This is a genomic window from Actinopolymorpha cephalotaxi, assembly GCF_013408535.1.
Lineage (GTDB): Bacteria > Actinomycetota > Actinomycetes > Propionibacteriales > Actinopolymorphaceae > Actinopolymorpha > Actinopolymorpha cephalotaxi.
The window spans coordinates 5,962,562-6,018,163 of sequence record NZ_JACBZA010000001.1 but is presented as its reverse complement, the minus strand read 5'-3'; the positions used below and the strand labels follow the sequence as shown (position 1 = coordinate 6,018,163).

Sequence of the window (55,602 nt, the reverse complement as noted above, 5' to 3'; positions counted from 1 at the left end):
GGCTGCCGTCAGGAGGACACGTCGAACCCGGCGAGGACCCGTGGGAGACGGTCGTACGAGAGTGCCTCGAGGAGCTCAACGTCGCGGCCGCACCCTCCCACCTGCCCGGTCTCCCCGGCGACCGGCCGTTCTTCGTCACCGTGACCCGCACCCGCGGTGCCGGCCCGCACACCGACGTGAGTCTCTGGTATGTCCTCGGCCTGCCGAGATCGTCGATCGTCTCCTACGACGCGACCGAGTTCGACGGCATCAGGTGGGTGCGGGTGGACGAGGTGGCCGACGAGCCGCCGGGCACTCTGGACCCGCACCTGCCCCGGTTCGCGGCCAAACTGCTGGCGTCCGTACGACCTGGTGGCGGCTCGTCCTGACCGAGCGGGCACCGGTGACTACGAAGGTGCCGTCACAGGTGGATGTCGTCCACCCGGACGTCGATCGCGTTCAGCTCCAGTCCGAGCTGCCGCCGGGCGGCCGAGCGCACCGCCTTCCGGACACGTTCCACGATCTGTGACACCGGTGTCCGCTGGCGCAGGGTGAGGTTGATCTGCAGCCTCGTCGGGTCGCCGCGTTCGGGGAAGTGACAGCGGTTGACGGTGACGCCCGCGACCTCGCTCGCCGCGGCGGCCAGCACGGTCGCGGCCGCGTGTTCGGTGATGGCGAGGTGCAGGGGGTGTTCGGCGGGTAGCGACAACCGCCAGCTTCGGCTGCGGGTGGCGTGGATGCGGGCCATGATCGAGTCGACGAACCCCGGAGGCGGCTCGGCGGGCTCGTCCCGCAGGAGTTCCGCGGCCTGCAGCACCGGTGCGAACTCCGCCGCGGCGCCCCGGCAGTGCGGGCACGACAACTCGTGGTCGTCCAAGCCGCCGTCGGTGAGGTGGTCGTACACCGTCCCCATGTCGCGGCCGCACGGGAGCACCTCCTCGCGCCGGTCCTGGCCGGGCGGCGGCGGAGTGTTCCCGTTGGGCTGATCTATCGCCATGGTTTCAGCTCCCTGGCGAGGCGGACGCGGGCGCGATGGATGCGTCCCCGAACCGCATCGGGTCCGATTCCCGTGACCTCGGCGATCTCGTCATAGGAGAGCCCCTCCAACTCTCGTAACACCCAGCATGCCCGTTGCTCCGGCGTGAGCAGCCCGAGGGCCGCTCGAAGTGCGGCGAGCAGGTCGGCGACGAGGACCTGCTGCTCCGGCTGGCCGGAAGCCGAGAGCGGAAGCCTGACATGTTCATGATCGAGTTCGGCATCGGGGTGGGCGCGGCGGCTCCGCGCCGCCTGGAGAGCAGCGGTGGTGACGATGCGGTAGAGCCAGGCGGCAAAGGCCTGGTCCACGCGGATCCGGTCGAGGCGGCGCCAAGCCGTGATGAACGCCTCCTGAGCCACGTCCTGTGCCGTGTCGGCGTCGCCCAGGATGCGCAGCGCGATCCGGTAGGCCGGACCGGAGTAGCGGCGTACGAGCTGCTCGAACGCGGTCGCGTCACCGATCCGCGCACGCGCCACCAGGGTCTCGTCGGGGGGCGCCGACGTCGTCACCCGGTCACCCCGCCACCGGGGGCGTCCGGATGACTGTGATCCAGATCACGTGCACACCCCCGTGAGGAGAAGGGACCCAGGAACATCTTCGCTAGGTATATCCGCCCGCCTGATTAGTCGCAAAGCGGCGGTCACCTCGTGCAGGCGCAAGGTGAACGCCTCGTCGGACGGGTTTCGACGGACGTATGGAACGCACAACACACGCACGGACACGGCACTACTCCGGGCATCGCACCCGGACGCAGGTGGTGTCGAAGCTCGGACGAGAGGCGAACATGACTGCGCAGACGAACGACAAGAAGACCCCCACCGCCGGCGAGTCCAACGGACCGTCCACCGGTGCGGTGGCCACCCGCTCCGGGACCGACCTGGCCGGCAGCGGCGGCCGCACCGTGATCGCGGACGCCGTCGTCGCGAAGATCGTCGGCATGGCCACCCGTGAGGTCCGTGGCGTGTACGCCATGGGTGCGGGCATCTCCCGCGCGTTCGGCGCGGTGCGCGAACGGATCGGTGGCTCGACGTCCACCGTCACCCAGGGCGTCGCGGTCGAGGTGGGCGAACGCCAGGCCGCCATCGACCTGGACGTCGTGGTCGAGTACGGCGTCTCCATCCCCGACCTCGCCGCGGGCATCCGCCGCAACGTCGTGGGCGCGGTGGAGAAGCTGTGCGGGCTCGAGGTCACCGAGGTCAACATCACCGTCGGCGACATTCACCTGCCCGGTGAGCAGGAGTCCAACGACGCCCCCGAGCAGCCCCGGGTCCAGTGAGCCGACCGACGGCCGGGCCGCTCGGCACGGAGTCGCTCGGCACGGAGTCGCTCGGCACGGAACCGATCGGTGCCGGGCCGGCCGGCGCCGAGTCCGCGGAGCGCTCCGAGTCCGCCGAGTCCACCGACGCGGGCCGGTTGGCGGACCGGATCGCCGCGGCGATCACGGCCTGCCCGGACGTGGCCCGGCTCAGCGCCGGGCCCATCGCCACGTACCTTCCCGGGCGCTCGGTGTCCGGGGTGGCGGTACGCGACGAGGAGGTCCGGGTGGCCGTGGTGGCTCGGTACGGCCGGCCGCTGGCCGAGGTCGCCGAGCAGGTACGCGCGGCGGTCACTCCGCTCGTACCCGGTCGCCGGGTCGACGTGTCGATCGACGACCTGGCGATCGGTGACGAGGAGCCCGACCGGAGACAGGGGCCTGGTGGCGCGGTGCGCAGGGACGGTGAGGGAACGGGTCCGGGCGTCGCATGAGCGCGGATCCCGCCACCTCCCGCGCGGAACGCAGTGCGTTCCGGGCGTGGGTCCGTGCGCACCACCCGGACGTGGGCGGTGACCACGCGGCGTTCGTCGCCGGGCTGGAGCGGATACGTGCCGGCCGCGGCGTCCCGTCGGCACGCACACCGTCGCCGGGATCGCGAGCGGACGCGGCGCGGGCCGACGACGTGAGCACGTTCCGCCGACGTGGCGGGCTGTGGCTTCTGATCCGGTGGTGGCGACGAATGCGCCGCCGGGAACCCCGGGTGCGGTGACGCGTTCGCGGGACGACTGATCGAAAGGGTGTGGGCTTCGATGGATGAGACGCGCTGGTGGCCGATGATCGGCCTGGCGTTCGGTACGGCCGTGGGGTTCGCCGGAGCGTTCGGCGGGTTCTCGGCGTTCCTGATCGTGGCGGTGCTCGGTCTGCTGGGCCTGCTGGTCGGCCGGGCGATGACCGGTGACCTGGACGTGGGTGCGTTGCTGGGTAGCCGGAGGCGGTCGTGACCACCACCACCGAGGCGCCGGTGGACCGCCCGCCCGAGTCCGCGTCCGGCACAGGGGACCGGACGGAGACGCTGGGCCCGCCGGAGTCGCGGGGGCGGACCGAGATCGCCGGCCGGGTCCTCGAACGCATCGCCGGGCAGGCGCTCGCCGAGGTCGACCAGGCCGGCGGGGCCAGCCGGCGGGTGCTCGGCGTCCCTCTCGGCCGCGACGAACTCGACTCCGGACCGCAGGTGTCCGCCCAGGTGGACGGCGACCTGGCCACCGTACGCATGACCGTCTCGGTGGTCTATCCCGCACCGGTACGCGAGGTGACGCGGAACCTCCGTACCCAGGTCATGGAGCGGATCTCCGGACTCACCGGGATCCAGGTGCGCCAGGTCGACATCGACGTCGCGCACCTCGTACCCCCGGCCGAGCACGGTAGGAGGGTGTTGTGAGCGCGACCACCGAGGAGATCCGTACGGCGGACGACCGGGCCACCCCGCCCCCGCCGCCCACCGGAGCGGGTGACCGCAGGTCGCTCCGCCGGGCCACCCACGTGTTCCGTCCCCACCGGGTGCTGCCGGCCACGATCGTCGCGCTCGTGCTCGCGGTGGTGGCCGCGCTGGTGGCCATCGAGGTGATCGGCGGACTGTTCGGGTCCCCGCCCGGGCTGCTGCCGGTCGAACAGCTGAACTCGCTGGGCCGGGACACGCGCTGGAACGACTCGCTCCCGTTCGCCGTCTGCGGTCTCGCCATCCTGCTCGGGCTGGTGTTGCTCTTCCTCGCGGTGAAGCCGGGCCGACCGCGTGCGGTGGTGCTGACGTCGGCGGACCCGCAGGTCGTGATGGGGATCGAGACCGTCGGGATGAGCCGGCACCTCGCCCGCGCGGCGGAGTCGGTGCCCGGAGTCTCCTCGGCTCAGGTCACTGTCAGCGCCCGCAAGGTGCGGGTGGCCGCGTCGAGTCCCCTGCGCGACGTAGCTGGCCTGGACGAGCAGATCCGTACGGCCGTCACCGAACGCGTCGACGAACTCGCACCGATGGCGGGTCGCCCGACCGTCCGGGTCACCGTTCGCCGCAGACAGGACTGAGTCAGATGACCACGAGGAATCGTCGCACCGCCCTGAGGAACCGAGTGGGGCTCGCCCTGGTCGGGCTGGTCCTGCTGCTGGCCGGCGCGGCCGGGCTGGCGCGTGGACTGAACCTTCTTCCCCGCATGTTCGGCCCCGCCTCCGGCCCGGTCATCGATCCGGCGACCGTCCGGTTCGGCGTCGAGCAGAAGTGGTTCTGGCCCGCGCTCGCCGTGGTCGCGATCGTGCTGGCGCTGCTGGCACTGTGGTGGCTGGCCAGCCAGACCCGGGTCGACAGCCTGCGCAACCTCCGCCTCGAACCCGACTCGCGGCAGGGGGTGACCAACCTCCCCGGCAAGGCGGTCACCGCCGCGATCGAGAACGACCTCGCCGACAGCCCGTACCTCCATCGCGGCCACGCCCGGCTGACCGGTTCGGCGGCCCATCCCCGGCTTCACCTGCACGTGGTCCTGGACCACGACGCGGACCCGGCAGCGGCCCGGGCCCGGATCGACCAGGCGCTGGCGCGAGTACGGCAGGCCGTCGAGTTGGACGAACTCCCGACGACGGTGGAGCTGACCGCACGGCGCTGAGTCCGCGGCCTGACTCCGTGGCTTGACTGCGCGGCTTGTCGGTGGGCGTCGCTACTGTCCGGCGGCACCGGGCCGAACCCCTGCGTGCCCGGCCGCTGAAGGAGGCAGCCATGACAGAGCGACCCCGCATGCACGTCACAGCCACCGTGCTGGAGTCCTCCGACGCGCAGGCGCTGGCGGCCTTCTACGTCCGGCTGCTGGGCTGGAAGGTCGTGCAGGACAAGCCCGGCTGGGTGCGCCTGGATCGCGACGGCGGCGGTGCGGCCCTGTCGTTCCAGACCGAGCCCGCCTACGTCCGCCCCACGTGGCCCGCCGCCGCCGGCGCGCAGCAGATGATGGCGCACCTCGACATCAACGTCGACGACCTCGACGCGGCCGGCGCGCACGCGGAGGCGGCTGGCGCAACCCTCGCCGACCACCAGCCGCAGGACGACGTACGCGTGTACCTCGATCCGGCCGGCCATCCCTTCTGCCTCTACTTGTAGCGCCCGGCGCCTGCCATGATCGCGGCGTGGTGGACGAGCGAACAGGCGACGAGACGGACCGGATGCGGGTCCGGGCGCGCGACCGGTTCGCGGCCGGCGAGGTGGTCCCGGAGGTCGCGGTCGGCCACGGTGGCCGCTGGGGGATCAGCGCGATCTTCCGACTGCCCGGCCAGGTCCGCCACGACGTTGCGGGTTTGGCCCGGCAGGTGGGCGCGGTCGCCGGTCCGGGCCACTGGATACACGACGCGGACAGCCTGCACCTGACCATCTGCACGTTCGAGCCGCATCGCCCCGGCGTTTCGCCTACCGACCGGCGGGTGCGGATGTTCGGCGCCGCGCTGCGGGCCGCGGCGACCGGTCTGCCTGCCGTACGCCTCGTCCTTCGGGGTGTCGGTCCGCATCCGCGCGGGGTCGCGGTGCTCGCCCACCCCGAGGACGACACGGCGGACACGCTGAGGCGGCGGATCGACAGCTCGCTCCGGGCGGGTTCTGGTTCGGACCGACCGGGACCGTCCGTTTCTCGGCTGGCCCGGGACTGGTACGTCAACCTGGTGCACTTCGCCGCCCCGGCGATCGACGTCGGAGCCGTCCTCACCTGGTGCGACGACCAGGGGGAGGCCGAGTTGGGTTCCGTCGTCCTTCCGGCCGCCGAACTCGTCCGCTGGGACGCCAAGGGCGGAACCGTACGACCGGTGCCACTCGATCGGGTCGAGCTCACCGGCGGCTGAGGTACGTCCGCCTCGGGGGCTGCGGCCGACGCGGCCGCAGGCGCTCTGAACGGTCGCCGCGGGCGCTCAGGCCGGGCGTCGAAGGGTCAGGGACTGGAACCGGAACACCGCCGCGGGGTCGCCGTGGAAGTCCGTGACCTCCACCACGTGGAAGTCCACCACCTCGAACGCCTGCCGCGCGTAGTCCTGGAGCTCCTCGTCGGTCCGCGAGGCGAAGAACCGCGGCGGGTCGTGCCGGTCGTCGGCCAGCGGCCCCTCGCCCTGTGCGCCTCCGTACACACCGAGATAGAACAACCCGCCCGGCCGTAGCACGGTCGCGATGGACTCCAGCGCCGCCGGCAGGTCGGCGTTCGGCACGTGCAGCAGGCAGTTCATGGCGTACGCGGCGTCGAAGGACTCGGGCGGGAAGCCGAGGTGCAGGAAGTCGGCGACGTGTGCGTCGATGCCCTTCTCCCGGCAGCGCTCCACCATCGCCGGGGACAGGTCGGTGGCCGCGACCCGCAGACCGTGGTCGCGGAAGTAGGCGCTGTCCTGGCCGGTGCCCGCGCCGACCTCGAGAAGCGTCGCGACTCCCTCGGCTCGCAGCCGGTCGAGGTAGGCCTCGCGTTCGGCGAGCTTCCACGGCGCCTTGTCCATCGCGTCGCGGCGTTCGGCGCCGCCGTCGTAGGCGACCCGGAGACTGTCGAGTACGTCGTCGTATCGGGTGCTCATCTGCGGCTCCGAAGTCGTCGGACTGGTGTGCACAGATGAATACCAGAAGGGTCGGACACAGCGGCCCGAGCGAAGCGTTCGCCACACCACGGACGAGTTGATCGGGAGCGCCCGGAAGGGCCCGATCGTTGCTCCCTGAGGTGGGCCGCCACAGTCGTGACACCGGGGCGCCGCGCTCTTTCGGGTAGTGCGGTTTCCGCAGGGGCGAGGTGTGGCCGGGCCACCGAACTGTGCGGCGTACCTCATGGTCGCCACCCAGTGGCGGTTCGTAGCGTCCAGGCATGATCGAACGGAGTGGGTTTGTGAGCGCCATGACAGTGGCGGCGAAGGCCGAGCCGACCGGCGGGATCGTCGGCTGGGTCACCGGACTGATGGAGAAGCTCGGCAGCCCGGGCGCCGGCGTGGCGGTCTTCCTGGAGAACCTCTTCCCGCCCATCCCCAGCGAGCTGATCCTGCCCCTGGCCGGGTTCGCCGCCAGCCGGGGTGACCTGAGCCTGGTGGGCGCCATCGGCTGGACCACGCTGGGCTCGACGCTGGGCGCGCTCGTTCTGTACTTCCTCGGCGCGGCGGTGGGGCGCGAGCGTACGCGTGGACTGGTGCGGAAGCTGCCCCTGGTGAAGGTGTCCGACGTCGACCGGACCGAGGAGTGGTTCCTGCGGCACGGGCGGTCGACGGTGTTCTTCGGCCGGATGGTGCCGCTGTTCCGCAGCATGATCTCGATCCCGGCCGGTGTGGAACGCATGCCGCTGATGTTGTTCGTACCGCTCACCGCGGCCGGCAGCGCGCTGTGGAACTCCGCACTGATCCTCGCCGGCTACTTCCTGGGCGAGCACTGGTCGCTGGTCGAGGTGTACGTCGGGATGTTCTCCACGGCGATCGTCGCGGTCGCCGCCCTGGTGGTGGTGGCGTTCGTCGCGGTCCGCCTGCTGCGCCGCGAACGCGACCAGGTCGGTGACGACGGAGTCGACCGGGACGGTGAGTGGGTGGAACGCCGAACGCGGCGAGGCCGCCGGCGACTGGGCGACGAAACCGCGGAGTGACGGGCGCCGAGAGTGCCTGCCCGAGCTGCCCGAGCCGCCGGAGGGTCCGCACAGTGGCAGAGCGTAACAACGGCGACGAGCACTGATCGACATACCCGGCGGCGACCGATCGGCCACCCAACGCGGTGGAATGCGCCCTGGGTGCCAGGGCGTTCGGGACGGTGGACCTCGGCCATCTAAGGTGTGCAGGCCGCCGGCGCTGGCGATCCCAGACCCCCGGCCGGCACACAACGTAACCACCAGGGAGCCGCCCACACAGTGGCTCCCCTTTGGCGTGCGCCCCGACCGGGCGACCGTCTCAGCTGAACCAGGAGGACCCCAGCTCCATGAACCACGCCCTGCTCATCGCGTTCGTCGTCGCGGTGGCGCTGATCAGCGTCGTACCCGGCCCGGACATGATGTTCGTCCTCGCCCACGCGGTTTCCGGCGGTCGCCGGACGGGCTTCGTCGCCGCGGCCGGAATGTCGACCGGGCTCACGGTGCACACCGTGGCGGCGGCGTTCGGCCTGGGCGCGTTGATCAGGACCGCGCCGCTGGTCCTCGAGGGCATCCGGATCGCCGGGGCGTTGTTCCTGGTCTACCTCGCCGTGATGACCTGGCGGGCCAGCCGGGGCCGGGGCGGTTCGGTGCGTACGCCGAGCAAGCCGCGCTCGCTGCCACGGGTGTACGTGATGGCCGTGCTCACCAACCTCGCGAACCCGAAGGTCATCCTCTTCTACCTCGCGTTCATGCCGCAGTTCCTCACCACCGGCGCGCACAGCTGGCCGGCCACCGCGCAGTTCCTGGTCCTCGGCGCGATCTTCATCGCCATCGGGATCGTGGTGGACTCCTCCGTGGCCATGCTGGCCGGGACGTTCTCCGAGCGGGTGCTGCGCCGGCAGGCGTTCCGCCGCTGGCTGGAGCGCGCGTCCGCGACCATTTTCGGTGCCCTCGCGGTGCGGCTGATGCTGGACGCCACGCAGTAGCGGTACGTAGTCCCGGCGAGACACGTCCCGGCCGGGACGAACGCGCCGACGAGTCCGGTCGGTGCCGCGTACGGTTGCGCCATGGCCGCATCGGCAGCCCGCGGCCGGACACGCACCCGCGCGGCACTGGTCACTCTCCTCGTCGCCGTCGCCGCTCTCGTCACGGGCGGCGGCGTCGCCGTCGTAGCGGCCGCGGACGGCTCGGACGGGCAGGGCGGGCAGGGTGCTGGTTACCGCACCGACGACGCCCTGGTCACCGTCCGCACCGGCCCGCACGGTGACCGGCCGGTCAGGCTTGACACCCGGCTGTACCTCCCCTCGTCGGCGACCGCCGACCGCCCGGCGCCGGCGGTCCTGCTCGCCCACGGACTCGGTGGAACCAAGGACAGCGTGGCCGGGCAGGCCCGTGACCTGGTACGACGCGGGTACGTCGTGCTCACCTGGACCGCCGAGGGGTTCGGGGCCTCCGGTGGCCAGATCCACCTGGACAGCCCCGACTGGGAGGTCACCGACGCGCGCCGGCTGCTGGACCGGCTGGCCCGTCGCCCGGAGGTGCGCCGCGACGGCCCGGGCGACCCGAGGGTCGGCGTGGTCGGCGCCTCCTACGGCGGCGCGCTGGCGTTGCTGGTGGCGGGCTACGACCGGCGGGTGGACGCGATCGTTCCCCAGGTCACCTGGAACGACCTTGGCAACGCGCTGGCGCCGGAGGCGACCGGGCGAGGTTCCGGTGCCGGCGTACTGAAGCGGGCCTGGGCCGGCCGGCTGTTCGCCGCCGGGATCGGCTCCGCCACCGGTGCCCCCGCCGACTGCGGACGGTACGCCGAGAACGTGTGCCGGACGTACCAGCGGCTGATTCTCACCGGACGTGTCGACCCGATCACCCGCGACCTGCTGGCCAGGTCCAGCCCGGCCTCCGTCCTGCACCGGATCACCGCACCGACGCTGCTGATCCAGGGCACGGCGGACACGCTCTTCCCGCTGAGTGAGGCCGACGCCAACGCCATCGGCATCGCGAAGGCCGGCACCAGGGTGCGGGTGGCGTGGTTCTCCGGCGGTCACGACGGCGGTGCGGGCGCCGACCTCGACCAGCGCCGGGTGAAGGCCGCGACCCTCGGCTGGCTCGACTACCACCTGCGCCACGAAGGGTCGCCGCCGCCGGACTCGTTCGCGTTCAGCCGGGTCACCGGCACCGGCTACGGCGGGGACGGCGTGCGGGTGCTCGGCCTGTACGCCGACAGCTACCCCCGCCTCGACGGGGACCGCCCGGCCCGCAACGTGAAGCTGCGCGGGTCGCCGCGCGCGGTGAGCAACCCTCCGGCCGGCACCCCCGCGGCCGTGTCCTCCATCCCCGGGCTGGGCAGCCTCGCCGGCTCGCTGCTGTCCCAGTCCTCGGGCGCTTCCTCGTCCAGGTCCCCGTCGGATCCCTCGTCCGGATCGTCGGCGGACTCCCCGCTCGCCGGGGCTCTCGGCAGTTCGCTCACCACGGACGTCCCCGGCCAGTTCGTGTCGTACGACTCGGCGCCGCTGACGGCGCCCGCCGACGTCACCGGCGCACCCACCGTGCGGATCCGGGCGGCGTCGCGGTCGGGCAGCGCGGTGCTGTTCGTCAAGCTGTACGACGTGGCGCCGAGCGGCGCCCGGGAACTCCCCGGCGGCGGTGTCGCCCCGGTCCGGCTGAGCGGGCTGCCCGCCTCCATCGAGGAGGCCCGGCCGGTGTCGGTGACGCTGCCCGGCATCGTGCACCGGTTCCCCGCGGGCCACCGGCTCCGGGTCACCCTCGCCACCACCGACCAGGCGTACGCCGGTCCGGCGCAACCGCAGGTCTACACCGTCGGCCTGGCCCCGGGCTCCGGCATCCAGCTGCCGCAGGTGGCCGCGTTCACCGCCACCGACTCCACCGGGCCGTGGGTGGTCCTGCTCGGCGCCGTCGTGGCCGCGCTGGCCGTCGTACTCCCGCTCGGCTGGTGGGCGGCGCGCCGGCGGAGCAGGCGGCGGGTTCGGCGAGTGATGGCGGAGTACGCCGAGGTGCCGCTGGTGGTCCGCGGCGTGACCAAGACCTACGCCGACGGGCTGACCGCTCTGGACGGCGTCGACTTCACCGTCCGCCGCGGCGAGGTCGTCGGACTACTCGGCCCGAACGGCGCCGGCAAGACCAGCTGCCTGCGCATCCTGCTCGGCCTGGTCCGGCCGACCGCGGGCGAGGCGCTCGTCTTCGGTCACCGGGTCGGCGCCGGCGCCCCCGCGCTGTCCCGGGTGGGCGCGCTGGTGGAGGGGCCGGGCTTCCTGCCGGACCTGTCCGGCCGGGCCAACCTGGAGCTCTTCTGGCAGGCCACCGGACGCGCTCCGGGCGACGCGCACCTGGACGAGGTGCTGGCGATCGCCGCCCTCGGGCCCGCCCTGAACCGGAAGGTGCGTACCTACAGCCACGGCATGCGGCAGCGGCTGGCGATCGCCCAGGCCATGTTAGGGCTCCCCGACCTGCTCATCCTGGACGAGCCCACCGACGGCCTCGACCCGCCCCAGATCGCGACCCTGCGGCGGACCCTGCGTGCCTACACCGCGGGAGGCCGGGCCGTTCTCGTGTCCAGCCACCTGCTCGCGGAGGTCGAGCGCACCTGCAGTCACGTCGTCGTCCTGCACCGGGGCCGGCTGCTCGCGGCCGGGGCGGTGGCGTCCGTCGTCGGTGACTCACCGAACCTCGAGGACGTGTTCCTCACCCTGGTGGAGGACGAGCTCCCGGCCGGCGACCTCGTGACCACGGCCGAGAAGGGTGGTCAGGCATGACCGAGCGGGCGACCGAGAACGCCGCGACGACCGAGAACGCCGCGACGACCGAGAAGGGCGCCACGACCGAGGACGCCGCGACGGCCGAGGACGGCCCCGCTGCCGGCACCGGGACCGGAGCGGAGAACGCCGCCAAACCGACCCCCGCCGCCGACGGTGGAACGCCCGGCTACCGGTCCGGCGCCACCCTGCCGTTCCGGGCCGAGCTCCGGCGGCAGCTGCGCCGCCGGCGTACCGCCCTCGCGTTCGCACTCGTCGTCGCGCTCCCACTTCTGCTCGTGGCGGCGTTCACCTGGGGGTCCGGAGACGGCGGCGGGCTGCCGTCGTTCGGCGCCCTGGCGACGTCCGGCGGCGCCAACTTCACGGTGTTCACCCTGGCCACCGCGGCGGCCCTGCTGCTCAACCTGATCGTCGCGCTGGTGTGCGGGGACGCGGTGGCCGGCGAGGCCGGGTGGGGAAGTCTGCGCTACCTGCTCGCGGTGCCGGTCCCGCGCGCCCGGCTGCTCGGGGTGAAGCTGGCGGTCGGCCTGGCCACCTCGACGGTCGCACTGCTGGTCCTCGCCGTCACCGCCCTGGCCGTGGGGACTGCCGCGTTCGGCTGGCACCCGCTGCGCACCCCGCGCGGCGACGAGCTGCCACCGATGGACGCTCTGTGGCGGATCGCGGTGATGGTCGGCTACCTGGCGGTCTGTCTGCTGCTGGTGGCGGCACTGGCGTTCTGGTTCTCGGTACGCACGGACGCGCCGCTGGTCGCGGTGGGCGGAGCGGTCCTGGTGATGATCGTCGCGAACATCCTGGACGCGGTGGAGGCGCTCGGCGGGATCCGTTCGGTGCTGCCGATGCACTACGCCACCGCCTGGCGTGGGCTGTTCACCGATCCCCTGCAGTGGGAGGACCTGGCCAAGGGCAGTCTGTCGTCCCTGGCGTACACCGCCGTCTTCCTCGGGCTGGCGTGGTGGACGTTCCTCCGCAAGGACGTCCTCTCCTAGCGTCCAGGCCGCGAAACCGCAGGTCACCGGCCCTTCGACAGCGCTCGGCCGGGTTGTTCGCCGGCTCACGACCGGAGGGGTCCGGAGCTACGCTGGCAGGATGAGCGTCGGTCCCACCGGGCCGTCCGACGGGCCTTTCTCCGATCAGTCCACAGGGCTGTCCACAGGGTCGTACGACGGGCACCGCGAGCCGGCTGCGGTGTGCCTGCGCGGTCTGTCGTACCGCTTCAACGACCATCCGGCCGTCGACGACGTCGATCTCGACGTACGGCCCGGCGAGGTGTTCGGACTACTCGGGCCCAACGGCGCGGGCAAGACCACCACCATCAGGTTGCTCACCACGCTGCTGCCCGTCCAGGACGGCCAGGTGCACGTCTTCGGCCGCGACGTACGCCGGTCGAGGATGGCGGTCCGCCGGCTGCTCGGCTACGTCCCCCAGCAGCTGTCCGCGGACGCGTCCCTCACCGGGCGGGAGAACGTCACGCTGTTCGCCCGGCTGTTCGACGTGCCGCGGCGCGAGCGACGCTCCCAGGTCGACGACGCGCTCGCCGTGATGGGCCTGTCCGACGCCGCCGACCGGCTCGCCTCGACGTACTCCGGCGGCATGATCCGCCGGCTCGAACTCGCCCAGGCCCTGGTCAGCCGGCCCCGGCTGCTGGTGCTCGACGAACCCACCATCGGCCTGGACCCGATCGCGCGCGGAACGGTCTGGGAACGCGTCCAGGAGTTGCGAGCCGACACCGGCATGACGGTGCTGGTCACCACCCACTACATGGACGAGGCCGAGCAGGAGTGCGACCGGATCGCGCTGATGCACCTCGGCCGGCTGCGCGCGGTCGGCGCACCGGCGGAGCTGAAGGCGGCACTCGGCCCGGGCGCCACCCTGGAGGCGGTCTTCCGGCACCACTCCGGCGAGGTGTTCGGCGACGGAACCGGCGAGGGCGAGGAGGGCGGTGACTTCCGTGGCGTCCGAAGCACGCGTCGCACGGCCCGGCGGCTCGGTTGACCAGCCCACCCGGCAGCGCGTCCCGTGGCGGTTGCCGAGCCGGGTGGTGACCCTGTGCCTGCTCGAGCTGCAGAAGCTGCGTCACGACCGGACCGAGTTGGTCACCCGCGCGGTGCAGCCGGCGTTGTGGCTCACCGTCTTCGGTACGACGTTCAGCCGGCTGCACGTCATCCCCACCGGCCAGGTGCCGTACCTCGACTTCCTGGCACCGGGGATCCTGGCGCAGTCGGCGTTGTTCATCGCGATCTTCTATGGCATCCAGATCATCTGGGAGCGGGACGCCGGGGTGCTCGCCAAGCTGCTGGTCACGCCGACACCGCGCGCCGCGCTGGTCACGGGTAAGGCGTTCGCGGCGGGAGTACGGGCGTGCGCCCAGGCGGTGATCGTGCTGCTTCTCGCGGCGGTGCTCGGGGTGGACCTGACCGCGAACCCGCTGCGCATCCTGGGCGCGTTCGCCGCCCTGATGCTCGGTGCGGCGTTCTTCTGCTGCCTGTCCCTCAGCATCGCCGGGCTGGTGCTCAACCGCGACCGGCTGATGGGGATCGGGCAGGCCCTCACGATGCCGCTGTTCTTCGCCTCGAACGCGCTCTACCCGGTGGCGCTGATGCCGGAGTGGCTGCGCTGGATCGCCCTCGCCAACCCGTTGAGCTACCAGGTGGACGCGCTACGGGGACTGCTGGTGGGTACGCCGGCCCACCTGGCGCTGGACTTCGCGGTGCTCGCCGTCGCCGCGGGGGTGGGCATCGCCACGGCGTCCGCGTTGCTCGGCCGGCTCGCCCGCTGAGCCGGCACGCGAAACCTCCGCGCCGGCAGTGCGACGCTCGTGACCCGCTGGAATGCGGGCGAGGTCGCACTGCCGGCGCGGAGGTGCTGTGCCGCGGGGTCTCGGTGCCGGAGGGGTGATCGTTGTCGACGGGTGCGGTCAGCCGGCGTGCCGGCCGTCGCGGTCGTTGTCCTCGCCGGCCTCCGACGTCTCGACGTGCTCGGCAGGTGCGTCCGGCGTGGTCGGAATCGGCGGTGTGGGAGTGCGGTCGGCGACCGCCTCACCCGGGCTGGCGCCCACCGTGTCGGCCGGCTCGGCCGACGCGTGCTTGGGCGCCCCGGACCCCGCGACGGTCTCCGGGGTCTGGCCGGGCGCGGGCGGGCTCGCGGGAGCCGAGGTCTGCGGCGGTGCCGCCGACGGCATCGGCTGCCACTGCTGCTGGCTGCTTCCCTTGAGGGCGCGGTAGGCGGCGATGGCGGCGCCACCGAGTGCCCCGACGAGCAGGAGCAGGCCCCACTTGCGCTTACGGTGCGGCTTGGCCACCTCGACCTCGCCGCGCAGGGCGGCGTAGGCGGCGGTGCCGCGGCGCAGGGCCTCGTCGCGGTAGGGCTCACTGACCTCGAGCGCGTGCGAGACCGCCTCGCTCACCCGCGGCGCGACGTCCTCGACGAGGACGTGGCGGGCGTGCTCGACGGCGGGGGTGACCTTCTCCCGGGCCTCCTCGACCGCCGGGCCGAGGTGTGTCCGGGCGTTCTCCACGGCGGGAGTGAGATGCGTCCGGGCGTTCTCGACCGCGGGGGCGAGGCGCCCACGGGCGCTCTCGACGGCGGGGGCGAGGCGTTCACGGGCACTGTCGACCGCCGGGCTCATCCGCTCACGGGCGCTCTCCACGGCCGGCACGACGCGCTCGCGGGCGGACTCGACGGCGGGTACGAGTCGCTGGCGCGCACTGTCGACGGCGGGATTCAGCCGTTCGCGGGTGTAGTCGGCGGCCGGAGCGACCCGCTCGCGGAGCTCCGGGGCCAGGCCCGCTCGCTTCTTCTGGCGTCCCATCTGGTTGCGCCTCCTTGTCCACACGTGCGGCGTGCGGCTTCGTCTGAAGTCCCCGGGCACCTCGCGGCGGGGATGTGTCGGGATGCCTTTCCCACGGTGCCTCCGATCATGCCCGGTCGGCACGTTCCTGTCGCGGGGGCACCCCGCAAGCATTCCACTCGTTGCCGTGAAAGGATCGCCGCTACGGCAATGCAAGCGCAGAGAGGACGTACCGGTGAGTGAAGAGACGTTCGCCACACTTCGGACCTCGAAGGGCAATGTGGTGATCCGGCTGTTCCCCGATCACGCGCCCAAGACGGTGCAGAACTTCGTCGGCCTGGCGGAGGGCACCCGCGAGTGGGTCAATCCCGAGACCGGGGAGAAGTCCTCCGACCGTTTCTACGACGGCCTCACGTTCCACCGGATCATCCAGGGCTTCATGACCCAGGGCGGCTGCCCCCTCGGCACCGGCACCGGCGGGCCCGGCTACCGCTTCGGCGACGAGATCCACCCCGACCTTCGCTTCGACCGTCCCTACCTCCTGGCGATGGCGAACGCCGGTCCCAGCACCAACGGCTCGCAGTTCTTCATCACCGCGGGCCCCCAGCCGCACCTCAACGGCCGGCACACGATCTTCGGCGAGGTCGAGGACCAGGCCAGCCGCGCGGTGCTGGACGAGATCAACTCCGTGCCCACCGGGCCGATGGACCGGCCGCTCGAGCCGGTCATCGTGGAGTCGGTCGACATCGAGCGCCGCGAGGCCTGACCCCGACGACCTGGGGGCGGACCAGTGATGACCGACCAGCCACGGCCGGACGAGGGCCCGGAGGCCAGCCAGTCCTCCGGGCACCCGCCGGTGCCGACGTGCTACCGCCATCCCGAGCGCGAGACCTACATCCGCTGCCAGCGGTGCGACCGGACGATCTGTCCTGACTGCCAGCGGCAGGCCGCGGTGGGGTTCCAGTGTGTGGAGTGCGTACGCGAAGGCGCCCGCTCCACCCCCACCGCCCGCACCCGGTTCGGCGGCGTGGTCCGGGGCGAGGGTGCGCTCGTCACCAAGGTGCTGATCGGGCTCAACCTCGTGGTCTTCCTGCTGACGGTGGTGCTCGGCCGGTCGGTCGAGCAGCAGCTGTCCCTGGTCGGCAACAGGTTCTTCTTCGCCGACGCGGTCGGTGAGTCCTTCGGCGTAGCCGGCGGCGCCTACTGGCGGCTGCTGACCTCGGCGTTCCTGCACGTCGAGATCTGGCACCTCGCGATCAACATGTTCTCCTTGTGGGTGCTCGGCCCACCGCTGGAGCGGCTGCTCGGCCGGCTGAGGTTCGCCGGGCTCTACCTCGTCGCGGCGCTGGCCGGCAGCGCCGTCGCGTACGCCTTCACCTCGCCGCTGACGCCCATCCTCGGCGCGTCCGGCGCGGTCTTCGGCCTCTTCGGCGCGACCGTCATGATGGCCCGGCGGATGCGCGCCGACATGAGCTGGTTCCTCGGGATCCTGCTCATGAACGTCGTGCTGAACGTCGTTTTCCGGCACTTCCTGTCCTGGCAGGGCCACCTCGGCGGGTTCGTCGCGGGGCTGGCGCTGGGTGCGGTGATCGCGTACGCGCCACGGGAGCGTCGTGACCTGGTGCAGGGCCTCGGCTTCGCGGGGGTCCTGCTCGCCTCGATCGCGCTGATCCTGTGGCGGACCGCGCAGATCAACGCCGGCCTGGCCTGACACCCCGAGCCGCCCGACTCACCAGCTCCACAGTCCACAGCTGGGGACAACCCGACCGCGGATCCCTTGGGATATCCCCAGCCCACCTGTGGATGTTGGGGACAACTCCCGGATAGCTGGGGACAGCGTGTGGACGCCCGTCGCGCAGGGCGGGGCAAGTCCCTGACCTGCAGCTTTCTCAGGTTTACTCGGCGTTGCCGAGCCGCTGGAATCCGGGCGAACGCCGTGCCGAACCGGTCTGTCTGCACAGTTCGCGCGCCGGAACGGCCGATCACGGGTCCACAGGCGCCGTTTCCACAAGGAACTTGTCCACAGCCTGGGGATGGTCGTGTGGATGAACTACACGGATGTAAGCCGCTCCCCGCACCGTCGGCGAGTCACCGTGCGGTGACCACGGCCACCCGCGGGGAGGTCGGCGTCAGCGCCACTGGGTGGAGACGACGAACCCGGTGGCGATCAGGCCCATCCCGATCAGGATGTTCCAGTTGTGCAGGTCGCGCATGCCCGGGATCTCGGTGCCGGCGAGGTAGAACGTGACGATCCAGGCCAGCCCGACCAGGAAGCAGACCAGCATCACCGGCACGACCCACCGCCCGGCGTGCCTGCTTTTCTCGCCCTTTGCGGTGCCACCGCGCGGAGGGCTGTAGACCTGCTTCTTCCGGCCGTGTGATTCGGGCACCTCGCCACCTTTCGTCGTAGACGTCCGAGCCGGCCGGCACCGGCCGACGCCGGCTGGGGCCGGCTCACGAGGACGGGACCCTGACGGGAGGCTGACTGGACACGGGTCGGACACTGACGTCGGTTAGCGTAGTCAACACTCGGAGCGGAACGACGACGGAGGGCGCGTGGCTGACCAACTGCCCGACTCGTCGACCTCCCGGCAGGGAGACGCCACCGACACGACCGACGGCGCCGGCGCAACCGACGGCACCGGCGCAACCAACGGCACGGACACGCGGCGTCGTCCCCGCTGGCGTCTTCGCTGGCTGCGCCCCGCACGGCTGCTGACCGCGCTGACGTTCGCGCTGGCCGGGTTTCTCGGAGTGACCAGCGCGGTGAGCGCCGATGGCACCGATCTGCGGGCCGAACGCCAGACCGACCTGGCCGACCTCGCGCGGTCCCAGCTGCGTACCAACCAGCGGCTCGGCGACCGGGTGAGCAAGCTCCGGGCGGAGGTCGACGACCTGCTGGCCCGGCAGCTTCGCAGCGACCGGTCCGGCGCCGCCCAGAAGAAGGTCGACCGGCTGGCACCCGTCGCCGGGCTGACCCCGCTGCGTGGACCGGGAGTGACCGTCGTCCTGGACGACGCGCCACCCAGCGCCCGTTCCAACGACACCGACCCCGACGCCCTGGTCGTCCACCAGCAGGACATCCAGGCCGTGGTGAACGCGATGTGGGCCGGTGGCGCGGAGGCGATGACGATCCAGGGCCAGCGGGTGATCTCCACCTCCGCGATCCGCTGCGTCGGCAACTCCGTCGTCCTCCACGGCGTCCCCTACCCGCCGCCGTACCGCATCGAGGCGGTCGGTGACGTGGGCGGCATGATCCAGGCGATCGGGGACTCGCCGGCGATCAACACCTATCTCGCCTACGTCACGGACCCGAGGTACCGCCTCGGGTGGAAGCTCACCCGGTCCACCAACCTGCGGATGCCGGCGTTCGACGGGCCGCTCAACCTCGACTACGCCGCCGAACGCGACGTCAGCGGGGACGCGGCCGCCCGCTGACCGGTGCCTTGGGTCTGTCCTGACAGACCCTAGGAGCCGGGTGCCCGGACGCCCGGACGAGCCGCGCAGCACAATGGTCCGGTGAGCACCCGCATCCTCGTCGTCGACAACTACGACTCCTTCGTCTTCAACCTGGTGCAGTACGTCTACCAGCTCGGAGTCGAGTGCGACGTACGCCGTAACGACGAGGTGGAGCTGTCCGAGATCGACGGCTATGCCGGTGTCCTGCTCTCCCCCGGGCCGGGCACCCCGGAGCACGCCGGCGTGTGTGTCGACCTGGTGCGCCGGGCCGCCGGGCGGGTGCCGGTGTTCGGGGTGTGTCTGGGGCTGCAGGCGATCGCCGTCGCGTACGGCGGGGTGGTCTCCCGCGCCCCCGAACTCCTGCACGGCAAGACCAGCCTGGTCCACCACGACGGCGCCGGGGTGCTGGCCGGACTGCCCGACCCGTTCACCGCGACCCGCTACCACTCGCTCGCGGTCGAGCCGACCTCGGTGCCGCCGGAGTTCGAGGTGACCGCCCGAACCGGTTCCGGCGTACTGATGGCGCTCAAGCACCGCGAGTTCGACTGCGAGGGTGTGCAGTTCCACCCCGAGTCGGTCCTCACCGAGGGAGGCCACCGGTTGCTGGCCAACTGGCTGGTCACCTGTGGCGAAGCCGGCGCGGTGGAGCGGTCCGCCGGGCTGGCGCCGGTGGTCAGCCGGTCGTGAGCCGGGTCGGCTGAGCCGTACCCCTGTTCCCCGGGTCGCAGCCTGTGGCCGGTCGAGTGACCGGCGACAGGCTCAGGCCGCGGGTGGCGGAGGAGGCGGAGTCGTCGCCCCGTCGCCCTGCGGCGGTGGCGGGGGTTCCGGAGTGTCCGTCGGCGTCGGCTTCGGTGTCTCCGTGGGCGGCGGCGGCGTCTCGGTCTGAGTGGGAGTCGGCTCCGGCTGCGTCTGCGTCGGAGTCGGCGACGGCTCCTGGGTCTTGGTCGGCTTGGGCTTCGGCTGTGGCTTGGGCTGCTGCTGTGCCGGTGCCCGGGCGATCACGATCGTGACCGTGGTGTCGGGTTCACGGCGCCGACCGGAGCCGGGCACCTGCCGGACGACCGTGCCCGCCTGTGCCTGCGACGTGGTGTCGTAGCTCTTGCCCACCCGGAACCCCGCGTCGGCGAGCCGGGCCTCCGCGACCGCCGCGCTGTCCCCCACGACGTCCGGGACGGAGACCAGCCCGCTGGGGTGGTAGAGCGTGACCGTACTGCCGGCCTTGACGACGGACCCCTCGTCCGGGTTGACCCGGCTGACGTCGGTGGCGTCGCCGGAAGCCTTCGAATCCTCCTTGCTGAGGACGTTCAGGCCTTCCTTCTCCAGCATCGCGCGGGCCGCGGAGACCTTCTTGCCCACCACCGCGGGGATGGTGACCTCGCCCTGCCCGCTGGACACGGCGACGTCCACGGCGCTGTCGATCTTCGCCGAAGCGCCCGGGGTGGGGTTCTGGGAGACGATCTGGCCCTTCGCGACGTTCTCGCTGGCCTGCTGGGTGACCTTGCCGAGCCGAAGCCGGCTCTGGGCGAGCGCGGCCTGCGCCTCGGTCAGCGTCTTTCCCTGCAGCGTGGGGGTGGAGACGGTCTTGGCCGAGTCCTTGCCCAGGCTCTGCAGGCCGATGAACGCCGCGACCCCGAGCACGAACACGATCGCGATGGCGAGCAGGATGTACGCCGCCTTCCGTCCGCGGTCGCGGGTCTCGTCGTCCTCGGCGTAGGCGGCCGCGCGTTCGGGGTCCGCCGGGGTGATCGGCTCGTCCGGCGGCAGGAAGCGCGCGGTCGCGCCGGCGGCGAGCATCGGTGCGATGAGCTCCTGGCCGGACAGCCCGCGCTCGATGTCCTGCCGCATCTCCGCCGCGGACTGGTACCGGTCGTGCGGCTTCTTCTGCAGCGCCTTGAGGGTGATCGCGTCGGCGATCGGCGGCACCTCCGGGTCGAGCATCGACGGTGGCCGAGGCTCCTCCCGTACGTGCTGGTAGGCCACCGAGACCGGCGAGTCGCCGACGAACGGCGGCCGGCCGGTGAGGAGCTCGTACAGCAGGCAGCCGGTGGAGTAGATGTCGCTGCGGGCGTCGACCGACTCACCGCGCGCCTGCTCCGGGGAGAGGTACTGCGCGGTGCCGATCACGGCCGCGGTCTGGGTCATCGTCGCGGAGGCGTCGGCGACCGCGCGGGCGATGCCGAAGTCCATCACCTTGACGTCGCCGTTCGGCGTCAACATGACGTTGCCGGGCTTGATGTCGCGGTGGATGATGCCCGCGCGGTGGCTGTACTCCAGCGCCTCCAGCACGTCCGCGGTGATCTCCAGCGCCCGCTCGGGGAGGATCCGGCGGCCCTCGCGGAGCACGTCGCGCAGGGTCCGCCCCTCGACGTACTCCATCACGATGTACGGAATCGAGATGCCGTCGGCCTTCTCCTCGCCGGTGTCGTAGACGGCGACGATGGTCGGCTGGTTGAGCGCCGCGGCGGACTGCGCCTCGCGACGGAACCTGGCCTGGAAGATCGGGTCGGTGGCGAGGTCGGGGCGCAGCGTCTTCACCGCGACCGTCCGGCCGAGTCGGCGGTCGACGCCGATCCTTACCTCGGCCATGCCGCCGTGCCCGAGCACCTCGCCGAGCTCGTAGCGGCCGCCGAGGAAACGCGCCTCCGTCATGACGTACCTTTCCTTACACGGTGCCCAGGCCTCATCGCCCGATCACCGCCCGCATCACGGCCTTGGCCACCGGGGCCGCCAGCTTCCCGCCGGAGATCTCGTTGCGCCCCACGTTGGCGTGTTCGATGACCACGGCCACCGCCACCTGGGGGGCGTTCGCCGGGGCGAACGACGCGAACCAGGCGTACGGCGGCTTGTCCGGAGTCGTCTGCGCCGTTCCTGTCTTGCCGGCCACCGACACCCCGTCGATCTTCACCGGCGCGCCGGTGCCGTGGTCCACGACGTTGACCATCATCTGGGTCAACTGCCCGGCGACGTCACCGGACACCGCCTGGGAGAGGGTCTGGGGATCGGTCACCTCGAGCGTCTTCAGGTCCGGCCCGCTCACCTTGGCCACGACGTAGGGCTGCATCACCTTGCCGCCGTTGGCGATGCCGGCGGAGACCATCGCCATCTGCAGCGGCGTGGCGGCGACGTCGTACTGGCCGATCGAGCTCTGCGCGAGCTGCGGTGTGTTCAGCTCCTTGGGGAACACGCTGGTGGAGGCGTTGAGATCTGAGAGGTACTCCTGGCCGAAGCCGAACTTCTCCGCCTGCTGGCGCAGTGCCTTGTCGCCGACCTTGAGGCCGAGTCCCGCGAACGCGGTGTTGCAGGAGGTGGCCAGCGCCTCGGTGAGGGTGACCTGTGGCGCGGGGCCGCACAGGCCGTTCTGCCAGTTCTTCATGTTGAACGTGGTCAGCGGGAGGTCCAACTGGGCCGGCGCGGGGAGTTGGGTGTTGGGATTGAAGCGTCCGCTCGACAGCGCAGCCGCGGCGGTGACCAGCTTGAACGTCGAACCCGGGGGGTACCGGCGCTGCGCCGCGCGGTTCTCCATCGGCCTGTCGGAGTTGTCTCCCAGCCGGTTGGCCGCCTTGAGGATGGAGTTGGCGTCGTGGGAGGAGAGCTGGTTGGGGTCGTACGTCGGCTTGCTCACCATCGCGAGGATCTTGCCCGTCGACGGCTCGATCGCCACCACGGCGCCGCGGTTGTTGCCGAGCGCGTCGTAGGCCGCCTGCTGCGCCTTCGGGTTGATCGTCAGCAGGACGCTGCCGCCCTGCGGCTGGCGGTTGGTGATCAGGTCGACGATCCGGCGGACGAACAGCCGGTCGTCGGTTCCGGCCAGGACGGAGTTCTCCGCCTTCTCCAGGCCGCGCCGGCCGAGCACGTAGGAGTAGTAGCCGGTGAGGTGGCCGTACAACTGCGGGTCGCGGTACCTGCGGAGGTAGACCAGGTCGTCCTTGGTCTTCACGGAGTAGGCGACCTGGGTGCCGCCGACCATGATCGGGCCCCGCTCCCGGGCGTACTCGTCCAGCGTGACCCGCTTGTTGTCGGCGCGGTCGTTGAGGTCGGAGGCCTGGAAGACCTGGATGTAGTTGGCGTTGGCCAGCAGGGCCAGGAACAACACCATGAAGGCCACCGCGACCCGGCGGATCGAACGGTTCATCGAGACATCACCGGCGTACCACCACTACCTGGGTCAGGGCATCTTCGGTCGGCGCGGGCGGCAGCACGGCGGCCGGCCTCCGCGCGAAGTCGCTGATCCGCAACATCAGGGCGACCAGCGCCCAGTTGGCGACCAGCGAGGAACCTCCGTAGGACAGGAACGGGGTGGTGAGGCCGGTCAGGGGGATCAGCTTGGTCACCCCGCCGATCACCACGAACACCTGGATCGCGAAGACCGAGGCGACGCCGATGGCGAGCAGCTTGCCGTACTGGTCCCGGCAGACCAGCGCGGTGCGCAGGCCGCGTTCGACGATCACGCCGTACAGCAGCAGGATCGCCATCAGCCCGGTCAGGCCGAGCTCCTCGCCGATCACCGCCGCGATGAAGTCGCTCTTGGCCAGCGGCACCAGCGTCGGGTGGCCCTCACCGAGGCCGCGGCCGAGCAGCCCGCCGTAGGCGAAGCCGTACAGCGACTGGATGATCTGGTACGCGCCGTTGGCGTTGGCCGGGTCGAACGGGTGCAACCAGGCGTTGACGCGGTTGGCGATGTGGGAGAACTGCGAGATGTGGAGCTGGGTGGCGGCGATGTAGGCGAACCACGCGCCGCCGACGAACATCGTGCCGCCGAGGAACAGCCAGCCGGGCCGCTCGGTCGCGACGTACAACATGATCACGAAGACGCCGAAGAACAGCACCGCGGTGCCCAGGTCGCGCTGGAAGACCAGGATCGCCAGGCTGATGAACCAGGCCGCCAGGATCGGGCCCAGGTCGCGGCCGCGGGGCAGGTCGAGGCCGAGGAACCGCCGCCCGGCTAGTGCCAGCGCCTCCTTCTTGACCACGAGGTAGCCCGCGAAGAAGACGATCAGCAGCATCTTCGCCACCTCGCCCGGCTGGAACGACAGCCCGGCGAACCGCACCCAGATCTGCGCGCCCTGGAAGCGCACGCCGATACCGGGCACCAGCGGGAGGAGCAGCAGGGCCACACCGGCGAACAGCGCGGTGTAGGTGGCCCGCTGCAGCCAGCGGTGGTCGCGGACCAGCAGCAACATGGCGATGAACGCCGCCACGCCCACCGCGGTCCAGGTGAGCTGGGCGGGTGCGTCGACCCGGGGCATCGCCTCGCCGGCGTCCTGGGCCGCCTTGACCTTGGACAGGTCGAGCCGGTGGATCAGGGCCAGGCCGAGGCCGTTGAGCAGGACCACGCAGGGCAGCAGGATCGGGTCGGCGTACGGCGCGCGGAAGCGGACCACCAGGTGCGCGATCCCCACCAGCAGGACGAGGCCGAGGGCGTACGACACGATCTGTGAGGAGATGTGACCGGTGACCGCGACGCCGACGACGGCGTACGCCCCGACGGCGACTCCGAGCGCGAGGACGAGCAGGACCAGCTCCGCACCGCGGCGCTTGCGGGGCTGCACGGAGTTGGCCTGCTGAGTGTCGCTCACTTCGTACCTGTCGGGGTCGGGGTCGGGGCTTCGCCGCCGTCGCACTCGAGGGGGATGTCGGGCACACCGGCCGCGCGGTTGCCGGTGGACTGTGCCGGGGTCTCGGTGGGGGACGGAGAGGGCAGGGCGGCGTTGGCGTTCGGCGTCTTCGTGGGGGTGGGCCGCCCCGGCGTGGCCTTGCCGGTGGGCTTGGGGGTCGGGGTGGGTGTGGGCTTGGGGGTGCCCTGGGCGGAGCAGCGGCGGGCGACGTCGGACAGCATCGAGACGATGGCCCGGGCCTCGCCGAGGTCGTTGGCCGCGATCGTGCCGGAAACCCGCTCACGGTGGTACTGCGGAAGTTTGGCCAGCGCCAGCGGCTCCAGCTCGTAGAGCTGGGACACCCGCAGGCCCGGGATCTGCTGGGAGATACCGCGGAAGATCGCCACCCGGGCGGGGGTGCCCGCGCCACCGGCGCCGGCTGTGCCGTCATGGTCTGCCGCGTCGGTGGGGTAGGCGCCGACGTAGTACTGCTTCTGGGTCCAGTCGTACGCCCACCGGACGCCGACCGCGAGCAACGCCAGCACGGCCAGGATGCACAGGATGCGGACCAGCCAGCGAAACCGGCGTCGCGGCGGGCGCGGCGCGTAGCGCAGCTCCTCCTCGCGGTCGGGGTCGCCGGGCACCCCGGCACCGACGCCGGCGATCGCGACGTCGGTGTCGTCGGCGCCGACGGTCCGGGGCCGGGTGAGGTCGTCGTCCTCGTCCAGGACGTCATGAGTGGAGGTGGGGTGGGAGGAGGTGACGCTGCTGCCGCCGGCACTCACCTCCGGGTCGACCGCGGCCACCGCGCCGACCAGGGCGATCGCGGCCGCGGCCGCGCCCTGCCCGCCGTCGCGCTCGGGGTCCACGACGTCGGCCACCACGCAGGTCACGTTGTCCGGGCTGCCGTGGTCGAGGGCCGCCTCGATCAGGTTGGTCGCGGCCTCCTCCGGCGTGGCCGCCCGGCCGAGGATCTCCGCGATCGCGGGGTCCTTGATCCCGGCGTTGTCCAGGCCGTCGGAGCAGACCAGGAACCGGTCGCCCGGGTCGACCTCGATCGGCTGGATGTCCGGGCGGGCGTCCTGCCGCCCCTCGAGCACCCGGATGATGAGCGACCGGTGGGGGTGGTACTCGGCTTCCTCCGGGGTGATCCGGCCCTCGTCGACCAGGCTCTGCACGAACGTGTGGTCGTGGGTGAGCATCCGCAGCCGGCCGCCGCGCAGGAGGTAGGCGCGGGAGTCGCCGATGTGCGCGACGTGCGCGACGTTCCCGTCGAACAGGATCGCCGTCAGCGTCGTGCCCATGCCCTCCAGGTGGGGCTCGGTCTCGATCCGGGCGGCGATGCGCGAGTTGGCCTCGCCCGCGACCCGGTTGAGCTCCTGGTCGGGGTCCGCGTGCTCGGCCACGTCGAGGTCGCGCACCGTGGTGATCGTGATGGCGCTGGCGACGTCGCCGCCGACCGCGCCGCCCATCCCGTCGGCGACGGCGAGGAGGAAGGGGCCGGCGTACCCGGAGTCCTCGTTCCGCTTCTTCGGACCGAGACCGACGTCGGTGCGGGCGGCGTACCGGAGCGCGAGCGTCATCCTGCCTTCTCTTCGCCGGGAGAGGTCGGAAGGTGGACGCGGCGGGACCGGACGCGGCCCGCCCGCGGAGCGGCACCGGGCAGCCCGGCCGTCACTACGCTCATCCGTACAACCTCGCAGCTCATCGTGGCGCGCCTATTTGTACAGCTCGATGATCGTCTTGCCGACGCGGACAGGGATGCCGGGACCGACCGCGGTCGGTCCGTGGATGCGCGACTCTCCCACAAAGGTGCCGTTGGTGGAGCCGAGGTCCTCGGCGTACCACGAGCCGGACTGCGGTCGCAGCACGGCGTGCCGGGTGGATACGTACTCGTCGTCGATCTGCAGCTCGCACTCCCCGCCCCGGCCGATCACCAGTGGCGAGTCACCCAGCGGCACCTGAAGTCCCGAACTCGCACCCTGGACCACCACCGCCGTCGTGGGCTCTCCGCGCTTGCGCCGCGGCGGCTTGGTGGGCTTGGACGGCTTCTTCTGGGGCCGCTCGGACTTGGCCGACCCGCTGACCCGGGTGCCGAACAGGTCCGAACGGATCACCGAGACGGCCGACAGCACGAACAGCCAGAGCACCGCGAGGAAGCCCAGCTTGATGATGGTGAGGGTGAGTTCGGACACTACCGCTGCGCTCCGTCCGGGTGGCGCAGGACGAGAAGCGTGTTGCCGAGCAGGATCTGACTGCCCTCCCGAAGCGGCGCGTAGTCGACGCGCTGCCCGTTGACCACGATCCCGTTGGTGGAGCCCAGGTCGTGGATGGTGACGGTGTAACGGGGGCCTTCCTGCACGACGCGGATCTCGGCGTGCCGGCGGGAGACGCCCGGGTCGGTGATGCGGAGGTCGGCCTCGGTGCCCCGGCCCAGCACGACGCCCGGCGGCTCCAGCGGGTGGCGCTGGCCGTTGACCTCGAGGAAGGGGGAGGGTGCGGGCGCCCGGCGCTGACCGGGGCCGCCGTTACCGGCCGGTCCGTACCCCGGTCCGTACCCCGGCCCGTGGCCCTGACCCGGTCCCTGACCCGGTCCCTGACCCGGTCCCTGACCCGGTCCGTGGCCAGGACCCTGGCCCGGTCCGCGCGGCGGGCCACCGGGACCCTGCCGACGGTCCGGCGAGGCCTGACGGCGCCCGGGCGTCACCTGGGCGACGGCGCTGCTGCGGACCCGGAACCGCCCGGTGGACAGGCCGTCCTGGCGCTCGAACGCGACGGTGACCGGGCCGGTGAACGCGTAGCTCTGGTTGCTGGCGTGCCGGCTCACCACCTCGGCGAGCTCCTTGCTGAGGGTCTGTTCGTACGGTGCTAGCCGTTCGTGGTCGCTCGGTGACAGCTCGACAACGAAGTCGTTGGGGACGAGGCTGGAGTCACGGGACAGCACCTGAGCGGAGTTGTCCAGCTCCCGCTGCAGCGCGGAGGCGATCTCGACCGGTTGGACGGCCGAGCGGAAAACGCGCGCGAAGGTCCCGGTCACGAGACCTTCCAGGCCGCGCTCAAAACGTCGAAAGACTCCCACGGGTACCTCCTTCCCGTACCAGCGCCGGCCATGTTCGCGTCGATCGTAACTGTCGTTCCAGAGTGGGGCTGACTCCAACCACCTCCTGTGGGTTCTCGGGCGTACGACAGGAGCCGTCGCCCATCCGTCACGGCACCGTCACGGCACCGCCTCGGAGCCGCCGGGGAGCTGCCACAGGTCCAGGTGACGTTCTACACGCAAGCGCCCCCCGCCGGCCGCGTGCCACCAGCCGGACCAGTGTGACGAGCTGGGGACGGCGTCGCCAGTAGGCCCGTGCTAGCCTTTGGGCGCTCCAGATCACCGCGGTGCGGCGAGACGGAGTGCAAGTGTGCGCGCGAGTGGCGGAATAGGCAGACGCGCAGGATTCAGGTTCCTGTGCCCGCAAGGGCGTGGGGGTTCAACTCCCCCCTCGCGCACCAGCTTCGAACTCTCCCGGCCCTGTCGGCCGGGAGAGTTTTTCGTTGCCCGCCGTTGCCCGCCGGTCTCGGCTCCTGGCCCTCACCGCCGGGTGGACGGGACGAACCCCGGGCGCCGCAACCGGCCCGGGGCCTGATTCGGGACGAAGGGCATACAACGTCCTGGTCCGGTGGGACACGTGTGGCACTGTGGGGAGATGGCGCAGACGAGGGCAGGGCTGGACCGGCATGCCCTCGACCCGGACGATCCCGGGTCCGCCGACTCCCTGTGCGCACGGATCGACGCAGCGGCCGGCCTGCACGCGTTCGTCGCCGAGCCAGGCCGGGGTGAGCGCTTGCGCCGCGACCTCCGCGAGCTGGCCGAGCTACGCGATCGCACCGCGCGCTCCGGCTCCGGCGGTGATCACGTCCCCGGCCGCCCGGCGTTGTTCGGCGTTCCGGTCGGGGTGAAGGACATCTTCCACGTCGACGGACTCCCCACGGCCGCCGGATCGCGACTGCCGCCGGAGGTGCTCGCCGGCCCCGAGGGCGGTGCGGTCACCCGGCTCCGGGACGCCGGCGCGGTGGTGGCGGGCAAGACGGTGACCGCCGAGTTCGCGTCGGTGGCGCCCGGCCCCACCCGCAACCCGCACCGGCCCGGTCACACGCCCGGTGGGTCGAGCAGCGGGTCCGCGGCGGCGGTCGCTGCCGGGCTGGTGCCGTTCGCGCTCGGTACGCAGACCGTCGGCTCGGTGCTGCGGCCGGCGGCGTACTGCGGGATCGTCGGCTTCAAGCCCGGCCACGGCCGGATCCCGGCCGACGGCCTGGTGCCGAACGCCCCGACCTTCGACACGGTGGGCATTCTCGCCGCCGACGTCGCCACCGCCGCCCGGGCGGCCGGCGTCCTGTGCACGGACTGGCGCCCGGACCTGGTGGCCGATGCGGATCCCGAGTCGGGAGCACTGCCCGTGCTCGGCGTACCCGACGGTGCCTACCTGCGGCAGGCGACCCCGGCGGCACGGCAGGCGTTCGGCGCGCAGGTGGAGACGCTGGTCGCGGCGGGTCACGTCGTACGGCGGATCCCGCTGCTGGAGGACATCGAGGCGGTCAACCGGCGCAACCGGACGATCAACGGCTTCGAGCTCGCGCGCGTGCACGAGCGCTGGTTCGCGGAGTACGCCGACCGCTACCACCCGCTGACGGCGGCCGCGGTCCGTGACGGGCAGCGGGTGTCCGAAGCCGACTACGCGGACGCGTTGGAGCGGCGGCAGCGCTTCGCCGACGACCTGGTGCGCCGGATGGACGCCGAGGGGATCGACGGGTGGATCGCCCCCGCGGCGACCGGCCCCGCGCCCGAAGGCCTCGACTCCACCGGAAGCCCGCTGATGACGTTGCCGTGGACCCAGGCCAGGCTGCCGTCGGTGAGCGTGCCGGCCGGTCTGGTCGACGGCCTGCCGGTCGGCCTGCAGTGCGTGGCCCGCCCCGGCGCCGACGAGACCCTGCTGGCCTGGGCACGGCGGTTGGCAGCCGTCCTGGGAACTACCCGACGACGCGAAGGACTCCGATGAGCGGTTCGCAGATCGTGGCCATGGGCCACTACCAGCCCCCGAAGGTACTCACCAACGCCGACATCGCCCGGCTCGTCGACACCAACGACGAGTGGATCCAGAGCAGGGTCGGCATCCGTACGCGGCACATCGCCGAGACCGAGACGGTGGACGAGATGGCGGCCGCGGCGGCGGAGAAGGCGCTGTCGGCCAGCGGGCACACCGCAGGCGAGGTCGACCTGGTGGTGGTCGCCACCTGCACCGCCGTCGACCGGTCGCCGAGCATGGCAGCCCGGGTCGCCGCCCGCCTCGGGATCGCGGCGCCGGCGGCGTACGACATCAACACCGCCTGCTCGGGGTTCTGCTACGCGCTGGCCACAGCCGACCACGCCATCCGGGCCGGCGCGGCGCGCACCGCGCTCGTGATCGGGTCGGAGAAGCTGTCGGAGGTCACCGACTGGACCGACCGGTCGACCTGCATCCTGGTCGGCGACGGCGCGGGTGCCGCCGTGGTCACCGCCTCGACCGAGCCGGGGATCGGCCCGGTCGTGTGGGGTTCGGCGCCCGAGCTCGGCGACGCGGTGCGTATCGAGGGCCAGCCGGCGGTGTTCAGCCAAGAGGGCGTGTCGGTGTTCCGGTGGGCGACCACGAAGCTGGCGCCGATCGCCCGGGAGGTGTGCGCGCGGGCCGGGGTCGACCCGGCCGACCTCGCCGCGGTCGTACCCCACCAGGCCAACCTGCGCATCATCGAGCCGCTCGTCCGCCAGCTCGGCGCGACGAACGCCATCCTCGCCCGCGACCTGGTGGAGTCCGGCAACACCTCGGCGGCGAGCGTGCCGCTGGCACTGTCCAAGCTGGTCGAACGCGGCGAGGTGCCGACGGGTGCGCCGGCGCTGCTGTTCGGTTTCGGTGGTGGACTGGCGTACGCCGGACAGGTCGTGCGCTGCCCCTGACGCGTCGTGGTTTCCGGGGGCGACCTCAGGAGCCGAGGTTGCCCCGGATCCGCTCCAGCGCCCGGATCAGCGCCGCGCGGTCGTCCTCGCCGAACCCGGCCAGCGCCCGGTCCGACAGCGCCCACGTCTCCGCGTCCAGGACGCTCTCCAGCTCGCGGCCGCGATCGGTGAGCTGGATGCGGACCAGCCGGCGGTCGTGCAGGTCGGGTTCGCGGGTGACCAGCCCGGCGGCCTCCATCCGGATCGCGGCCCGGGTCACCGTGGGGGTGGCCAGGCCGAGCCGGCGGGCGAGCTCACCGGGGGCGAGCCCGTCCTCCTTCCACAGCTCCCGGAGCAGGAACTGCTGGCCGTCGCGAACCCCGTGCGCGCGGTAGGCCTCGTCGGCCGCCTCGGCGAGGGCCCGCTTGGTGGCCCAGAAGACGCCCTGGAACTCGTCGCGTGGAAAGCTGCGCGGCATCGTCGTCACGGCGTCATTGTCCCTTGCCGGCGGCGGAGCGGATCGCGTCGGTGAGCCGCGTGACGGCGGTGCCGACGGCGTTGTCGGGCAGGTTGCCGTAGCCGAGCACGAGGGCGGGCCGGGCCGGGTCCGGGCGGAGCCGGTAGCCGTCCAGGTCCGCGACGTGGACGCCGTGAGCGGCGGCCCGGGCAACGACGGTCGCGGCGGGGGTCTCGGGTGCGAGGTGGAGAACGAGGTGCAGGCCCGCGGCGACGCCGGACAGCTCGCACCCGGGCAGGCTCGCCCCGAGTGCGGCCACCAGGGCGTCCCGGCGGTGGCGGTACCGGTGCCGGGCGGCGCGAAGGTGCCGGTCGTACCCACCGGTCTCCACGAACGACGCCAGCGCGAGCTGGTCGATCACCGGCGGGCCGGACGTGCGGTGTTCGGGCGTCTCGCGGAGCGCGGCCGCCCAGCGGCCCGGCGGGAGGAGCCAGCCGATCCCGATCGCGGGTGACAGCGTCTTCGACAGCGAGCCGAGCAGCGCGACCCGGTCCGGGTCGGTTCCCTGCAGGGTGCCAACCGGGCGCCGGTCGTAGCGGAACTCCGCGTCGTAGTCGTCCTCGAGCACGATCCCGTCGACCTGCCGCGCCCAGGCCAGCAGCGCGGCCCGGCGGCGCGGCCCGAGCACCACCCCTGCCGGGAACTGGTGCGCCGGCGTGACCACCACCGCACGCACCCGGGAGTCCGCGGCGAGCGCGTCCACCCGCAGGCCGTCGGCGTCGACGGGGATCCCGACGGGTTCCAGACCGACCCTCTCCAGCGCCTCCCGCAGCCGCGTCCACCCCGGATCTTCGACGCCGATGTGGGTGTGCCCCTCGGTGCGGAGGAGCCGTCCCAGCTGGGTCACCCCGTCGGTGACGCCGGCGGTGACCAGCAGGTCACCGGCCCGTGGGTGCGCACCGCGGCAGCGCCGGAGGTAGTCGGCGAGCACCTGCCGCAGGTGTGGGGTGCCGCCCGGCGGCGGATAGCCGAGATCGGTGTACGACACGGTGGACAGCTGGGTGCGGACGGCCTCCGCCCAGCGGCGGCGGGGGAACTCGCGCAGGTCGGGCAGGCCGGGAGCCAGGTCGTAGGGCGTGGTGGCCGGAGCTGCGGCAGGTCCGGTCGCGGGCGCCTGGCCACCCGGCCGGCGAGGTGACTGGTCGATCGGCGCGGTGGTCCGGAGGTCGTACGGCCGGGGGCCGGCCGAACGGCTCGCTCCGACCCGACCACTCGCCCGGGCCGTTCCACTCGGCCCGGCGGGCGTGTCCGCGCGGACGACGGTGGCCGAGCCGGTCCGGGCGGTGAGGTAGCCCTCCGCGACGAGTTGTTCGTACGCCTGGGTGACCACCCACCGCGAGCAGCCCAGGTCGACCGCGAGGGCCCGGCTGGGTGGCAGCGCACTGCCAGGCCCGAGCCGGCCGGTCCGGATCGCGTGCCGCAGCGCCCGGGTCAGGCGTTCGTGCAGCGGACCGGTGCCCTCGACGTCGAGGAGGGTGTCCCAGGCGAGTTTGGCTCGGGTGATCGCCATGATCAGGGATCGTACGCCCGCACCAATCCGCGCCCGTTCCGTACGCCCATCAACCGATCGGTTGATCGCAGGTGTGGCCGGTCGGGCGATCCGCACGGCCCCCTGCCACGGCCAGACTCGAAGTCACCAGAAACAAGCCACCGAAAGACCCGGCCGAGCGTCCGGCCGTACGACGGAAGGGCGGGCGTCATGCCGGTCATCGAGGTGTCCCACCTGCACAGGCGGTACGGCGAGAAGGTCGCCGTCGACGACGTGTCGCTGACGGTGGAGGCCGGTGAGATCTTCGGCATCCTCGGCCCCAACGGAGCGGGCAAGACCACCACCGTCGAGTGCGTGAGCGGACTGCGGACCGCCGACTCCGGCGATCTGCGGGTGCTCGGGCTCGACCCGCGCCGCGACCGGTCCGCGCTCCGTGAACGCCTGGGCTGCCAGCTCCAGGAGAGCGAACTGCCCGGTCAGCTGCGGGTTCGGGAGGCGCTGGAGCTGTACGCCTCCTTCTACCGAGCCCCGGCGGACTGGCGGGAGCTCGTCGACCGGCTGGGGCTGGCCGGCCAGCTGAACACCGCGTTCGCGAAGCTGTCCGGCGGGCAGAAGCAGCGGGTCTCGATCGCGCTGGCCCTGATCGGCAACCCCGAGGTGGCGATCCTCGACGAGCTGACCACCGGCCTGGACCCGCAGGCGCGCCGGGACACCTGGAGCCTGATCGAGCAGGTCCGCGACAGCGGCGTCACGATCGTGCTGGTCACCCACTTCATGGCCGAGGCCGAACGCCTCTGCGACCGGCTGGCGCTGATCGACTCGGGCCGGGTGGTCGCGCTGGACACCCCGGCCGGCCTGGTCGCCCGCACGGGCGGTGAGCAGCGGATCAGGTTCCGGCCGTCGGCGCCGCTGCCCGACGACGTGTTCGCCGACCTGGTGGAGGTGACCGGTGTCAGCCGGACGGGCGACCAGGTGGTCGTCACCGGCACCGGCGACGTCCTGGCAGCCGTCACCTCCACGCTGGCCCGGCGCCAGGTCGTCGCCCGCGACCTCCGGGTGGAGCAGGCCAGCCTGGACGACGCGTTCGTCGAGCTCACCGGCCGGACCCTCGCCAACTGACCACCCTCGGCACCGGAAAGAGAAACCCCATGTCTGCCCTGGCCAAGCTCACCGTCGTGGAGGCGAAGCTGTTCCTCCGCGAGACCGGGATGGCGGTCCTGACCATCGCCTTCCCCGCCCTGCTCCTCGTCGTCCTCGGCCTGATCCCGGCCCTTCGCCGGCCGGACGAGCTGTTCGGCGGCATGCGGTTCGTGGACGTCTTCATGCCCTCGCTGATCGTGCTGGTCCTCGCCCTGCTCGGGGTGAACACGATGCCGACCCGGCTGGCCGGCTACCGCGAGAAGGGCATCCTGCGCCGGTTGTCGACCACCCCGGTCCATCCCCGCAACCTGCTCGCCGCCCAGCTCGTGCTGAACGGCGTCGTCGCGCTGGTGGCGATCGGCCTGCTGATGGTCGTCGGGCACGTCGCCTTCGACGTGCCGATGCCGCGCCATCCGCTCGGCTTCGCGGCCGCGCTGCTGGTCGGCGGAGGGTCGATGTTCGCGCTCGGAACGCTGGCGGCGGCGACCGCGTCGACGACCCGCGCGGTGGCCGCGATCGCGATGCCGATCTACTTCGTGTGCATGTTCCTCGGCGGGGTGTTCCTGCCTCGCTACCTGCTGCCCGACCTGGTGGTGACGCTCGGCCGGTACGCGCCTCCGGGGGTGCAGGCGCTGCAGGATGCGTGGACCGGCGGCGGCCCGCAGGTGCTCCAGCTGGTGATAATGGCGGCGATCGCCGTGGCCGCGGCCGCGGGCGCCGCCCGGATGTTCCGCTGGGAGTGATCCGGTCGGTGCGTACGCAACAACTCGGCGGTGGACCGCGTACCAGCAGCGCCGTGGTCAGGGAAGGAGGCGGTCCGATGGCACGGTTCAGCGTGCGGTCGTGGGAACACCTGGAAAGCCCGGTGTACGCCGTCATTCCGTACGTCCTGCTGGCCGTGTCCATGGTGCCCACCACGATCCAGGCGGGTGGGTCCTGGCCGAAGGTACGGGTCGCGGCCGGGCTCATGGTGCTGACCGCCGGCTGGGTCTACGCCTGGATCACCCGGCGTCCCACCCTGGTCGAGCGTGCGGCGTACGCCCGGATCTACTTCGCCGGCTTCCTCGTCCTGTCCGCCGCGCTGGTGGTGCAGAGCCCGTGGTTCGGGATCTTCGTCTGGGTCGGCTACCTGCATGCCGGCGCGTTCCTGCGCGGCCGCTGGAGGTACGCCGGGATCGCCGCGACCGGGCTGATCGCCGCGTCCTCCCAGGTCGGCGGCGGCCTGCCCAAACTGGAGCCGTACTACCTCGCGGCGCTCGGCGTGCTCCTGCTGGTCAACGTCGGCATCGCCGGCACGGTCACCTTCTTCGCCATGGCCAACGAACGCGAGCACGAGGAACGCCGGCGCACCGTCGCCGAGCTCGCCGAGGCCAACCAGCGGCTGCAGGACGCGCTCGCGGAGAACGCCGGGCTGCACGCCCAGTTGCTCACCCAGGCGCGCGAGGCCGGGATCCTGGACGAACGCCAGCGGATGGCCCGGGAGATCCACGACACCCTCGCCCAGGGGCTGACCGGCATCATCACCCAACTGGAGGCGGCGGCCCTGGCGGGGCCCACCGGCTCCGCCAGGGCCGACGTCCAGGCGTGGCGCCGGCACCTGGACAACGCCACCCGGCTGGCCCGGGAGAGCCTGTCGGAGGCACGGCGCTCGGTGCGGGCGATCCGGCCGGAGGCGCTGGAGACCGCGCGCCTGCCCGAGGCCCTCGCCGAGGTCGCCGGCCGCTGGTCGACGCTGCACCGCGTGGCCGCCGAGGTCACCACCACCGGCACCGCCCGCCCGCTGCACCCCGAGGTCGAGATCGCGTTGCTGCGGACCGCGCAGGAGGCGCTGACGAACGTCGCCAGGCACGCCCGGGCGACCCGGGTCGGGCTCACCCTGTCCTACATGGAGGACGTCGTGTCGCTGGACGTCCGCGACGATGGGATCGGGTTCGTCCCGGCCCTCGTCAAGGGGCTGGTGCCGGCGCAGGTCGGCGGACCGGCGCCGGAACGCAATCCCGCCCCCGGCCACTACGGCCTGACCGGGATGCGGCAACGGGTGCAGCGGCTGGCCGGCCGGTTCGAGGTGGAGTCCGAGCCCGGGGCCGGCACCGCTCTGTCGGCCGTCGTACCCGCGATCGACGCCGGTGGTACGCCATGACCTCACCGACGCCGTCCGGTGAGCCGGCCGCCCGGCCCGCGCCGATCCGGGTGCTGATCGTCGACGACCACCCGGTCGTCCGCGACGGCCTGCACGGGATGTTCGGCGCCGACCCGAGGTTCGAGGTGCTGGGCGAGGCCGCCGACGGTGCCGAGGCGGTCCGGATGGTGCCGGAGCTACGTCCGGACGTCGTCCTGATGGACCTGCGGATGCCGGTCATGGACGGGGTCACGGCGATCACCCGGCTGGCGCGGGCCGGTACGCCGGTCCGGGTGCTGGTGCTCACGACGTACGACACCGACAGCGACGTGGTGACCGCGATCGAGGCGGGCGCGACCGGCTACCTCCTCAAGGACGCTCCCCGCGAGGAACTGTTCCGTGCGGTGGTGGCGGCCGCCCGCGGCGAGGCGGTGCTGTCCCCGGCGGTGGCGACCCGGCTGCTCGGACAGGTCCGCCGCCCCGCGGTGGAGCCGCTGAGCCAGCGGGAGTTGGAGGTGCTCGGCCTGATCGCGCGCGGCTCCACCAACCGCGAGGCCGCCGCCAGGCTGTTCATCAGCGAGGCGACGGTCAAGACGCACCTGCTGCACATCTACGGCAAGCTCGGCGTGAATGACCGCGCCGCGGCGGTCGCGGTGGCGTTCGACCGCGGCCTGTTGATGCCCGGACGGAGCTGAGCGAGAGCGAGCTCGGCGGCCGTCAGCGCACTGGCCAGCGTCACCTCCCCGAGCATGCCGGGTGCGGCCACCTGGTCGCCGACGAGGAAGACGCCGTCGCCGCGGTCGATCGCCGGCCGGTCCAGCCAGCTCGTCCCGGGCAGGTCCACCGCTCCCGTACGCCCGGACGCGACGGCGTCGCGGCGCCACGTCACGCGTTCCCGCCAGCCGGGCAGGCCCAGGTCGAGCGTCGTCTCCAGCCGGGTGAGGCCGGCCGCCTTCGACTCGTCCGGCCGCAGCGGCAGCTGGGCCTGGACCAGCGAGTGTCCCGCCGGCGCGAGGGTCGGGTCGGGGACCGTGACCCGCTCGACGAAGCCCGCCTCGTCCAGGTCGAACACGATGAACGGGTCACCCCGCCGCTGACGCAGGCCCAGGTCGAGCAGTACCGCCCGGCCGCTCGCCCAGGCCAGCGCGGGGTCGCCGAGCAGTCGCCGGGCCGCGGGCAGCGAGGTGGCCACGATCACCGGTGTCCGCGTCGGTACGGCGTCGACCCGGGCGCCGGTCTCGATCACGACGCCGAGCTCACGCGCCCTGGCCGCGAGCCGGTCGACCATGGCCTGCCAGCCGCCGACGACGTACCGAGCGGACGGTCGCCCGGGCCGGACGAGCCGCTGGAACCGTTCCCAGACGTACGCCGCGGACAGCCGACCGGGGTCGAAGTCGTACACCGTCACGCCGGTGGCGGCGGCCATCGCGGCCGCGTCCCGCTCACCGAACCGGCCGGTCGCCCAGGTGGTGAAGTCCTGGTCGACGGGGGCCCGCAGGCGCCGGTGGGCGGAGGCGGCGAGGACGCCCCGGGGCGGAAGCGCGCGCAGCCGGCCCTGGTGTCGGAACCGCAGCCGGAACGTCGCACCCAGCGGCGCCGGCCGGGCCGGGGTCGCCAGCCCGCGCTCGACCAGCCAGGACCAGTGCGGGCCGTCGCTGTAGAGGGCGTGCGGGCCCTCGTTCGCGACGTACGGCTCGCCAGGATCCGACGTCGTCGAACGCGCCCGGCCGCCCAGCGTTCGGTGTGCCTCGAAGAGCTGGACCCGGGCACCCTCCTCGGCCGCCGCGACCGCGGCCACCAGCCCACCCAGGCCGCCGCCGATCACGGTGAGGTCGGCGGGTCCGGCGTGGCCGCCGTGGCCGGCGGGTTCGAGAGGTTCGGCGGATTCGACAGGTTCGGCGTGGTCGGTGCGTTGCGCCATGGTTCCCCCTTCGTCCAGATGCCGCCCGCGAGACTCCACGGGCGGTCGTCAGGACGACGGGGTACGCCGGCCGGACGTGACATCTGCCTACAGGAGGCCGACCGGGTTTCCCACGGTCGCGATGTCGTGCAGGCCGTGCAGTTTGTCCGGGTTGACCTGGACATGGATGGTGGTGACCCGCCCGTCCACGACGTCCAGCGAGAACACGCTGTGCGGCTCACCGCGGGAGGTGACCACCAGCGCCAACCGCCCGTTGACGGAGGCGAGGTAGGTGCGCGGCTCCGGCGGCGGCTTCTGGGCGATGCCGGCCAGGAAGCGGGCCACCTTGTCCGCGCCCTCGATGACCCGCAGCGCCGCCTTGGCCACGCCGCCGCCGTCGCTGAGCAGGGTGACGTCGGGAGCGAGGAGGTTCATCAGGCCGGCCAGGTCGCCGGAGTTGGCGGCCGCCAGGAAGCGTTCGGTCGCGTCCCGCTGGGTGGTCCGGTCGGTCTCGAACCTCGGCCGGCGTGCCTCCACGTGCTGGCGCGCTCGCCGGGCCAGCTGGCGGACGGCATCCTCCGAGCGGCCGAGGGTGCCGGCGATCTCGGCGTGGGAGAACCCGAACGCCTCCCGCAGCACGAACACCGCGCGCTCCAGCGGGGACAGCGTTTCCAGCACCACCAGCATCCCGAACGACACCGAGTCGGCCAGCGCCACGTCGTCGGCGATGTCGGGCGCGGTGAGGATCGGCTCGGGCAGCCACGGCCCGACGTAGGTCTCGCGGCGGTGCTGGGCGCTGCGCAGCCGGTCGACGGCGAGGTGGGTCACCACCCGGACGAGGTACGCGCGGGGATCCCGCACGCTCGCGTGGTCGACCTCGCGCCAGCGGAGCCAGGCGTCCTGGACCGCGTCCTCGGCGTCGACGGCCCGGCCGAGCACGCGGTAGGCGACCCCGAACAGCAGGTCCCGGTGCTCGTCGAAGACCGCCGTCGGGTCGCCGGCGTCGATCCCGGCGTCGATCCCGGTGTCGGTCCCGGTGTCGGCCCTGGCTTCGGCCCCGGCCGGGGGTTCGGGCTCGCCGGGACCTCCCGCCTCGTGCGCCATGGTCATGGCCGCGCCTCCTGTCCCACGGTCGAGCTGTGGCCGCGAACTCGACCGTAGACGAGGCCGGTCCGGCGTACGTGACATGCGGCCGGATCGGTCGCGGCGTTCGGTCTGTCGGCGTCCTGGGGTTTGATGGGGGTACGGCGGGAGCCACCTCGACGGAAGGACCCACGCGTGAGCCTCTACGACACCCCCGTACGAACGCTGGCCGGTGCACCCGGATCCCTGGCCGACCTGGCCGGGCGTGCCCTGCTGGTCGTCAACGTCGCATCCAAGTGCGGCCTGACTCCGCAGTACACCGGACTGGAGCGGCTGCACGAGCAGTACGCCGACCGGGGCTTCGCGGTCGTCGGTTTCCCGTGCAACCAGTTCGGCGGGCAGGAGCCCGGTACGGCCGAGGAGATCCAGGAGTTCTGCTCCGCGACCTACGGCGTGACGTTCCCGATGTACGAGAAGGTCGAGGTCAACGGGCCCGACCGGCACCCGATCTACGCCGAGCTGACCGCCGTGCCGGACGCCGAGGGCGAGGCCGGCGACATCCAGTGGAACTTCGAGAAGTTCGTGGTCTCACCGAACGGCAAGATCGTCGCGCGGTTCCGCCCCGGTACCGAGCCGGACGACCCCAAGCTGGTGGAGACGATCGAGGCGAACCTGCCGAAGTAGCCGCCGCTCCGCTCGGCACGAGGACGTAGGCAAGGGGCGTCGTCCGGGATCGTCACGGGTCGTCCCTGGTCGTCGTGGTCGTCGGGGAGGTGGTGGGATGCCCGACTACGGACGGGATCTGGCGTTCGGATACTTCCTGGTGCCGAACGCCGCCGACCCGCTGCTGGACACCGCCCGGGAGCTGGAGCGGGCCGGTTTCGACTGCGTGGGCGTCCAGGACCACCCGTACCAGCGCCGCTACGTCGAGACCTGGACGCTGTTGGCGATGATCGCCGCCCGCACCGAGCGGATCCGGGTCTTTCCCGACGTGGCGAACCTCGCCCTGCGCCCGCCCGCCGTCCTCGCCAAGGCCGCGGCCAGCCTGGACCTGCTCAGCGGCGGGCGGTGCGAGCTCGGCCTGGGCAGCGGCGCGTTCTGGGACGCGATCGAGGCGTACGGCGGCACCCGGCGCAGCCCCGGCGAGGCGATCACCGGTCTCAGTGAGGCGATCGAGGTGATCCGGCTGCTGTGGAGCGGGCAGCGCGACCTACGGTTCGAGGGCCGCTTCCACCGGCTCGCCGGGACGGCCTCGGGCCCGGTGCCCGCGCACCCGATCGGCATCTGGCTGGGCGTCCACGGTCCGCGGGCGCTCGCCCTGACCGGCCGGTCCGCCGACGGGTGGCTGCCCTCCCTCCGCGACGGCGACGTCGGTGCGCTGACCGAGGGGGCGGCCCGGATCGACGAGGCCGCGCTCGCCGCGGGTCGCCGGCCTTCCGACGTACGCCGGATCCTGAACGTCGCCGGAACGCTCACCACCGGACGGTCCGAGGGCCTCCTGCGCGGGCCCGCCGACCAGTGGGTGGACGAGCTCACCGACCTCGCGGTAGGGCTCGGGTTCGACACGTTCGTGCTGTGGGCGGAGGATCCGGAGCAGTGGCGGAGGTTCGCCGCGGAGGTGATCCCCGCCGTCCGCGCGCAGGTGGCCGCCGAACGCGCCTGATCCCTTCCTGGGCTGCGCCGCGGCCACCAGGAACCGGTCGGCCGGCGACGCGCGACGCGGGTGACGGCGGCTCCCCCGTTCGGGTGAACCTGCCTCCCCTCTCCGCCTGAGTCGCCCCCTCGGCCCGGACGGGCGGGGTTACGTTGGCGGCTGTTGGCCACCGTGGGCGGTCGTGGCGCCGGCAAGTCGTGCGCCCCGCTCGGCGAGGGGAGCGGCATGGGCCTTCGGGACATCCTGCGAGACATTCCGGATCCGGTGTGGTGGCGTGAGCTGGGACCTCGGCTGAGGTGGATCCTGCGGCCGGTGCTCGCGCCGTTCGAGCCGGGCCGGCGTACCCGGCGCATGGTCGGGGCGGCGGCAATCCTGGCGGTGGCCGCGGTCACGGCGGTGGTGATCAGCCCGACGAACGGCGAACTGTCCTCGAACGGCCCCACCTGGCCGATGGCCGCACATCCCACGAGGGACAACCCGGTCTCGCGTACCAACGGCTTCTACGTCGACCCGCACGGCCAGCCCACGGTCTGGGTCCGTGACAACCCCCGCGACCCGCGCCGGTCCCTGATCGCGGAGGGGATCGCGCAGCGGCCAGTCGCCCGGTGGTTCCTGGGCGGCTGGGACGACGCCACCTCGGCGCGGCAGTACGCCACGGCGGCCGCGCGGGCACACCGGCTGCCGGTCCTGGTGGCGTACAACATCCCGCGCCGCGACTGCGGCGGCTACAGCGCGGGCGGTGCGTCCGACCCCGCGGCGTACCGGTCCTGGATCGACGGGCTGGCCGCCGGGATCGGCTCCCGCCCCGCCGTGGTGGTGCTCGAACCCGACGCGCTGGCCGGGCAGACCTGCCTGCCCGCCGCCTGGCAGCGCCAGTACGACCGGCTGATCGCGTACGCGGTGGACCGGTTCCGCGCCGTCTCACCCGGTACGTGGGTGTACGTCGACGCCGGGCACGCGGCCTGGATCCCGCCGGAGGTGATGGCCGAGCGGCTGCGCCGGGCGCACGTGGCGAACGCCCGCGGCTTCTCGCTGAACGTGTCCAACTACCGGTCCACGGAGGCGAACGTCGACTACGGCCACGCGATCGCGGACGCGCTCGGCGCGAAGGGGATCTCGTCGCGGTTCCTCGTCGACACCAGCCGCAACGGCCGGCCGACGGAGGACGCGCAGTGGTGCAACCCGCCTGGTCAGCGGGTCGGGCAGGCACCGCGCCTCGGCGGCTCGCACGCGCTGGACATGCAGGTGTGGGCCCGCCCGCCGGGTGAGTCCGACGGGCAGTGCGGCGTCGGCGCGAGCGTGCGGGCGGGAGAGTTCAGCCCCGCCATCGCGTACTCCCTGCTCACCGAGACCGACCCGCCCGGCTGGCGGCCCGGCCTCGCGCTGGGCCTGCGCCGCGGCGCCGACCTGTGGGCGGTGCTTCGAACCAGCTGAAGCCACGTTCGGCGCCTGATCCCGGCCGGCGGTCGAAACCGGTCGCGGTCGGGGGCGGGAATCCCTACGGTTCTGCGGTGTGGCAGGCCAAGACCCGGAACCTGGTCCGGAGACCGATCCGGAGACCGATCCGAAACAGATCGTCCGCCGGGGATACGACGCGATCTCGTACGCCTACCGCGGTGACGGTGACGACGGTGACGACGGTGACGACCCGCGGTACGCGCGGTGGATCGACGAGCTGACCGCCCGCGTTCCCGCTGGTGGCGCGGTGCTCGACCTGGGGTGCGGGTGTGGGGTGCCGGTGGCCCGGGCGCTGCACGAGGCGGGGTACGCGGTCACCGGCGTCGACCTCAGCGACGTCCAGATCGCACGTGCGCGCGCCCTCGTACCCGGCGCGACGTTCCTGCGGGCCGACGCCACGGCGGTGGAGTTCCCGGCCGGGTCCTTCGACGCGGTCGTCTGCCTGTACGCCCTCATCCACGTCCCACTGGACGAGCAGCCGGCGCTGCTGGCCCGGATCGCGTCCTGGCTGCGGCCCGGCGGCCGGCTCCTCGCCACGGCCGGCCACACCGCCTGGACGGGCTCGGAGGAGAACTGGCTCGGCGCGCCGATGTGGTGGAGCCACGCCGACGCCGCGACCTACCGCGGATGGCTGACGCGGGCGGGGCTCACTATCACCGGAGAGGAGTTCGTGCCCGAAGGAGACAGCGGGCACAGCCTGTTCCGGGCGCGGCGGAGCTGATCCGCGGCCCAAGAACCTGCCGGCCTCGTCGGATTCTTCCGCGGAAGAATCCCGGCCCCGACCGCGAACGTCGGCCCACAGCTCAAGCGAGAACAGCCGCCAGGCCGGCCGGACGGAAGTGGGGAGACGGCAGGTGGCTACGACCGCGGCGGGTTTTCACGCTTCGGCGGGCACGACGGTCCGGCGACCGTAGTGCGAAACCTCGCGGTGGCCCTGACACCCGTTCGTCTTCACGCTTCGGCCGGCCACATCGGCGCGCCCGCACCAGGTCAGGACCGGCGGGCCCGAGCGCCGCGGATTCTTCCGCGGAAGAATCTCCGACTCGTGACCGGGAGCTCGGCTCGGTCAGCCGGTGCGGGTGGGCAGGCCGGCCGCGGCCCAGGCCACGAAGCCGCCGTCCACGTCGGTGGCGCGGTGCAGGCCGAGGTCCTGCAGCGCGGCCGCCGCGAGGCTGGAGGTGTAGCCCTCCGAGCACAGGACGAGGACCTCCACGTCGTACCCCGTCGCCTCCGGCAGCCGAGCGTCGCCGGCCGGGTCGAACCGCCATTCCAGGACGTTGCGTTCGACCACCAGCGCGCCCGGGACCGCACCCTCGACCTGACCTTCCCGGGCCCGCTGCTCGCTGGGCCGGATGTCGACCAGCACCGCGCCGGCCCGCACCCGGTCGTACGCCTGCTCCGGGCTGAGGCGGTTCAGCCGGGCGCGCGCCTGCGCGAGCACGTCGTCGATCGTGCGACGTTCGGGCGTGCCGCGTTCGGGCGTGGAGCGGCGTACGGACGCGGCCCGTTCGGGCGTGGGGTGCTCCGGCGAGGGGTGCTCGGACGTTGGCCTCACGGGGGTGGTCACCAGTCGACTCCTACGCGTTCGGAGGACAGCACCGTCAGCCGCCGGTCCACCACGGCGTACCTCGTCATGGCGGTGAGTTCGGGCGCGTACGCGTGGACGCTGACGGCGGGCACGTCGCCGGAGTTGGCGACGTCATGGACGTGTTCGTACCCGAAGCCGCGGACCTGACCCGCGCCGAAGTGCCGGCGAGCAGGGCGTACGACGGTGCCCGGGGTGATCCGGCCACCGGGCAGGGCGCCGTCGGCCGCGTCGGCCGCGTCGGCCGCGTCGGGGCCGGCCGGAGTGACGGTGGTCTCGGTCAGCGCACCCCGCACCACCGTGAACGCGCCGAGTGCCTCGCCGTGGTCGTGCAGGCCGGTGCCCTGTCCGGGCAGCCAGGCGATCAGCCACACCTCGTGGTCGGGGTCGACGTCGAGGCGGGCGTACCAGCGTTCGCCGCCGTGGCCGAAACGTAGCCGGTCCTGCCACAGTCGCGGCTCGGCGGCGACCCGGCGTACCAGCGCGGCGGCGGAGGCGACGCTGGGTACGTCGACGGTGAACCGGCCCGCCTGGTGTCCGGCGGGGAAGGGGACGGAGGTGTCGCTGAAGGTCAGGGATGTCGCGGACATGGGTGTCTCCGGGGAACGAGTCGAGCCGACGATGGGTTGCTCGAACCGCTGGTCCCACGCCCGTGCCGGGCAGGTGTGCTTCAGGCAGGTCGGGAGGGCGGACCAGCGGCGCACCGACACCGCTGGTCGAAGTGGTCGCCCCGGCGGCCGTTCCAGAAGACGTCGAGCAGGGGCAGGCGACGGATGGTCACGGGCGGGCCTCGCGCTCGCACGGCGACGCGCCGCTGTCAGTACCGACGGTCGTCGCGCCGGCCCACTCCGGCACCGGCCGGGTGTCGTCCACCGGCTCCCAGCGCCCGTCGACCACGGCGTACTCCCACCGCGGCCCGTTCACCAGCAGGTCCTCGACCGCGTCGGCGAGCCGGTCGACGTCGGCCAGGGTGCTGCCGACGCCGAAGCTCGCCCGCAGCGTCCCGTCGGGCGCGCCCAGCCGGGACAGCAGCGGGTGCGCGCAGAACTTACCGTCGCGGACGCCGATGCCGTGCTCGGCGGAGAGGTACGCCGCGGCGAGTCCGGGGTGGTAGCCCTCGATGCTGAACGCCACCACGCCGATCGCGTCCGGGCTGTCCCGCCAGATCCGGTGCCGGCGTACGCCGGGCAGGGCGTCCAGGCGAGCGACCAGCCGGGCCCGCAGGGCCTCCTCGTGCGCGGCCAGCGCGCCGTCGGGCAGTGCGGCCAGCGTCTCGCAGGCCTGGCCGAGTGCCGCCGCGCCGAGCACGTTGGGGGTGCCGCCCTCGTGCCGCTGCGGTGCGTCCGCCCAGGTGGTGCCGGTGAGGGTGACCTCGCGGACGGCGCCGCCGCCGGGGAGGTACGCCGGGGCCGCGTCCAGCCAGTCGCGGCGGCCGACCAGGGCGCCCACACCCAGCGGCGCGTAGAGCTTGTGCCCGGAGAACGCCACGTAGTCGACGCCGCTCGCGGCCAGGTCGATCCGCCGGTGCGGCGCGAGCTGGGCGGCGTCCAGGACGACGCGGGCGCCGGCCTGGTGCGCGGCGGCGACGATCTCGTCCAGGGGAAGCACCTCGCCGGTGACGTTGGACGCGCCGGTGATCGCGAGGAGTGCGGCCGGCCGGGCGGCGAGCTCGGCTCGCAGGGCGACCAGCGTGGCCCGCTGCGTCGTACCGGCGACCACGCACCGGTGCCGGCCGCGGCGCCACGGCAGCAGGTTGGCGTGGTGCTCGATGTCGAGGAAGAGCACGTCACCGGCATCGTCGGCGCCGGTGCTGCCATCGCTGCCGTCGCCGCTGGCGGGGGCGTCGGGGCCGTCCTCGGTGCGGCCGAGCACGGACCGGGCCAGCAGGTTCAGCGCGTCGGTGGTGTTGCGGGTGAACACGACAACGTCGTCGGCGCGTGCTCCCACGAACGCCGCGACCTGGGCACGAGCATGTTCGTAGCGAGCGGTGCTGATCCGCGACGCGTACCCCGCGCCCCGATGCACGCTCGCGTAGTACGGCGCCACCCGCGCCAGATGCGCGGCCACGTCGGACAGGCACGGCGCGCTCGCGGCGTAGTCGAGGTTGGCGTACGCCCTGGTCTCGCCGGTGACCAGCGGCACCTGGAGGTCACCGCCCACCACGGGCAGCAGCGGAGCGGCACCCACGGGAGTCGCCGGATTTCCACGTACGGAAGGCACGGCACCGGACGTCGTCCGGTCGGCCGGGGACGGGAGCGGGATGTCGGCGGTACGGCGAACGGGACGAACAGGTCTGGCGGCAACGGCACTCAACGGACTCACGACGCACCTCACAGGTCTCGGGGACCCGGTGGGCGTGGGGTCCCGCGCTTGCCGCACCGGTCGGCGCGACCTGGTCCTCACCCGGGGCACCCCACCGCGGAGGAGGGTTGCCGGCCAGCAAGCCGGGGCTGGCGAGTCCCGCCCACCTCGACCGGCGCGGATCGTGCCGTGCGCCGTGGTGGACGAGTCTCCTGCTGGCACTCGTGACCGGAAGTCACAGTAACGGTTGTCGGGAACGGCCGAAGGTATGTCTCGAATACTGAAATCAGAGTCTGCGATACGGACAAACGGCGTGGGTTGGCTCTCGCGCAGGCCTCCGACCTGGGCTTTCGTGGTCGGCGTCCTCGTGCTCACCGCCGTTGTCTGGGCGGCACTCCAGCCGTCGCTCCCCTACCTCGGGCACGACGAGGCGGTCTACGCGGCCAAGGCGCGGTCCTGGCTCACGGGAGCGCCGAGCGCGCAGTGGGGCATTCATCGCGCGCCCGGGCTGCCGGCGCTCGGCTACGCCGCGCTCGCGGTACACGGGAGCGTGACGTCCGTCCGGGTCGTGGGGCTGCTCCTGGCGCTGCTGGCGTTCGGCCTGTTCTGCTGGGTCGGAATCGGCCTGCTCGGCCCCGCGCGCGGCGCCGTGACCGCCCTGCTGGTGCTGTCCGGACCGGGGTTCGTCCGCCGGATCCCGGAGTTCCTCACCGATGTCGGGACCGCCGGGCTGCTGGCCGGCGCGGCGTACTGCCTGGTGCGCGCCCAGGAAGGCAGCGCGCTGCCGGCGCGGCGTACCGGCTCCCATCGGGCCGGAGGCGGAGACCGGTGGTTGCCGGCCGCGGCCGGGTTCGTGCTCGGAGCGTTCTATCTGCGGTACGGCGCGGTCGCGGGCGTCCTCGCCCTGGCCCTCGCCGCCGCGGTGGCCTGGGGGCCGCGCGCCTGGCTGGCCCGGTGGCGCGGTCTGCTCGGCGCGGCCGCGGTGCTGGCGGTGGGACTGGCGCCGCACCTCGTCCTCGCCGACCGTCTGACCGGATCGCCGCTCGGCATGGTGCGGGCATCCGCCGGCGCGGGGCACTCGGAGGGCTTCGGCGGCCTGCTGTTCTACCTGCGGATGTTCCCCGTGAAACTTGCCGGGCCGTGGGGCGGGGTAGTGATGGCCGCCGGTCTGGTCGCGGGGGCGCTCGCGGTGTGGCGGCTGGTCCGCCGCAGACCGCGACCGGAGGACCGCCGCACGGTGTTCGTGGTGTTCGCCGGCGTCGCGCTCGTCGTCCTCATCGGGCTGGCGGCGCACGGAGAGCCGAGGTTCGTGTTCATGTCGGTGTTCCTGCTGACCCTGGCCGGCGTCGCGGGCCTGGCGGAGTTGGCCCGCGCCCGCGCACGGCTGCTGCTCGGTGCGCTGGCCGCCGGCGCGGTGGCGACGTTGCCGGTGACCGGTCTGCTCGTCGCCCGCGGACCGCTGCGCGACGTGACCAGCGAGCGGGAGTCGCTGGTGGCGGCGGCCGCGGCAGTGGCGGCGGAGTCCGGTGGAGCGGCCGGCGACTCGGCGGGATTCACCGGCTCGGCCGGGCGGTGCGTCGTGGTGACCGGTTACCAGCCCGAGGTCGGGTGGTACTCCGGCTGCGCGACGGCCACGCTGACCCAGGCGGCAGCCGGTGACCTCCCGCCGAACACGCCGGTGTCGTACCTCGTGTTCGCACACGGCCGCGACCAGCTCCCACCGGCGGGTGTCCGGCGGCTCGCCCGTGAGCGCTCCGCACGAGTGGTCGACCTGCCCGCCGTGGGGTCGCTGGGTACCGGCCGGCTGGTCACCGTGGAGGGAAGGCCGCCGCAGATCCCGCCACGCGGCTGACGTCCGTACTGCCTGATCGGCGGGCGGGCCCCCGTGGGTGACTGCCGGGAGCACCGGCGGACACGGACTGGCGATCCGGGCAGGGGGCTGGCAGGCTCGGTCCGTGGCTTCGGATCATCCCGGCAACCCAGGCGGCAACCCAGGCGGCAACCCAGGCGGCAACCCAGGCGGCAACCCAGAGGTGCGGCGATTCGTCGTGTACGGCGCCGGCGCGATCGGCGGCGTACTCGGTGCCCGGCTGCACGCGGCCGGGCACGAGGTCGTGCTGATCGCGCGTGGCGCGCACCTGGCCGCGATCAGGGCCGACGGCCTGCGGGTGGAGTCGCCCGACGGCACTCAGACGCTGCCCATCCCCGCGGTCTCCGGGCCGGACGAGGTCGACTGGCGCCCGGGCGACGTCGTGCTGCTCGCGATGAAGAGCACCGACACCGATGCGGCGGTCCGCGCCCTCGCCGCCGTGGCCGACCCGGCGACGCCGGTGGTGTGCGTACAGAACGGCGTGGCCAACGAGCCCACCGTCCTGCGGCACTTCGCACACGTCTACGGCGTGCACGTGATGTTCCCCGCGACCCACCTCACGCCCGGTGTGGTGCAGGCGCAGTCCGCGCCGGTGACCGGGATCCTCGACCTGGGCCGCTACCCGCACGGGGTGGACGAGACCGCCGAGCGGATCGCCGCCGCGTTCCGGTCCGCGACGTTCGCCTGCGAGCCGCGGCCGGACATCATGCGCGGCAAGTACGTCAAACTGCTCGGCAACCTCGGCAACGCCGTCGACGCGCTGTGCGGCCGGTCCGGCGACGGTGACGGCGAGAATCCGCAGGAGATCGTCGAGCGGCTGCGCGCGGAGGGTTCCGCCGTGCTCGAGGCGGCCGGGATCGAGTTCATGTCGTTCGCGGAGGACCGGGCCCGGCGCGGCGACCTGATCCAGGTCCGCCCGGTCAACGGCCGGTCGCGGACCGGGAGCTCGTCCTGGCAGAGCCTGGCCCGGTCCACCGGGGCGATCGAGGCCGACCACCTCAACGGCGAGATCGTGTTGCTCGGCCGCCTGCACGGCGTACCCACCCCCGCCAACGAACTCGTCCGCCGGCTCGCCAACCAGGCGGCCCGGGCGGGCGATCCGCCCGGTTCGCTCCGGGTCGCGGACTTCTGGAAGCTGCTGGCGGCGGCCGAGCCGGCCGAGCCGGGTACGTCGGAAGACGCCGTACTCCCCACGTCGTAGGCAGGCCGCCTGCCCCCGACGGATGCCGACCGCGACCGTCGTGGCCTAGCGTTCCTGTCGTGACCACTCCGCCGCCCCCCGCCGACGCCGGCTCCCGGTGGCGGGCCGCCCGGGACGCCGGGCGCGCGGTGGGGTCGTGGCCGATCAAGCTGCCGATCGCGGTGGCGGTGATCCAGGTGGCCGGCACGCTCGGCGCCGCGCACAACCAGCCGGGCACCAGACCGGTCGACGCGCTGGCGATCACGCTGCTGCTCCTCGGCCCGGCCGCCCTGGTGTTCCGCCGGGCCCGGCCGGTCGCCGCGCTGTACTTCGTGATGGGGGTGTCGTTCGCCTACATCCTGATCGGCTATCCGTACGGCCCGTTCTTCCTCTCCGCGATCGTGGCGTTGTTCGAGGCGGTGCGGTACGGCCACCGCTTGGCGGCCTGGCTGACCGCGGGCGCGGTGTACTTCGGCCACATCGCCTACCGCTGGGAGTCCGGCGAGGGTCCCGGCCTCATCGCGGCGATCGTGGTCGCCGGCTGGCTGCTGGCGGTGCTGATCGGCTCCGAGCTCAACCGCATCCGCGAGGAACGCGTCGAGGAGAGCCGGCGGGCCAAGGCGGCCGAGGCCGCGGGCCGGGTCAGCGAGGAACGCGTACGGATCGCCCGCGAGCTGCACGACGTGGTGGCGCACAACATCTCGCTGATCAACGTGCAAGCCGGGGTGGCGCTGCACCTGATGGACGCCCAGCCCGAGCAGGCCCGGACCGCGCTGACCGCGATCAAGCAGGCCAGCAAGGAGGCGCTGGTCGAGCTCAGGTCGGTGCTCGGAGTCCTGCGCCAGGTCGACGAACCCGGTCCGCGCCGGCCCGCGCCCAGCCTGCGCCGGCTGACCGAACTGGTGGCGCGTACCCAGGCGGCCGGGCTCGACGTCCGGGTGGACGTGGAGGGGACGCCGGAGCCGCTGCCGTCCAGCGTCGACACCGCGGCGTACCGGATCGTGCAGGAGGCGCTCACCAACGTCCTCCGGCACGCGGGCGCTCGCTCGGCCGTGGTGCGCGTCGCGTACTCCGACGAGATCGTGACGGTCGAGGTGACCGACGACGGCTGCGGTACGCCGACGGCACTGGCCGGCGGTGGCGGCACAGGCAGTGGCGGCAGTGGCCTGCCCGGCATGCGTGAACGCGTCGGGGCGCTCGGCGGGCGGCTGCACGTAGGACCATTGCCCGGCGGAGGTTTCCGGGTGTACGCGGAGTTACCGCGGGAGGGAGCACCATGATCTCGGTCCTGCTCGCCGACGACCAGGCGCTGGTCCGCGCTGGTTTCCGGTCCCTGCTGGACGCCGAACCCGACATCGAGGTGGTCGCCGAGGCCGCGGACGGCGGCCAGGCGGTGGAGCACGCGCTGGCGAAGCGGCCGGACGTCGTCCTGATGGACATCCGGATGCCCGACGTGGACGGGCTGGAGGCCACCCGCCGGATCGTCGCCGAACCCGAGCTCGCCGGCGTGCACGTCGTCATCCTGACCACGTTCGACCTGGACGAGTACGTCTTCGAGGCGTTGCGGACGGGCGCGAGCGGGTTCCTGGTCAAGGACACCGAGCCGGTGGAGCTGCTGCGCGGCGTCCGCGCGGTGGCCTCCGGGGACGCGCTGCTGTCGCCGGGAGTGACCCGCCGGCTGATCGCGGAGTTCGCCAGCCGGTCGAAGGAGCCGGTACGCGGCGCCGACCTGGCGGCGCTGACCGAACGCGAGCGCGAGGTGCTCGCGCTGGTGGCCGAGGGGCTGTCCAACGACGAGATCGCCGCCCGGCTGGTGGTCAGCCCGGCGACCGCGAAGACGCACGTCAGCCGGGCGATGATCAAGCTGGGCGCGCGCGACCGGGCGCAGCTGGTGGTGTTCGCGTACGAGGCCGGGTTGGTGCGGCCCGGCTGGCTGGGCTGACCACGCGGAACCCCTGTCGCTAGCGCCTGGGCACCCAACCGGGCTGTGGGGATTCCGGACTCTCCGGTCCCCGATGGCGTACGGGCGGGGGCGTCGGCCGGCCCGTGGGCGCCGCCGACGTCGGCGCCTCCGCCGCGGGACCCGGGCGCACGAGTTCCGCGGCCCTGGTCACGATCTCCTGGGCCGCGGCGAGGGTGGCCGGCGCGAGGTCGTCGAGCCGGGCCAGCCCGTCCGCGCGGATCGCCTTGTCGTGGGGGACGCGGACGACGGCGGCGAGGCGCCGGCGTACCGGCTCGAGCTCGCCGTCCATCCAGCGCGGCGGGTCGGTGCCGGCGACCTCGACCACCGCGGCCACCATCCGGTCGACGGCCAGGCCGTCGTGTTCGAGCACCTGGACCAGCCGGGCCAGGGCGGCCGCGCCGAACCCGCTCGCCGAGGTGACCAGCACGGGCACCGCGTCCGGCCGCCCGGCCCACTCGTCCAGGGCCGAGGGCCGGGCGGCGTTGCGGGCGGCGACGTGGGCGAGCGCGACCGGTGTGGAGGTGTCCACGACCCCGGCGAACCAGCCGCCGGTCTCCAGCAGATGGGCGTACCACCGGGGGTCCTCGGGCACCGCGACCGGCGCCCGGGTCCACGGCCGGGCGTCGGTGAGCACGTCGTACCCCGGTCCGTCGGCCGCGTCCGCGCCGAGGTCGGGCAGGTCGTCGCCCCGCCTGCGCCGGCGCACGGGGACGGGCCGGCGCAGCGCGGCGCCCCGCACCGCGTCGGGGTCGAGCGCTCGGCCGGGAGAGACCAGCGCCGCGGGCAGGCCGACCGACTGGTCACCGGCGACGTCTCCGGCAGCACCGTGGGCAACACCGAGACCGAGCCAGTCCGCCCACGGCGAGGCACCCCTGGGTACCGTGTCGACCAGCACCGTGCGGGTGGTCGGCGCGAGCACCTGGGCGAGCAGCCCGGCCAGCGCCGAACGCCCGGCACCGCCGCTCGCGCCCAGCACCGGAAGGAGGGCGCGGACTCCACGCGGCAGCATGGCGTTGCCGCCCCGCCTGCTCGGTCCGCGTCTCTTCACCGGTCGAGGATAGCCGCGGCGAAGGCCTCTCGCCCGCCCATCGCCCGCCCACCGGGCGCCCACGAAAACGACGGGAGCGGCCGGCGACGTCGTTGTCGCCGGCCGCTCCACGGACGGTCGTTCCAGCCGAGGTCCACTACGCGCGGACCGCGTTCACCACCTGTCAACTACTGCTTGACAGCACCCGCCGCGAGGTCGGCGAGGAACTGCCGGGCACCGAGGAAGAACACGATGATCAGCGGGATCACCGCGAGCAGCGTGCCGGCCATCACCATGCTGTAATCGGTGTTGTAGAGGCCGTTCAGCTGCGACAGCGCCACCTGCAGCGTCTGGCGACCCGGGTCGATCAGCACCACCAACGGCCAGAAGTAGTCGTTCCAGGCGTTGATGAAGGTGAAGATCCCGAGGAACGCCAGCGCCGGCCGCAGCAGCGGAACCGCCACGTGCCAGTACTGCCGCCAGAAGTTGCAGCCGTCGATCCGGGCGGCGTCCAGCAACTCCGCGCTCACCGCACCCTGGGCGTACTGCCGGAGCAGGAAGATGCCGAACGCGTTCACCGCACCGGGCACGATCAGTGCCTGGAACGAACCCACCCAGCCGAAGTTCGCCATGATGACGAACGACGGCACCGTGGACAGCTGGGACGGGATCATGAACGTCACCAGCAGCACGACGAACAGCAGGTTCTTGGCCGGGAAGTCGAACTTCGCGAACGCGAACGCCGCGATCGAGTCGAAGAACAACACCAGCACCGTCGTCACCACCGCCACGAAGATCGTGTTGGCGGTGGAGCCGAGCAGGTTCACGCTGTCGAAGACCTTGCCGATGTTCTCCAGCAGGTGGGTGCCCGGCAGGAGTTCCGGCGGGAACTTGAAGATGTCCTCCGTCGTCCGGCTGGCCATCACGAACATCCAGTAGAACGGGAAGATCGAGATGGCCACGCCGAACAGGAGCAGCACATGGGTGACGACGGACCAGACGCGCTGGGTGGCGGTGGCGTTCATGCGCGCACTCCCTTCCGCGAACCCCGGTTACCGGCGCCCTGCACCAGCCGCCAGTTGATCAGCGAGAACAGAATCATGATGACGAACAGGCCCCAGCCGATCGCGGCGCCGTAGCCGAACTGGTTGTTGATGAACGCCTGTTGGTACAGGTAGAGCACCATCGTCGAGCCCTCCGAGCCCGGGCCGCCGCCGTTGCCGACGAGCACCTGCGGCTCGGTGAACAACTGCATGCCGCCGATGGTGGAGGTGATGACGGTGAACAGGATGATCGGGCGCAGCAGCGGAACCGTGATGCGGAAGAAGACCTGCCACAGGTTCGCCCCGTCGACCTTCGCGGCCTCGTACAACTCCGTCGGGATCGCCTGCAGACCGGCGAGATAGATGATCGCGTTGTAGCCGGTCCATCGCCAGATCACCATGGCGGCAATGGCGACCTTGATGCCCCATGGTGTGTTCAGCCACTCGACCGTGTCCAGGTGCAGCCCTTCCAGGGCGGCGTTCAGCAGGCCGAAGTTGTTGCTGAAGATCGAGCCGAAGATGATCGCGATCGCCACGATCGAGGTGACGTTGGGGATGAAGTACGCGATTCGGTAGGCGCTGCGGCCGCGGATCTGCTGGTTCAGCATGAACGCGATGACCAGCGCGAAGAACAGCATCGGGATGGTGGAGATGAACCAGATCTGGAAGGTGTTGACGATCGACTTCCAGAAGATCGGGTCCGACAGCATGAACTGGTACTGCGCGAGCCCGACGAACCTCATCGCCCCGATGCCGTTCCAGTTCTGGAACGAAAGGTAGAGCGAGAAGCCGATCGGGAACAACCCGAAGATCGCGAACAGGATGTAGAAGGGCGAGATCGCGGCGTAGAGAGACAGCAGTTCGGACTTCGAGCGCCCGGCGTGGTTGCCGGTCGAGCGGCGCTCCTCCGGTGCCTGCGCCGGAGCGGTCAGCGGCGTCGTGGTGGCCATGTCAGATCAACCCCAGGTGGGAGAGCTGTCGGTCGGCTTCGGTGAGCGCGTCCTTCCACGCCCGGTCCGGGTTCTTTCCGGCGCTCCAGATGTTGGTGATCTGGTCGGAGAACGCCGGCCCGACGACGTTGTCGTAGGGACTGAGGTAGACCGGCTTGACTGCTTTCGCCGAGGTGCCGAAGACCTCGTTGATGACCTGCCCGCCGTAGAACTTGTCCTTCACCTGCGCCCGCCGGTCGTCGATCGCGGCGATCGCGGAGGGGTAGAGCTGCATCTCGTTCAGCCCGTACACCACCTGGTTCTCCGGCGACTGGAGATACCGGATCACCTTGAACGCGGCCTCGGGGTCGCGGCACGACTTCGGGATGCCGAGGAACGAGCCGCCGCTGTTGCCCGCGCCGCCGGGTGCCCGGCAGACCCGCCACTTGCCGGCGGTGCCGGAGGCCGCGTCGGTGAGGACCTGGCCCATCCAGACCGCGCCGACGAACGACGCCACCCGGCCGGTGCTCATGGCGGCGTTCCAGTCGCTGGTCCAGTCGTTGGTGTTGGAGGTGATCCTGCGGCGGTACGCGTCCACCGCCAGGTCCCAGGGTTCGCGCACCTGCGGGCCGTCGCCGATGAACTTGTTCTTCTCGTCCATGTAGCGCTTGCCCTGCTGGGCCAGCGCCTGGTTGTAGACCATGTCGACGTTCGGCATCATGTACGTCTTCTTCGGCATCTTCTTGACCAGGGTCGAGCCCGCCTCGAGGTACTTCTCCCAGGTGTCCATCGCCTGCGCCACCTGGTCGGGCTCACTGGGCAGTCCGGCCTTCTCGAAGAGGTCGGCCCGGTAGAAGAGCGCCGTCGGCCCGGTGTCCATCGGGAAGCCGACCATCCGGCCGTCGGGGGTGACCCCGCGCTGCCACTTCCAGTCGAGGAACTCCGACTCGACGTCCTTGGCGCCGACGTCGAACAGGTCGACGAACTGGTCGGCGTCGGGGAAGTACGTCGCGACGTCCTCGTTCAGTCCGACGATGTCGGGGATGTAGGCCTTGCCGGCCAGGCTGGTGAGGAACTTCGACTTGAAGTCCCCGCCGATCTTCTGCGGAACCAGTCTGACGCCGGTCGCCTTGGGCGTCTTCGCCAGCAGGGTGTCGCTGATCGAACGGTTCCAGTACCAAAGGCTGATGGTGCCTTCGGGAGTGAGGTAGGAGCCCCGGGCACCACAACCGGACGTGCCGAGGAGTGCGGTGCCAAGGAGTCCAGAGGCCGCCGCGAGAAACGTGCGTCGGTTGGGCGCCATGTTCACCTCGTTTCGTGAGACGAGCATCGATGAGAGAACAGGCGCCTGCGGAGTCGACGACGAGGCCGCGCACGCCCGGCCGCTTCGACGACGCAGGAGGGTTCGTCGAAGCGTTTCCGCAGCGTATGGCCTGGTTGGATCGGGTGGAAGACGCTTTCCGATTCCGGACTTCGTTCGAAATGTCGAACGCTTGACGTTATGCCGAACGTCGAGGCGGAAGCTCACTCTGCGCGTACCGGCCCACGCGGTACGTCGCCACGGCGTCCACGACAGCACCGACCCCGCCGCCGAGGAGCGGAATCCGCCGGCCCACGGTGAGGCTCAGCCGCTTGCCGCCGACCTGCGCGGCGAGGATCGCGCCGAGCTCGGTGGCCACCCGGTGGTCGAGCTCGACGTCGTGCACCGGCGCGGTCGCGATCGCCAGCGGGGTGGACGGCAGTGCGCCCTTGCGCACGAGCTCGGTCACCGAGTCGTCGCCGAGCAGGCAGGCGGTGACCGCCGTCCGCACCCGCGGGTCGCCGAGGTCGTAACCGCGCAGGTGGGCGATCGCCGCGACCATCCTGGCCTGCAGCACCGCGAGTCCGGTGATGTTGGCGGGCAGTGCGAGCGGCAGGATG

The 55,602-nt window shown here is 72.5% G+C and carries 57 protein-coding genes, 1 tRNA gene and 1 riboswitch (2 of these 59 only partly in view); of the genes, 35 read left to right on the top strand and 23 right to left on the bottom strand.

Annotation, left to right across the window (positions count from 1 at the left end; genetic code table 11):
• On the top strand, positions 1 to 368 hold the 3' portion of the coding sequence (locus FHR37_RS26785; RefSeq protein WP_202818129.1) for an NUDIX domain-containing protein. It extends 286 nt beyond the left edge of the window; only the last 368 of its 654 coding nucleotides appear in the window; its start codon lies beyond the left edge, outside the window; the stop codon is at positions 366 to 368.
• 32 nt (positions 369 to 400) lie between these two features.
• Here FHR37_RS26785 and FHR37_RS26780 read toward each other — a convergent pair whose 3' ends face one another.
• Positions 401 to 976, bottom strand: coding sequence for a cupin domain-containing protein (locus FHR37_RS26780; RefSeq protein WP_139238995.1), 576 nt, complete (start codon positions 974 to 976; stop codon positions 401 to 403).
• Positions 967 to 1,524 carry an RNA polymerase sigma factor gene (locus tag FHR37_RS26775; protein WP_092883942.1) on the bottom strand — a complete coding sequence of 186 codons (558 nt, stop codon included), beginning with the start codon at positions 1,522 to 1,524 and terminating at the stop codon, positions 967 to 969. The genes FHR37_RS26780 and FHR37_RS26775 overlap by 10 nt, the downstream gene beginning before the upstream one ends.
• A 275-nt stretch (positions 1,525 to 1,799) precedes the next feature.
• Here FHR37_RS26775 and FHR37_RS26770 point away from each other — a divergent pair, with 275 nt between their 5' ends.
• From FHR37_RS26770 to FHR37_RS26730, 9 genes are all read left to right on the top strand, one after another.
• Positions 1,800 to 2,291: an Asp23/Gls24 family envelope stress response protein gene (locus FHR37_RS26770; protein ID WP_092884088.1), complete on the top strand. Its 492-nt coding sequence runs from the start codon at positions 1,800 to 1,802 to the stop codon at positions 2,289 to 2,291.
• Positions 2,288 to 2,761 carry an Asp23/Gls24 family envelope stress response protein gene (locus FHR37_RS26765; RefSeq protein WP_175542551.1) on the top strand — a complete coding sequence of 158 codons (474 nt, stop codon included), beginning with the start codon at positions 2,288 to 2,290 and terminating at the stop codon, positions 2,759 to 2,761. Before FHR37_RS26770 ends, FHR37_RS26765 begins: the two co-directional genes overlap by 4 nt.
• The gene (locus FHR37_RS26760) at positions 2,758 to 3,039 is read left to right on the top strand and encodes a hypothetical protein (RefSeq protein ID WP_092883941.1); all 282 of its coding nucleotides are present in this window, start codon (positions 2,758 to 2,760) and stop codon (positions 3,037 to 3,039) included. The genes FHR37_RS26765 and FHR37_RS26760 overlap by 4 nt, the downstream gene beginning before the upstream one ends.
• Positions 3,040 to 3,079: 40 nt before the next feature.
• Entirely contained in the window at positions 3,080 to 3,271 is a 192-nt protein-coding gene (locus FHR37_RS26755; protein ID WP_092883940.1) for a hypothetical protein, read from the top strand.
• Positions 3,268 to 3,708 carry an Asp23/Gls24 family envelope stress response protein gene (locus FHR37_RS26750; RefSeq protein ID WP_092883939.1) on the top strand — a complete coding sequence of 147 codons (441 nt, stop codon included), beginning with the start codon at positions 3,268 to 3,270 and terminating at the stop codon, positions 3,706 to 3,708. The genes FHR37_RS26755 and FHR37_RS26750 overlap by 4 nt, the downstream gene beginning before the upstream one ends.
• On the top strand, positions 3,705 to 4,343 hold the full coding sequence (locus FHR37_RS33345) for a DUF6286 domain-containing protein (protein WP_092883938.1): 639 nt from the start codon (positions 3,705 to 3,707) through the stop codon (positions 4,341 to 4,343). Before FHR37_RS26750 ends, FHR37_RS33345 begins: the two co-directional genes overlap by 4 nt.
• A 5-nt stretch (positions 4,344 to 4,348) precedes the next feature.
• Positions 4,349 to 4,915, top strand: a complete 567-nt coding sequence (locus FHR37_RS26740) for an alkaline shock response membrane anchor protein AmaP (RefSeq protein WP_139238994.1) — start codon at positions 4,349 to 4,351, stop codon at positions 4,913 to 4,915.
• A 110-nt stretch (positions 4,916 to 5,025) separates the two neighbouring features.
• Positions 5,026 to 5,400: a VOC family protein gene (locus FHR37_RS26735; RefSeq protein WP_202818128.1), complete on the top strand. Its 375-nt coding sequence runs from the start codon at positions 5,026 to 5,028 to the stop codon at positions 5,398 to 5,400.
• Positions 5,401 to 5,426: 26 nt separating this feature from the next.
• Positions 5,427 to 6,128: a hypothetical protein gene (locus tag FHR37_RS26730; protein WP_092883935.1), complete on the top strand. Its 702-nt coding sequence runs from the start codon at positions 5,427 to 5,429 to the stop codon at positions 6,126 to 6,128.
• A gap of 66 nt (positions 6,129 to 6,194) precedes the next feature.
• Here FHR37_RS26730 and FHR37_RS26725 read toward each other — a convergent pair whose 3' ends face one another.
• A complete protein-coding gene (locus FHR37_RS26725) occupies positions 6,195 to 6,839 on the bottom strand; it encodes a class I SAM-dependent methyltransferase (protein WP_092883934.1) in 645 nt (214 codons plus the stop codon).
• A 311-nt stretch (positions 6,840 to 7,150) separates the two neighbouring features.
• Between FHR37_RS26725 and FHR37_RS26720 the strand changes: the two genes are divergently transcribed.
• The 6 genes from FHR37_RS26720 (at position 7,151) to FHR37_RS26695 (ending at position 14,407) form a co-directional block, all read left to right on the top strand.
• Positions 7,151 to 7,879 carry a DedA family protein gene (locus FHR37_RS26720; protein WP_237768856.1) on the top strand — a complete coding sequence of 243 codons (729 nt, stop codon included), beginning with the start codon at positions 7,151 to 7,153 and terminating at the stop codon, positions 7,877 to 7,879.
• Between the two features lie 326 nt (positions 7,880 to 8,205).
• Positions 8,206 to 8,844 (top strand): LysE family translocator, encoded by a 639-nt coding sequence (locus FHR37_RS26715; RefSeq protein WP_092883932.1) that lies wholly within the window; start codon positions 8,206 to 8,208, stop codon positions 8,842 to 8,844.
• 81 nt (positions 8,845 to 8,925) lie between these two features.
• Positions 8,926 to 11,628: an alpha/beta fold hydrolase gene (locus FHR37_RS26710; protein ID WP_092883931.1), complete on the top strand. Its 2,703-nt coding sequence runs from the start codon at positions 8,926 to 8,928 to the stop codon at positions 11,626 to 11,628.
• Complete coding sequence (locus tag FHR37_RS26705; protein WP_092883930.1) at positions 11,625 to 12,617, top strand: ABC transporter permease; 993 nt, start codon at positions 11,625 to 11,627, stop codon at positions 12,615 to 12,617. Before FHR37_RS26710 ends, FHR37_RS26705 begins: the two co-directional genes overlap by 4 nt.
• Positions 12,618 to 12,717: 100 nt before the next feature.
• On the top strand, positions 12,718 to 13,623 hold the full coding sequence (locus FHR37_RS26700) for an ATP-binding cassette domain-containing protein (RefSeq protein WP_092883929.1): 906 nt from the start codon (positions 12,718 to 12,720) through the stop codon (positions 13,621 to 13,623).
• Entirely contained in the window at positions 13,571 to 14,407 is an 837-nt protein-coding gene (locus FHR37_RS26695) for an ABC transporter permease (protein WP_092883928.1), read from the top strand. The genes FHR37_RS26700 and FHR37_RS26695 overlap by 53 nt, the downstream gene beginning before the upstream one ends.
• Positions 14,408 to 14,545: 138 nt before the next feature.
• Here the strand turns inward: FHR37_RS26695 and FHR37_RS26690 are convergent, their stop codons facing one another.
• A complete protein-coding gene (locus FHR37_RS26690) occupies positions 14,546 to 15,439 on the bottom strand; it encodes a DUF5324 family protein (RefSeq protein ID WP_092883927.1) in 894 nt (297 codons plus the stop codon).
• A gap of 214 nt (positions 15,440 to 15,653) precedes the next feature.
• Here FHR37_RS26690 and FHR37_RS26685 point away from each other — a divergent pair, with 214 nt between their 5' ends.
• Complete coding sequence (locus FHR37_RS26685) at positions 15,654 to 16,184, top strand: peptidylprolyl isomerase (protein ID WP_237768841.1); 531 nt, start codon at positions 15,654 to 15,656, stop codon at positions 16,182 to 16,184.
• Positions 16,185 to 16,211: 27 nt separating this feature from the next.
• On the top strand, positions 16,212 to 17,129 hold the full coding sequence (locus FHR37_RS26680) for a rhomboid family intramembrane serine protease (RefSeq protein ID WP_092883925.1): 918 nt from the start codon (positions 16,212 to 16,214) through the stop codon (positions 17,127 to 17,129).
• Between the two features lie 418 nt (positions 17,130 to 17,547).
• On the opposite strand, the gene FHR37_RS26675 is transcribed toward FHR37_RS26680, so the two are convergent.
• Positions 17,548 to 17,808 carry a cell division protein CrgA gene (locus tag FHR37_RS26675; protein ID WP_092883924.1) on the bottom strand — a complete coding sequence of 87 codons (261 nt, stop codon included), beginning with the start codon at positions 17,806 to 17,808 and terminating at the stop codon, positions 17,548 to 17,550.
• Between the two features lie 166 nt (positions 17,809 to 17,974).
• Between FHR37_RS26675 and FHR37_RS26670 the strand changes: the two genes are divergently transcribed.
• Together FHR37_RS26670 and FHR37_RS26665 are read left to right on the top strand one after the other, a co-directional pair.
• Positions 17,975 to 18,856, top strand: coding sequence for a DUF881 domain-containing protein (locus FHR37_RS26670; protein ID WP_237768840.1), 882 nt, complete (start codon positions 17,975 to 17,977; stop codon positions 18,854 to 18,856).
• 81 nt (positions 18,857 to 18,937) lie between these two features.
• A complete protein-coding gene (locus FHR37_RS26665; RefSeq protein WP_092883923.1) occupies positions 18,938 to 19,564 on the top strand; it encodes an aminodeoxychorismate/anthranilate synthase component II in 627 nt (208 codons plus the stop codon).
• A gap of 72 nt (positions 19,565 to 19,636) precedes the next feature.
• On the opposite strand, the gene pknB is transcribed toward FHR37_RS26665, so the two are convergent.
• The 6 genes from pknB to FHR37_RS26635 form a co-directional block, all read right to left on the bottom strand.
• Entirely contained in the window at positions 19,637 to 21,526 is a 1,890-nt protein-coding gene (gene pknB, locus FHR37_RS26660; protein WP_092883922.1) for a Stk1 family PASTA domain-containing Ser/Thr kinase, read from the bottom strand.
• Between the two features lie 31 nt (positions 21,527 to 21,557).
• Positions 21,558 to 23,009 carry a peptidoglycan D,D-transpeptidase FtsI family protein gene (locus tag FHR37_RS26655; RefSeq protein WP_092883921.1) on the bottom strand — a complete coding sequence of 484 codons (1,452 nt, stop codon included), beginning with the start codon at positions 23,007 to 23,009 and terminating at the stop codon, positions 21,558 to 21,560.
• Positions 23,010 to 23,016: 7 nt separating this feature from the next.
• Positions 23,017 to 24,453 (bottom strand): FtsW/RodA/SpoVE family cell cycle protein, encoded by a 1,437-nt coding sequence (locus tag FHR37_RS26650; protein ID WP_092883920.1) that lies wholly within the window; start codon positions 24,451 to 24,453, stop codon positions 23,017 to 23,019.
• Positions 24,450 to 26,054, bottom strand: a complete 1,605-nt coding sequence (locus FHR37_RS26645; protein ID WP_092883919.1) for a PP2C family protein-serine/threonine phosphatase — start codon at positions 26,052 to 26,054, stop codon at positions 24,450 to 24,452. Before FHR37_RS26645 ends, FHR37_RS26650 begins: the two co-directional genes overlap by 4 nt.
• A 135-nt stretch (positions 26,055 to 26,189) precedes the next feature.
• Entirely contained in the window at positions 26,190 to 26,666 is a 477-nt protein-coding gene (locus tag FHR37_RS26640; RefSeq protein ID WP_092883918.1) for an FHA domain-containing protein FhaB/FipA, read from the bottom strand.
• Positions 26,666 to 27,508 (bottom strand): FhaA domain-containing protein, encoded by an 843-nt coding sequence (locus tag FHR37_RS26635; protein WP_378079570.1) that lies wholly within the window; start codon positions 27,506 to 27,508, stop codon positions 26,666 to 26,668. Before FHR37_RS26635 ends, FHR37_RS26640 begins: the two co-directional genes overlap by 1 nt.
• 374 nt (positions 27,509 to 27,882) lie before the next feature.
• Here FHR37_RS26635 and FHR37_RS26630 point away from each other — a divergent pair.
• The 3 genes from FHR37_RS26630 (at position 27,883) to FHR37_RS26620 (ending at position 30,445) form a co-directional block, all read left to right on the top strand.
• A tRNA-Leu gene (locus FHR37_RS26630) sits at positions 27,883 to 27,969 on the top strand.
• Between the two features lie 194 nt (positions 27,970 to 28,163).
• Positions 28,164 to 29,513 (top strand): amidase, encoded by a 1,350-nt coding sequence (locus FHR37_RS26625; RefSeq protein WP_092883916.1) that lies wholly within the window; start codon positions 28,164 to 28,166, stop codon positions 29,511 to 29,513.
• On the top strand, positions 29,510 to 30,445 hold the full coding sequence (locus FHR37_RS26620) for a beta-ketoacyl-ACP synthase III (RefSeq protein WP_092883915.1): 936 nt from the start codon (positions 29,510 to 29,512) through the stop codon (positions 30,443 to 30,445). Before FHR37_RS26625 ends, FHR37_RS26620 begins: the two co-directional genes overlap by 4 nt.
• Positions 30,446 to 30,470: 25 nt before the next feature.
• Here the strand turns inward: FHR37_RS26620 and FHR37_RS26615 are convergent, their stop codons facing one another.
• Positions 30,471 to 30,902 (bottom strand): MarR family winged helix-turn-helix transcriptional regulator, encoded by a 432-nt coding sequence (locus FHR37_RS26615; protein WP_092884086.1) that lies wholly within the window; start codon positions 30,900 to 30,902, stop codon positions 30,471 to 30,473.
• 13 nt (positions 30,903 to 30,915) lie between these two features.
• On the bottom strand, positions 30,916 to 32,451 hold the full coding sequence (gene pdxR / locus FHR37_RS26610; RefSeq protein WP_092883914.1) for a MocR-like pyridoxine biosynthesis transcription factor PdxR: 1,536 nt from the start codon (positions 32,449 to 32,451) through the stop codon (positions 30,916 to 30,918).
• Between the two features lie 189 nt (positions 32,452 to 32,640).
• Between pdxR and FHR37_RS26605 the strand changes: the two genes are divergently transcribed.
• From FHR37_RS26605 to FHR37_RS26590, 4 genes are all read left to right on the top strand, one after another.
• Positions 32,641 to 33,549: an ABC transporter ATP-binding protein gene (locus FHR37_RS26605; protein ID WP_092883913.1), complete on the top strand. Its 909-nt coding sequence runs from the start codon at positions 32,641 to 32,643 to the stop codon at positions 33,547 to 33,549.
• A 29-nt stretch (positions 33,550 to 33,578) separates the two neighbouring features.
• A complete protein-coding gene (locus FHR37_RS26600; protein ID WP_092883912.1) occupies positions 33,579 to 34,313 on the top strand; it encodes an ABC transporter permease in 735 nt (244 codons plus the stop codon).
• Positions 34,314 to 34,390: 77 nt separating this feature from the next.
• Positions 34,391 to 35,710, top strand: a complete 1,320-nt coding sequence (locus tag FHR37_RS26595; RefSeq protein ID WP_092883911.1) for a sensor histidine kinase — start codon at positions 34,391 to 34,393, stop codon at positions 35,708 to 35,710.
• A complete protein-coding gene (locus FHR37_RS26590) occupies positions 35,707 to 36,384 on the top strand; it encodes a response regulator (RefSeq protein ID WP_092883910.1) in 678 nt (225 codons plus the stop codon). Before FHR37_RS26595 ends, FHR37_RS26590 begins: the two co-directional genes overlap by 4 nt.
• Here FHR37_RS26590 and FHR37_RS26585 read toward each other — a convergent pair.
• A complete protein-coding gene (locus tag FHR37_RS26585; protein ID WP_092883909.1) occupies positions 36,300 to 37,610 on the bottom strand; it encodes an NAD(P)-binding protein in 1,311 nt (436 codons plus the stop codon). The genes FHR37_RS26590 and FHR37_RS26585 overlap by 85 nt on opposite strands.
• A gap of 87 nt (positions 37,611 to 37,697) precedes the next feature.
• Entirely contained in the window at positions 37,698 to 38,699 is a 1,002-nt protein-coding gene (locus tag FHR37_RS26580; RefSeq protein ID WP_237768839.1) for an RNA polymerase sigma-70 factor, read from the bottom strand.
• Positions 38,700 to 38,867: 168 nt separating this feature from the next.
• Here FHR37_RS26580 and FHR37_RS26575 point away from each other — a divergent pair, with 168 nt between their 5' ends.
• From FHR37_RS26575 to FHR37_RS26560, 4 genes are all read left to right on the top strand, one after another.
• Positions 38,868 to 39,356: a glutathione peroxidase gene (locus FHR37_RS26575; protein WP_092883908.1), complete on the top strand. Its 489-nt coding sequence runs from the start codon at positions 38,868 to 38,870 to the stop codon at positions 39,354 to 39,356.
• 97 nt (positions 39,357 to 39,453) lie between these two features.
• Complete coding sequence (locus tag FHR37_RS26570; protein ID WP_092883907.1) at positions 39,454 to 40,335, top strand: LLM class flavin-dependent oxidoreductase; 882 nt, start codon at positions 39,454 to 39,456, stop codon at positions 40,333 to 40,335.
• 216 nt (positions 40,336 to 40,551) lie between these two features.
• Positions 40,552 to 41,760, top strand: coding sequence for a glycoside hydrolase family 6 protein (locus tag FHR37_RS26565; RefSeq protein ID WP_139238993.1), 1,209 nt, complete (start codon positions 40,552 to 40,554; stop codon positions 41,758 to 41,760).
• Positions 41,761 to 41,839: 79 nt separating this feature from the next.
• Complete coding sequence (locus FHR37_RS26560) at positions 41,840 to 42,505, top strand: class I SAM-dependent methyltransferase (protein WP_092883905.1); 666 nt, start codon at positions 41,840 to 41,842, stop codon at positions 42,503 to 42,505.
• Between the two features lie 345 nt (positions 42,506 to 42,850).
• On the opposite strand, the gene FHR37_RS26555 is transcribed toward FHR37_RS26560, so the two are convergent.
• The 3 genes from FHR37_RS26555 to FHR37_RS26545 all read right to left on the bottom strand — a co-directional run bounded on the left by FHR37_RS26555 (position 42,851) and on the right by FHR37_RS26545 (position 45,556).
• Positions 42,851 to 43,351, bottom strand: coding sequence for a rhodanese-like domain-containing protein (locus FHR37_RS26555; protein WP_237768838.1), 501 nt, complete (start codon positions 43,349 to 43,351; stop codon positions 42,851 to 42,853).
• Complete coding sequence (locus FHR37_RS26550; protein WP_092884083.1) at positions 43,348 to 43,959, bottom strand: cysteine dioxygenase; 612 nt, start codon at positions 43,957 to 43,959, stop codon at positions 43,348 to 43,350. The genes FHR37_RS26555 and FHR37_RS26550 overlap by 4 nt, the downstream gene beginning before the upstream one ends.
• Before the next feature lie 187 nt (positions 43,960 to 44,146).
• Complete coding sequence (locus tag FHR37_RS26545) at positions 44,147 to 45,556, bottom strand: aminotransferase class V-fold PLP-dependent enzyme (RefSeq protein WP_237768837.1); 1,410 nt, start codon at positions 45,554 to 45,556, stop codon at positions 44,147 to 44,149.
• A 174-nt stretch (positions 45,557 to 45,730) separates the two neighbouring features.
• A riboswitch (SAM riboswitch) is annotated at positions 45,731 to 45,844 on the bottom strand.
• Between the two features lie 139 nt (positions 45,845 to 45,983).
• Between FHR37_RS26545 and FHR37_RS26540 the strand changes: the two genes are divergently transcribed.
• The 4 genes from FHR37_RS26540 (at position 45,984) to FHR37_RS26525 (ending at position 50,662) form a co-directional block, all read left to right on the top strand.
• Positions 45,984 to 47,522, top strand: coding sequence for a glycosyltransferase (locus FHR37_RS26540; RefSeq protein ID WP_139238992.1), 1,539 nt, complete (start codon positions 45,984 to 45,986; stop codon positions 47,520 to 47,522).
• Between the two features lie 181 nt (positions 47,523 to 47,703).
• Positions 47,704 to 48,741 carry a ketopantoate reductase family protein gene (locus FHR37_RS26535; protein WP_092883903.1) on the top strand — a complete coding sequence of 346 codons (1,038 nt, stop codon included), beginning with the start codon at positions 47,704 to 47,706 and terminating at the stop codon, positions 48,739 to 48,741.
• A 59-nt stretch (positions 48,742 to 48,800) separates the two neighbouring features.
• Positions 48,801 to 50,000: a sensor histidine kinase gene (locus FHR37_RS26530; RefSeq protein ID WP_202818125.1), complete on the top strand. Its 1,200-nt coding sequence runs from the start codon at positions 48,801 to 48,803 to the stop codon at positions 49,998 to 50,000.
• Positions 49,997 to 50,662: a response regulator gene (locus tag FHR37_RS26525; protein WP_092883902.1), complete on the top strand. Its 666-nt coding sequence runs from the start codon at positions 49,997 to 49,999 to the stop codon at positions 50,660 to 50,662. Before FHR37_RS26530 ends, FHR37_RS26525 begins: the two co-directional genes overlap by 4 nt.
• 19 nt (positions 50,663 to 50,681) lie before the next feature.
• On the opposite strand, the gene FHR37_RS26520 is transcribed toward FHR37_RS26525, so the two are convergent.
• From FHR37_RS26520 to FHR37_RS26500, 5 genes are all read right to left on the bottom strand, one after another.
• Positions 50,682 to 51,731, bottom strand: a complete 1,050-nt coding sequence (locus FHR37_RS26520; protein ID WP_139238991.1) for a hypothetical protein — start codon at positions 51,729 to 51,731, stop codon at positions 50,682 to 50,684.
• Positions 51,732 to 51,898: 167 nt separating this feature from the next.
• Complete coding sequence (locus FHR37_RS26515; protein ID WP_092883900.1) at positions 51,899 to 52,735, bottom strand: carbohydrate ABC transporter permease; 837 nt, start codon at positions 52,733 to 52,735, stop codon at positions 51,899 to 51,901.
• Positions 52,732 to 53,703, bottom strand: coding sequence for a carbohydrate ABC transporter permease (locus FHR37_RS26510; protein WP_092883899.1), 972 nt, complete (start codon positions 53,701 to 53,703; stop codon positions 52,732 to 52,734). Before FHR37_RS26510 ends, FHR37_RS26515 begins: the two co-directional genes overlap by 4 nt.
• 1 nt (position 53,704) lies before the next feature.
• Positions 53,705 to 54,985, bottom strand: coding sequence for an ABC transporter substrate-binding protein (locus tag FHR37_RS26505; protein WP_092884080.1), 1,281 nt, complete (start codon positions 54,983 to 54,985; stop codon positions 53,705 to 53,707).
• A gap of 196 nt (positions 54,986 to 55,181) precedes the next feature.
• Positions 55,182 to 55,602: the 3' portion of an EcsC family protein gene (locus FHR37_RS26500; RefSeq protein ID WP_237768836.1), read on the bottom strand. Its footprint extends 260 nt past the window's final position; the window shows 421 of its 681 coding nt (coding positions 261–681); the start codon falls outside the window, past its right edge — the gene reads right to left on this strand; its stop codon occupies positions 55,182 to 55,184.

Coding starts and splice junctions, on each gene's coding strand:
- FHR37_RS26645 (WP_092883919.1), bottom strand. CDS start 26,054: ATGACGCTCGCGCTCCGGTACGCCGCCCGCACCGACGTCGGTCTCGGT.
- FHR37_RS26570 (WP_092883907.1), top strand. CDS start 39,454: ATGCCCGACTACGGACGGGATCTGGCGTTCGGATACTTCCTGGTGCCG.
- FHR37_RS26620 (WP_092883915.1), top strand. CDS start 29,510: ATGAGCGGTTCGCAGATCGTGGCCATGGGCCACTACCAGCCCCCGAAG.
- FHR37_RS26725 (WP_092883934.1), bottom strand. CDS start 6,839: ATGAGCACCCGATACGACGACGTACTCGACAGTCTCCGGGTCGCCTAC.
- FHR37_RS26615 (WP_092884086.1), bottom strand. CDS start 30,902: ATGCCGCGCAGCTTTCCACGCGACGAGTTCCAGGGCGTCTTCTGGGCC.
- FHR37_RS26710 (WP_092883931.1), top strand. CDS start 8,926: ATGGCCGCATCGGCAGCCCGCGGCCGGACACGCACCCGCGCGGCACTG.
- FHR37_RS26700 (WP_092883929.1), top strand. CDS start 12,718: ATGAGCGTCGGTCCCACCGGGCCGTCCGACGGGCCTTTCTCCGATCAG.
- FHR37_RS26690 (WP_092883927.1), bottom strand. CDS start 15,439: ATGGGACGCCAGAAGAAGCGAGCGGGCCTGGCCCCGGAGCTCCGCGAG.
- FHR37_RS26780 (WP_139238995.1), bottom strand. CDS start 976: ATGGCGATAGATCAGCCCAACGGGAACACTCCGCCGCCGCCCGGCCAG.
- FHR37_RS26625 (WP_092883916.1), top strand. CDS start 28,164: ATGGCGCAGACGAGGGCAGGGCTGGACCGGCATGCCCTCGACCCGGAC.
- pknB (WP_092883922.1), bottom strand. CDS start 21,526: ATGACGGAGGCGCGTTTCCTCGGCGGCCGCTACGAGCTCGGCGAGGTG.
- FHR37_RS26735 (WP_202818128.1), top strand. CDS start 5,026: ATGACAGAGCGACCCCGCATGCACGTCACAGCCACCGTGCTGGAGTCC.
- FHR37_RS26770 (WP_092884088.1), top strand. CDS start 1,800: ATGACTGCGCAGACGAACGACAAGAAGACCCCCACCGCCGGCGAGTCC.
- FHR37_RS26600 (WP_092883912.1), top strand. CDS start 33,579: ATGTCTGCCCTGGCCAAGCTCACCGTCGTGGAGGCGAAGCTGTTCCTC.
- FHR37_RS26680 (WP_092883925.1), top strand. CDS start 16,212: ATGACCGACCAGCCACGGCCGGACGAGGGCCCGGAGGCCAGCCAGTCC.
- FHR37_RS26595 (WP_092883911.1), top strand. CDS start 34,391: ATGGCACGGTTCAGCGTGCGGTCGTGGGAACACCTGGAAAGCCCGGTG.
- FHR37_RS26590 (WP_092883910.1), top strand. CDS start 35,707: ATGACCTCACCGACGCCGTCCGGTGAGCCGGCCGCCCGGCCCGCGCCG.
- FHR37_RS26740 (WP_139238994.1), top strand. CDS start 4,349: ATGACCACGAGGAATCGTCGCACCGCCCTGAGGAACCGAGTGGGGCTC.
- FHR37_RS26550 (WP_092884083.1), bottom strand. CDS start 43,959: ATGTCCGCGACATCCCTGACCTTCAGCGACACCTCCGTCCCCTTCCCC.
- FHR37_RS26720 (WP_237768856.1), top strand. CDS start 7,151: ATGACAGTGGCGGCGAAGGCCGAGCCGACCGGCGGGATCGTCGGCTGG.
- FHR37_RS26585 (WP_092883909.1), bottom strand. CDS start 37,610: ATGGCGCAACGCACCGACCACGCCGAACCTGTCGAATCCGCCGAACCT.
- FHR37_RS26510 (WP_092883899.1), bottom strand. CDS start 53,703: ATGGCCACCACGACGCCGCTGACCGCTCCGGCGCAGGCACCGGAGGAG.
- FHR37_RS26525 (WP_092883902.1), top strand. CDS start 49,997: ATGATCTCGGTCCTGCTCGCCGACGACCAGGCGCTGGTCCGCGCTGGT.
- FHR37_RS26565 (WP_139238993.1), top strand. CDS start 40,552: ATGGGCCTTCGGGACATCCTGCGAGACATTCCGGATCCGGTGTGGTGG.
- FHR37_RS26515 (WP_092883900.1), bottom strand. CDS start 52,735: ATGAACGCCACCGCCACCCAGCGCGTCTGGTCCGTCGTCACCCATGTG.
- FHR37_RS26605 (WP_092883913.1), top strand. CDS start 32,641: ATGCCGGTCATCGAGGTGTCCCACCTGCACAGGCGGTACGGCGAGAAG.
- FHR37_RS26755 (WP_092883940.1), top strand. CDS start 3,080: ATGGATGAGACGCGCTGGTGGCCGATGATCGGCCTGGCGTTCGGTACG.
- FHR37_RS26715 (WP_092883932.1), top strand. CDS start 8,206: ATGAACCACGCCCTGCTCATCGCGTTCGTCGTCGCGGTGGCGCTGATC.
- FHR37_RS26505 (WP_092884080.1), bottom strand. CDS start 54,985: ATGGCGCCCAACCGACGCACGTTTCTCGCGGCGGCCTCTGGACTCCTT.
- FHR37_RS26655 (WP_092883921.1), bottom strand. CDS start 23,009: ATGAACCGTTCGATCCGCCGGGTCGCGGTGGCCTTCATGGTGTTGTTC.
- pdxR (WP_092883914.1), bottom strand. CDS start 32,451: ATGGCGATCACCCGAGCCAAACTCGCCTGGGACACCCTCCTCGACGTC.
- FHR37_RS26705 (WP_092883930.1), top strand. CDS start 11,625: ATGACCGAGCGGGCGACCGAGAACGCCGCGACGACCGAGAACGCCGCG.
- FHR37_RS26580 (WP_237768839.1), bottom strand. CDS start 38,699: ATGACCATGGCGCACGAGGCGGGAGGTCCCGGCGAGCCCGAACCCCCG.
- FHR37_RS26760 (WP_092883941.1), top strand. CDS start 2,758: ATGAGCGCGGATCCCGCCACCTCCCGCGCGGAACGCAGTGCGTTCCGG.